The sequence below is a fragment of the Streptomyces sp. NPDC059679 genome (assembly GCF_042734105.1).
In the GTDB taxonomy this organism is placed as follows: Bacteria; Actinomycetota; Actinomycetes; order Streptomycetales; family Streptomycetaceae; genus Streptomyces.
This window is the reverse complement of record NZ_JBHWES010000082.1, coordinates 1-49,719: the sequence shown is the minus strand read 5'-3', so window position 1 is coordinate 49,719 and position 49,719 is coordinate 1. Positions and strand designations below refer to the sequence as shown.

Below are 49,719 nucleotides of genomic sequence, written 5' to 3'. Positions count from 1 at the left end.
GTTCACCAAGTACGGCCTGGCCGTCACCGCGGTGACGGTCACCATCGCCGCCGGATACCTGTGGCTGCGGTACTTCGCCCTGACCTGACAGCGAATCCACCGAATGCACGACGGGGGCTTTGACACGCCATGCCTTCGCCACCGCAGTCCCCACCCACCGATCCCGCCGCTCCACACATGATCGTCTGTGGTGACGACGCACTGGCCCACCGTTTGGCGGCCGAACTACAGGAGGTCTACCGCGCGCGGGTGACGGTCCTCGTTCCGGTCACGGCCCCGGCGTGGGAACCGGCCCGGACGCAGGCCGCGGGACCAAGGCGTGCGTCGGCGCTCCTCGGCCGGGTGACCGCGGCGATCGGGCGGGCGCCCGTACCCCGGCAGGGGGAAGCGGGCGGTCCTGCAGAGGCGGGTGTCCGGGTCATGGAGGTGCCTGGACTGACCGATGACGTGCTGACCGGGGCCGGGGTGGCGCGGGCCGCGGCACTCGCTCTGGTCCATGACGACGACGAGACCAACATCCATGCCGCCCTGCGCGCCCGCCGGCTCAACCCCCGACTGCGGCTGGTGATCCGGCTCTACAACCGCAAACTGGGCCAGCATCTGGAGGAACTCCTCGATCAGGCCGCGGCGGTCGCCGGCCTCGACATGGATCCGGCGGAGCTGGACGCCGCCACGACCGTGCTGTCGGACGCCGACACAGTGGCCCCCGCGCTGGCGGCCACCGCCGTCGCCGGCACGCGGAAGGTGGTGCAGGCCGACGGGCTGCTGCTGCGCGCGGCCGAGCGCACACCGCCCGGCCACGACCAGGTCGCCCACCCCGGAATCTGCACCCTCGCGCTGCTCTCGTCGACCACCAGCGACCCCGGCGGCAGCGAGGGCTCGGACAGCAACGGGGACGAGGGGCCACACCTGCTGCCCGACGACGCGGACGTGGCCGCCGCCACCGGGCGCGGCACGGTGGTGCTGGAAGCCGTCTCCTACACCGGCACACCCCTGCCACCGCGAAGGTTCGGCCGTCGCACCGTGCCCCTCGCCTCGCTGTTCTCCCGCCGCCTGCGCTGGGCCGCCGCCTCAGTCATGGCCGCGGTACTCGCTCTGGCGATCGCCTCCTGGCAGATCACCGGCGCACACCCACTCCACGCGGCCTATCTCTCACTGCTGGATCTGCTGGCCATCGGCGACCCCGCGATCGGCGAGCCGACCGCACGGCAGGTACTGCAACTTCTCTCCGGCCTCACCGGATTACTCCTGCTGCCCGTCCTGGTGGCCGCCGCACTCGAGGCCCTGGGCACCTTCCGCACCGCGACCACGCTGCGCCGGCCTCCGCGCGGACTCTCCGGTCATATCGTCCTGCTCGGCCTCGGCAAGGTCGGCACCCGCGTGCTCGCCAGACTCCGTGAACTGGACATCCCCGTGGTGTGCGTGGAGGAGAACCCCGAAGCCCGCGGCATCCCGCTCGCCCGCCGACTCGGAGTGCCCACCGTCATCGGCGACGTCACCGAGGAAGGGGTCCTGGAAGCCGCCAAGATCGAACAAGCCCACGCCCTGCTCGCCCTGACGAGCTCCGACACCACCAACCTCGAGGCAACGCTCAACGCCCGCTCGGCCAGGGCCGACCTGCGAGTGGCGCTGCGCCTGTACGACGACCGGTTGGCCACCGCCGTCTACCGCACCCTGCGCGCGGCTCATCCGCACGCCCTGACCCGCAGCCGCAGCGTCTCCACCCTGGCGGCACCAGCGTTCGCCGGGGCCATGATGGGACGCCAGATCCTCGGTGCCATACCGGTGGAACGCACCGTGCTGCTCTTCGCCGCCCTCCGGGTCGCCGGCCATCCGCAACTGGAGGACCGCACGGTCGCCGAGGCGTTCAGACCGGGGGCCTGGCGCGTGATCGCCCTGGACGCGGCAGACCCCGCGGACCGGCTGCGCGACCTCGCGGCCACCCTCCCGTACGACGGCACCGACCGGGAGCCCGGTCTGGTCTGGAACCTTCACCCCGGCTACGTCCTGCACCCACACGACCGCGTGGTGCTGGCCGCCACCCGCCAAGGCCTGGGCGAACTCCTCGGCGGAAACCCCCAGCCGCGAGGAACCGCGGAAACCGGGTGACCGGCCAAGCCATCTGAAAGAGCGTTTTGTAGAAGGCGCCGCGAGTCGGCGCCATGAGGGCCGAGGACGAGACGGGCCTACTAGCCGAGGGGCGAGGCGAACAGCCTGTTCAACTACTGGCTTCTGGTCCGGGCCGGTTGGTGCCGTGGCGTGCGTGCCGGCGACGGCGCAGCCAGTCACCGGCTTCCCCCATGGCGACCAGGAGTGCGGCGGAGGCAGCCGACCGGGCAACGCCCGCAGGCTGGTTCAAGGCATGGCCCAGCAGCCACAGCGCGAGAGTGACCGCGGCCCACCAAAGGATGATCGACCTGGCGGCCTTCAGGCTGCCACCTGGACAAAGTGCTGCTTGAGGCGGGCGGCGGTGACCGTGGCGTGCGGCTGCCCGTCGTGGTCGACGACCAGCAGGGCCGACGGCGACTGCTCGGCCAGCGCCCGGACGGCGTTGGCCGCGTCGTCGTCGTCCGAGGTCACGAAGAGGTAGGGCTCGGCGAGATCTCGTGCGTGCATGAACGTCCTTCTCAGCCTTCGCTCGCGGCGCCGCGGCGCCCGGGGGCCGTCTGCTGGTAAATGTCGGGGACGCCGTCGGCGTCCTCATCGCGCCTCTCCGCCTCCCACAGACGGCGGTAGACCTCGTTGCGGCGCTTGATCAGCAGCGCGGCCACGATGGCGGCGACCAGCGAGCCGAGCAGGACGGCGGCCTTGATGTGCTCGGCCGCAGTCGGGTCGGGGAAGGCGAGCTCGCCGATCAGCAGGGCGACGGTGAAGCCGATCCCGGCCAGCACCGCCAGGGCGAGCACATCCGCCCAGGCCAGATCCGGGTTGAGCCGGGCCCGGGTGAACCGGGCCGCCAGATAGGTGCCCGCGAAGATCCCCACCGTCTTGCCGACCACCAGACCGAGCACCACCCCCAGCGGCTCCGGGCGGGTGAACACCTCGCCCAGCGCCGCGCCCGAAACGCTGACCCCGGCGGCGAACAGGGCGAAAAGCGGCACCGCCACACTGGCCGAAACCGGCCGCAGCAGATGCTCGGCCCGCTCCCCTGGTGACGCCTGCTCACCCGAATCGCGGGTGGTGCGCAGGATCAGGCCCATCGCCACGCCGGCCACCGTGGCGTGCACGCCGCCGTTGTACATCAGCGCCCAGATCACCACCCCGAGCGGCACATACCACCACCAGCCGCGCACCCGGCGCCGCTGGAGCAGGGAGAAGACGACGAGACCGGCCAGTGCCCCGGCGAGCGCGGCCGGGTTCAGGTCGGCGGTGAAGAAGATGGCGATGACCAGCATCGCGCCCAGGTCGTCGACCACGGCCAGGGTGAGCAGGAAGGCCCTCAGGGCGGCGGGCAGATGGGTGGAAAGCACCGCGAGGACGGCGAGCGCGAAGGCGATGTCGGTGGCCATCGGTACCGCCCAGCCCTGCTGGCTGCCTCCGCCGAGCGAGGTGGTGGCCAGGTACAGGGCGGCAGGGACGGCCATGCCGCACACGGCGGCGACCACGGGCAGGGCCGCGGTGGCCGGGGTCCGCAGCTCACCTACCACCAGCTCGCGTTTGAGCTCGATCCCGGCGACCAGGAAGAAGACGGTCAGCAGCCCGTCAGCGGTCCAGTGCTCGACCGACAGGTCCAGGCCGAGCGCGGGGATCCCGAAGTGGACGTCGCGTATGTGCTCGTACGATCCGCTGAACGGAGTGTTCGCCCACACCAGCGCCACAACGGCTGCCGCCAGCAGCACCAGCCCGCCGACCGTCTCCGTGCGCAGGGCCCGAGCCACCTGCACACGCTCCGGCCAGGGCAGCAGGCCGAGGAAGACAGAACGCTCACGCGCGGCAGCACGCATCCGGGAACCTCCGGGGCATCGAGTCACGGGCTCACGGCCCCTTCGACGCCGACCAGACTTCCCGGCACACCCCGCGCTTCTTGACGCGTTCTTTGCATTCTATCTGCCGCAGCCTTGAGTGGCCCAGGGGGCACAGCACCACAACCCTTTGCCACCGCCGCCACACTCAGCGTTCGCGTTGCGGAGAGACGGCCGGATGACGAGCCACGCCCACGGGTGCCGGGTTGCCTCAGCTCAGCTCGGCGAATGCCTCCACAGCGGCGGTCTTTCCGGTGACGATGATGACGTCGCCCTTCTCGACCACAGTCTCGGCCGTCGCGTAGGTGAAGTCCTCGCCCATGGGCTTGATGCCCACGACCGTGACGCCGTATCTGCTGCGCAGCCTGCTCTCACCGAGCGGAATGCCCCGTACGACACCTGGCGCGAGGGTCTTCACCAGGGCGTAGTCGTTGTCGAACTCGATGAAGGTTCCCGCTCGGTGTGCCGGGAAGCCTGGTCGGCGAACAAGGGACAAATCTCTCTCCCGATCGGAGGCGCACGCCATGGCGCTCGTGGTGGTGCTCGGTGGCGCACATCACGCCGGACAGCGGGATCGCGTCAGCGACGGCCGACCTGGCGTTCTTCGCCAGTCTCTTCATCACGATCGGCGGCCTAATCGAGACCGGCGCAATCGGGGAGTACTCCCAGCCCCTTGCCGACGTGATCGACGAGAACGAACTCGGCGGCTCCACGATCCTTCTGGGCGCCTCCGTCGTCCTGTCCGGCGTCGTCGACGACACCCCGTACGCCGCCACCACGGCCCCCATCACCACCAGTTCACCAAGTACGGCCTCGTCGTCACCGCCGTCGCCACCAGCCTGCTCGACGGCGGGGCGGGTCGTGGCCCGAGAGTGTCGCTCCGGCTCTGGAACGATGTCGATTCTGAGAGGCGATCGAGCTGTGCCGGAACGAGTGGGAACGGACTCTTCGGACGCGCAGACCACCACCGAGATAGTGCTGCTCGATCGCCGAAACACCGTCATCGGACGGCTGCGTTTCCGCGTCTGCCGTGAATGCCGCACAGGACGGATCCTGGAGATCTGGGTCCTCGATACCTGGCAGCGCCAGGGCCTCGGGCGTGACCTCGTCCATTCCCTCCTTGTGCGCGACGTCGGTTCCCTTTCCTCGCCTTGGTCCGTTATGCACCCATCTGGCGAGAGGGTTTACGCGCGTCTGGCGGGACGTCATCAACCGGTGGCGGCCCGCTTCCGCTGACAGCGAGACCCGCTTGCCGTGATCCGGCGGACGGGCGTGGTCCGAGCCTGCTGAGGTCCGGCATCCCGAAGCCGAGGGTCAGTGTGGGGCAATACCCGCGGTATGTGAGAGGTGCGTGTGGTGAAGCAAGCGCCTCTACTGGGTCGGCGCGAAACCATGCTGGTCCTGGTGGGGTGTTGGGGGATCTGTGGTCTGGAGTCTGACTTCACCCTCCTGCTGGGCCTGCCGACACTTCCGCTCGGGTTTCCCGTCGTGTGTCTTCTCACCCAGTGGTTCTGGAACCGACGCGGCCGCCTGGGCACGGGCGCCGTCGCCACGATCATGGACTCCGCGACCGCGTTCGCCGTGGTTGATCAGCTCCGGCCGTGCCTGGACTCACTCAATGCCAACACCCCTGGCCTTGGGTGTGGGGCTGCTGGCGGCGATGACCTTATTCGCCGGTGCCTGCCGTCTGCGGGGTCGCTGACATGCGCCACAGTGGCTTCTCGTTCGGGATCGCCCCGCGCCGCGGGCCCCTGCCCGGCGAGGTCGTCGGGCGAGGACTGTCTGCGTACGACGGCGGCGACGGTACGGGACACCGTGATCCGGGATGAGGGCAAGACATCGGAGTACACGCTCAAACTGACCGGTCCGCGGCCGGTGCCCGCCGAAGTGGACATGGGCGCCGCGGACCCGTTGCTCAGGCGGCTCCGCGCCGGAGACCGGGTGACGGTGACGATGTGGCGCGACTACGCCATCGCGTTCAGCAAGGACGGCGTGCGCCAGGAGACGGATGACACCCCGGCGGGCGAGCCGGTCTTCGTCACGGCCCTCGCGCTGGCGTTTCTGAGCGTCGGTCTGTTCGTCGCCCACACGGGCGGCGTCGAGGTACTGGGCGCGCCGCGCCATGCCGTACACGGGCTGCCCGGCTCCCTGGTCACGCGCGGCAAGCTTGCCGTCGGAGCCGCGCTGTGCGCGATCCTCGCAGGCGTTGGCGGCGAGTTCACCAACCCGATCGGGGTCGTGGTGGCATGGACGGTACTGGCGGGCCTGCTCTGGCCGCTCATACGGCGGCTCGACGGGCGGCGCGCGGGACGACACGCGCGCATAGGTTGCTTCCGGTCGTCCGTCGGTCACAGATCGGTTTCCGGCCAGCCGAGGAGTCGGGCGCCGATCACCGCGGTCTGCAGGGTGTAACGGTGGACAGGGTCCGCCGGGTCTGCGCCGGTGAGCTTGTGGATGCGCTCCAGGCGGTAGGTGAAGGCGCGCACGCTCAGGTTCAGGCGGCGGGCCGCCTCGGCCGCGACACACCCCGAGTCGAAGTACGCGGTCAGCGTGTCGACGAGCGGTTGAGCGCCACCGCGCGCGGTCCGGAGCGGACCGAGTGTGTTGTGGACGAGATCGGCCATCGCCTGCCGGTCACGGGTCAGCACCGGGTAGACGAGGAGGTCGGCCGCGCGCAGCACCGGATCGTCAATGTCCAGCCGGTCGGCCAGGTCCAGGGCATTGAGGGCCTCTTCGTAGGAGTGCACGACGCCCCCGGCGCCCGGATGCGGGCGGCCGATGGCGACCTGGCCGCCGTCGGTGGCCGCATACGCCTGCTTGGCGAAGAACGCCAGCACATCGTCCTGGTCACCGGGCGCGATGCAGATCAGCCGCCCGTCCTTCGTAGTGAGCAGGATGCGCCGCTGGCCGAACCGGCCGACCAAGGCGCTCTCCACCTGCCGGGTGGCCGGATGGGTGTCCTCGACCGCTTTGCCGCCTTGGGCTACAGCGACCGCGTGGGCGCGGGAGAGGAGCAGCCCGAAACGTTCGGCACGTTCGGCCAAGCGGCCCAGGTCGCTGCGGCCGTACAGCAGGTCGTCAATGAACTCCCGGCGCGCGGCTTCCTCCTTCCGTACGGCGAGCCTCTGCGCCCACTCGTGCCCTTCGGCGAAGGCGTCGATCGCCTGCTCGACGGCGGCGAGCACGCGGTCGCCTTCCGTGGCCGACAGGGTGGGCCAGCTCTCACGGGTCATGGAAAGATGCCGGCGGACAAGACTCCGCAAACCAAGGCCGGCCTCGGCGGCACGCTCCCCTCGCGCCCGCAGGGACTCCAGTTCGTCCCGCGTGAGACGACGGCCCGTCGCGCATACCTCGGCCAGTATCTGGGGGTACCCCTCCAGATACTCGTCGGGGATCTCCCGCCCTGTCACCTGTCCTCCTGTTGACACCCTGCCGGCGTGTTCCTGACGCACGCCGGACAAGACTCGCAGATCCAGAGCCGATGAGAGAGCCTGGCATCAGCAGCGCACCAAGGCTGCCCGGGTATGACAATGCCCCGGACATTACTGTCACGCCGCTCCTGGCAGGAACTGGGGTAGCGATCGGTGTCGTAGATGCCGAATCCTTGCGTGTGCCCACGGCCTGCCTGGATGGTCCAGCGCACTCGGCGCGACACGGACCCAGGGCGTACATTCGGCACCTGGTAGACGCGGGTTGTGCACTCCGCCTTCTACTGTTGTCACAGGTTGTGAACAGGGGGGACATTGAGCATTCAAGACCCGGGCGGCTCCAGAGCCCCGGGAGATCGAGACGGCATACCGGCCATCCCGGACGAGGTGTGGCAGAAGCTCCTCGAGGACAGTGAGCGCGCCATCCGGGACTTCGCGCCCAGAGAACCGTCCGCACGGGAACGGGCAGCCCTGGCGGGCCCTCATCGACTGGATACGGGCGTTGCGGGCGAGCAAGCAGAGCCGGGACAGCACCGGCGAGACGAGGACCGGCAGGAGGAGATCGAGGCCGTCGGCGAGCTCTGGCAGCCGGACGACGCCCGGACCGGCCCGGCGTGGCGTGACATGGACAGCCGGGCCAGACGCCGGCGCGTCGGTCGCGTGCTCGGAACGGTTGCCGCGATCGTCGTGATCCTGGGGCCGGCTTCCCGCCTACCCACTGGCTCGGGCAACGGGTATGGCAGGCAGGGGGACGCCACCCTGCAGCAGTCAGAGGACGCTCCCGACGACCTGCCCACAGCGCCCGCTCACCCGTCCGCCCCGGCTTCGAAGGCCCCTTCCTCGCCGGCCGTTCCTCCCGGTTGAGACGGCTCGAACCCGGCGCCCCGACGCCGCATGCTGCCCGGTTCCGCGGTGTGTGGCCAACTCCGCGCGAGCAGTGGTCCGGCACGGCGGGCCCACCCACTCACGGTGTGAGCGTTACCTGCTTCCCCGCTTCGGCCCGCTCCCCTCTTCCTCGCGTTTCCCATGAGGCTCGAACAGCGACCCGACGAGCTCCAGACGCAGTTGCTCCATGTCCTTGTCCACCAGTCCCGCTACTTGTGCGTTCCAGTGCTCCGCGGCGTCGTCCAACACATCACAGAAGGCCTTGCGCGCCCGCGATCCGGCGAAGGCCATGGCGACCGGGAGCAGCACGCGGGCGAAAGAACGCCCTCGGACACGGGCCTTGACCGTGACGCGCCAGCGTCCATCCCCAGCCGGACGCGGTACGACCGTTACCGTGGTGCGGCTGAGTATGTGGTGGAGAGTGCCGGTCAGGGGCGTGGCCGTGGAGCGGCCGAGGCCTGCCGTCGACGGCCACCACCTGTCGAGGTCGAGCTGCAGGCCCCCGCTGCCACTGGTGTACTTCCCCCATCTTCCTCCGCCTGCCCGAAACGTCACCGAGAGCCTTACCTGTCGCGGTCGCTCGGCGCTGGTGAGCCTGAGGGTGCAGGCCATCTGGACAGGATGGTCGGGATCGTCAACGAGTGAGACGACTTCCAGGGCGGTCTCCCGCCGCCGGTCCCAGGCCAGGACCGTGAGCGTGTGGTCGAGGTCCGGCTCGCCGGTCTTCTCGCTCTCCGGGTGGTAACGAGCACCTCGCCGCAGGTGACGCCCTGCGATCAGGAACAGTTCCGGTACCGGACGTCCGTCGGGCAGCCGCAGCCGCGTCCCATCGACTTCGATGCTTTCCGTGAGGTCATGGAGCATGACGACGCACGACTCGAACCATTGGCGCGGCACAGGGGCGAGTGTCACTGTGTGCTGAAAGCGGGCCATACACCAAGGGTGAGCGTCCGACGGGCGCTCGGTCAGTGGGATTGTCGGGCAGTTATAACGCGGTTTGGTTGCCGGTTCCCGGGCCTTTCGCACGCGAGCCGCCACAGCCTGCCTCCGTGGCTGTCCGGCATCAAGGAGTCGTCAAGATTGCCGGAACACGGCAATGCGATACGGAGCATGGCCAGTTCAAGATGGTGTCGGCAGAAACAGGGGAGCTGTCCCGACGCCGTGTTCTGACAACAGTCACGGGCACCGGGGCCGCGGTGGCAAGGCTCGGGGGTGAGGACATGGGGCAGGTCGTGGAGGCTGTCACACACTTCCCCACCGTCACCCTCACTTCCGCCCTGGTGGTCGCTCTTGGCTTCTGGCTGCTGGTCCTGCTGGGCCGAGCCGACGTGCGCGGGTTTGACGCCGACGCGCCATCGTTGGCCAAGGCGCTCCACGGGCTGCCCGTCGCTGTCACCGTCTCCATCGTGATCGTGAGCGCTTGGCTCGTCACCTTCACCGGGATGGTCCTGATGGAGCCGACGGGCCTGACGGGGCTCGGCGACGCCTGGGCACGCGTCGCGCTGCTCGCGCTTTCCGCCTGCGTCGCCGGGGCCGTGGCACATGCCCTTGCGGCTCCTCTTGCCAGGATCTTCGCCCACGAGCCCGGCCCGCCCCGACGGGATGCGGCTGATGGTACGCCGTTCGATCCCGGCAGTCGCCGCGCCCGAGGCTGACCAGCCGCCCGCCCGCGGTCGAACCGGGCAGGGCGCCCACGTCTGACACACCCGTCCACGGCCGGGCCGAGCGGCCCTCCCGCCCTCGCCGCTTGGGCGTCAACCCTTCGCAGACTTCAAGGATTTCGTATGAATGCCATGACCGTGGGCATCGGAGTGCTCGTCGCCGCCCTCCTGCTCATCGCCGCCGTCGCGCTGTTGGCCGTCTCCCGGCTGTTCCGCAAGGTCGAGCAAGGCAAAGCTCTGATCGTCTCCAAGTTGCGCAAGGTCGACGTGACCTTCACCGGGCAGGTCGTACTGCCCGTGCTGCACAAGGCCGAGGTGATGGACATCTCGGTGAAGACGATCGAGATCACACGCTCCGGCCGGGACGGGCTCATCTGCCAGGACAACATCCGCGCGGACATCCGGATCTCGTTCTTCGTGAAGGTCAACAAGACCGCGGAGGACGTCATCAAGGTCGCCCAGTCCGTCGGCACCGCACGGGCGAGCGACCAGAAGACGCTGCAGGAGCTGTTCCACGCGAAGTTCTCCGAGGCGCTGAAGACTGTCGGCAAGCAGCTCGACTTCACCGAGCTGTACACCAAGCGCGACGAACTGCGGTACCGGATCATCGAGGTCATCGGCATCGACCTCAACGGATACCACCTGGAGGACGCGGCGATCGACTACCTGGAGCAGACACCGCTGACTCAGCTCGACCCGGCCAACGTGCTGGACGCCCAGGGCATCCGCAAGATCACCGAACTGACGGCGCTGGAGCACGTGCGCACCAACGAGGCCCAGCGCACGGAAGAGAAGGAGATCACCCGGCAGAACGTCGACGCCCGGGAGGCCATCCTGGAGCTGGAGCGGCGCCAGGCCGACGCGGAGATCAAGCAGAAGCGGGAAATCGAGACCGTACGGGCCCGTGAGGAAGCCGAGACGGCGCGGGTGATGGAGGAGGAGCGGCTGCGGGCGCAGGGCGCGTTCCTCAAGACGGAGGAACAACTCGGTGTGCAGCGCGAGAACCAGGCCCGCGAGGTCGCCGTGGCCGCGAAGAACCGCGAGCGGGTCATCTCCATCGAGAACGAGCGCATCGAGAAGGACCGGCTGCTCGAAGTCATCGCTCGGGACCGGGAGACGCAGCTGACGCGGATCGCCGCCGAGAAGGAGGTCGAGGCGGAGAAGCGGGAGATCGCCGAGGTCATCCGCGAGCGGGTCGCCGTGGACCGCACGGTCGCCGAGCAGGAGGAGTCCATCAAGAAGCTGCGCGCCGTCGAGGAGGCGGAGCGGCAGCGCCAGGCCGTGATCATCGCCGCCGAGGCCGAGGCGCAGGAGAACCTGGTCAAGGGCATCAAGGCCGCCGAGGCCGCCGAGCAGGCCGCCGTCCACCGTGCCGCCGAGGAACTCACCCTGGCCGAGGCGCGGTTGAAGAGCGCCGACCTCGACGCACAGGCGAAGCTTCGTCTGGCCGAGGCCATCCAGGCCGAATGCGCGGCCGAGGGGCTCGCAGCCGTCCAGGTCCGCGACAAGGAGGCCGAGGTCATCGAGAAGGCCGGGCGGGCCGACGCCGGGGCCACCGAGGCGCGGATGCGCGCCGAGGCGGAGGGCACCGCGGCCCGGCTCCGCGCCGAAGCCGAGGGCGCGCGGGCCAAGGCGCTGGCCGAGGCGGAGGGCATCAGCGGAAAGCTGAAGGCCGAGGCGGCCGGCCTCACGGAGAAGGCAGCTGCGATGGCTGCCCTGGACGACGCCTCTCGCGGCCACGAGGAGTACCGGCTGCGGCTGGAGGCCGAGAAGGACGTGCGGCTGGCCGGCCTCGACGTGCAGCGGCAGGTTGCCGAGGCGCAGGCCACGGTGCTCGCCACCGGGCTGGAGAACGCCGATATCAGCATCGTCGGCGGCGAATCGGTCTTCCTCGACCGGCTGGTGTCCTCGATCGCGTTCGGCAAGGGCGTCGACGGCTTCGTCCAGCACTCGGAGACGGCACAGGCGCTGGCGAAGCCCTGGCTGGAGGGTACGTCGAGCTTCACGGACGACCTCAGCCGTGTGCTCGGATCGGTCTCGACGGCCGACGTGCAGAACCTGACCGTGTCCGCGATGTTGATGAAGCTGATGAAGGCTAGCGGCGCCGACTCCGGTGCGCTGCGGCAGCTGCTCAACAGGGCAGGCGAACTGGGCCTTGCCGACGCCTCGCTGGCCGCCCTGAACGGCGGGGCCAAGGTCTGACCGGCCGACGGTCCAAAGCTGCCGCACAGGGGACGGCAGCTTGGGACAGAAGGCTCGGTCCGCCCTCAGCTACCGCTGGCCGGGAAACCTCCCAGCGGTAGCTGAGGGGTCCTCCTCCGGGGCGCCCCAGTCCCCTGTCAACGGTCGACCGCGCGCTCCCTCTCGGGCAGCGGCGCGCCTCTTCGGCCCTCTCCGACTTCCTGAAAGGGATCCCATGACCACCGGCCTGGACACGGGCGCGTATGAGGTGCTGCGCGGCCGGCTCACCGCGCAGGCCGCCGAGCTCGCCCGTCGCGCCGAGGCGCTCAACGCACGCAGGGCCGCGGAGTTCGGCTCCACGCGGCTGGAGCTCGTCGGCACCGAGCGGCTGCGTACCGAGCACACCTGCGTACCCCGCGACACCGTCTCCGTCGGCGCCGCGCTGCTCTTCGGCTACAGCGTCGTCACCGGCACGACCTCGCAGACATCCGTGGGCGACGTCCTGGCGCTGTACGACCGCGACCTGAACCGGCTGCCCGACGACGCCGTGCCGGGCTTGCTCGACGACCCCGCGTTCATCCGGGAGTTCGCCGCTCTCCACCGCTACTACCGCCAGGCCCGGCTCCTCCAACTCCGCCGCCTCGAAAACAAGCTGCTGGCCGTCTTCCGGACCGGGGAGAAGGCCGAGGACATCCGCGTGCTGCGCTGGGCGCTGACCGACGCCGGGCAGGCGACCTTCCTCGACGCCCGCGGCGACCGTGACCACGTCTTCCCGCCCTCCCACGACTTCGCGTGGACGGATACGACGCGCGAGAACCACGTCCTCGGCCGTCACCCGCACGTCTCCGTCGACGGCGAGATCTTCGTCACGACGGTCGGCGGCGCTCTCACCCTCAAGGCCGAGGACGACGCCGAGACGGCCGAGGGCATCTACGCCGAGCCGGTCGACGAGCCGCTGCAGTCGCTCGCCGACGCGCACATCGCGTACGCGCGCGTGGGCGCCCTGATCCTGCTGCGGATCCGCCCCTACAAGGAGGACTCCCACCGCTACCTGGTCTTCAACACCCTCACCAGGGCCGTGCTCCGCCTCGACGGCATCGGTCAGGCCTGCCGTCGCCTGCCCGAGGACCAAGGCGTCGTCTTCCCCGGCGGCTACTGCCTGGCCGCGGGCGCGCACAGAACCTTCGACAACATCGCCCCCTCTTGGGACACGACAGCCCTGGAATTCGAGTGCGCGGTGCGCTCGCCCAACGGCGAGGACGTGCTGTTCGCCTTCCACGCCCACGGGGCAGGCCACAGCCTTCTGCTGCCGTACAACGTGATCTGCAAGGAGGTCGCCACCCCGCTGACGTGCCACGGCTGGGCCCTCTTCGACGACGGCACCCTCATGGTGCTGCGCGCCGACACCGCCGAGCCACAGCGCGTCCACTCGCTCCAGCTGTGGAACTCCCCGTACGTCTCCGACACACACGCCGCCGCCCAGCCGGTCGGCACCGGCCCGCTCGCCCGCGTCGGCAACGCCGACCTCGTCCGCGGCATTTCCGACTGCCTGTCCATCGCCCGCGCCGTCGCCGAGACCACCCCCACGGGCGAGATGTACGAGGCGCTGGCCGCCGCCTGCGTCCGGGCGGCGGACTCCCACCACTGGCTCGGCCAGCCGGAACTGGGGGAGCTGCACGCCCCGTTGGTGCAGGTACGGGCCACCGCCGAGCAGGTACTGATCGAATTCGAGAGCGTCCAGGCGCTGAGCCGTCAGGCCGCCGACGCGCTCGGCGAGGCCGCCGTGCGGATCGCCGGGGTCGTGCGCAGACTGCGGGGGGAGGCGCCCCGCGAGGCTTCGGCGTGGGTCGACGGGCTGGCCGAACTGCGCCACGTCCAAGGACATGTGATCACGCTCAAGGACATGCGCTACGCGGACACCGCCCGCATCGACGAGCTCGCCGAGTCGCTCGAGGCCGATCTGGTCTCGTTCGGGCAGCGGGCAGTCGCGCACCTGGCCCGCGAGGACGCCTTCGCCGACTACCACACGGAGGTCGAGCGGCTCGTCGCGGACGCGGAGGCGATCGCCACCGTCGCCGAGTCCGCCCCGGTCGCGGCACGGCTCGACGAACTCACCGGCCGGCTGCGCACGGTGACCGAGGTCGTCGACGGACTCGACATCGCCGATGCCACCGTCCGCACCTCCGTCCTGGAGCGGATCGCCGAAGTACTCGGCGGCGTCAACCGCGCGCGCCACCCTCGAGGGACGTCGCCGTGGACTCCTCGACCGCGAGGGGCGTGCCGGGTTCGCCGCCGGGTTCGCACTGCTCGGCCAGGCTGTCGCCGGCGCGCTTGCCGCAGCCGACAGCCCCGAGGCGTGCGACGAACAACTCGCCCGTATGCTCGCGCAGGTGGAGAACCTGGAGTCCCGGTTCTCCGAGTTCGACGACTTCCTCGGCGAGCTCGCGGACAAGCGCGACGAGATCCACGAGGCATTCTCCGCCCGCAAGCAGACCCTCGCCGACGCCCGCGCCCGCCGCGCCGAACGCCTGGCCGAGTCGGCCGCTCGCATCCTGCGCACCGTCACCCGCCGCGCCGCCACCCTCGCCGACGCGGACGCCGTCGCCACGTACTTCGCCTCCGACCCGATGCCCGCCAAGATCCGGCGCATCGCCGACGAGCTGCGCGAACTCGGCGACCAGGTGAGGGCAGAGGAACTCGACGGCCGCCTCAAGGCCGCCCGCCAGGAGGCCACCCGCGCCCTGCGCGACCGTACCGACCTCTACGCCGACGGCGGCCGCACCCTACGCCTCGGCGCCCACCGATTCGCTGTCAACACCCAACCCCTCGACCTCACCCTGGTTCCGCACGGCGACGGCGTCGCCTTCGCCCTGACCGGCACCGACTACCGCCGCCCGGTCACCGACCCGGACTTCGCCGCCACCCGCCCTTACTGGGACCGGCCGCTCCCCTCCGAGTCGCCTGAGGTCTACCGTGCCGAACACCTCGCCGCCCGCCTGCTGGAGGAACGCGGCCCGGCGGCCCTCGTGGGGGCCGACCTCGCCACGCTCGTACGGCGCGCGGCGGAGGCCGCCTACGACGAGGGCTACGAGCGCGGCGTCCACGACCACGACGCCACCAAGATCCTCGCGGCGCTGCTGCGCCTGCACGAGGGAGCGGGACTGCTGCGTCACGAACCCGGGGCCCGCGCCGCCGCCCAGCTGTTCTGGGCGCACGAAACGACGCCCGGGGCCCGGCAGGACTGGCAGCGGCGAGCGGTGTCCCTCGCCCGCGCCCGGGACACCTTCGGGCCCACCCCCGCGATCGCCGACTTGCGGCAGGAGCTGGCGGAAGCGATCACCGGAGAGACCGCTGGAGCCGCCGCCCGGTACCTCTTCGAGGAGCTGACCACCGGCCCCGACGGATTCATCATCAGCGCGGGTGCCCGGACGCTGCTCGACAAGTTCCGCCGGGCCACGGGCACGTCGGCGTACGACGAGGACCTCGCCGCCCTCGGCGACCTGGCCGCCCGCAGACAGCTGGTCGAGGCATGGCTCTCCTCGTACACCGCGTCCACCGGCACCGACATTCCCCCCGGTGACCTGGCCGAGGCGACGGCAGCCGAGCTCTGCCCGGATCTCCCCCGCTACGAGTCCGACGCACCCCTGACCGAGACCGCCGAAGGTCTGCTCGGCGCGCACCCCCGGATCACCGGCCGTACGCTCACGCTCCGCATCGACGAATTCCTCGCCCGCACCCGTGCGTTCCACGCCCACGGCGTACCGGGGTACCGCGCCTACCAGCGCCGCCGCACCGCCTTGGTGGCCGCCGAGCGCACCCGACTCCGCTTGGACGGATACCGGCCGCAGGTCATGTCCGCGTTCGTACGCAGCCGGCTCATCGACGAGGTGTACCTCCCGCTCATCGGCGACAACCTCGCCAAACAGCTCGGCAGCATCGGTGAGTCGAAACGCACCGACACCGGCGGCCTGCTCCTGCTCATCTCCCCGCCCGGCTACGGCAAGACGACCCTCATGGAATACGTCGCCGACCGCCTGGGCCTGATGCTGGTCAAGGTCAGCGGGCCCGCTCTCGGCCACGCGGTGACCTCCCTCGACCCGGCCGAAGCCCCGAACGCCACGGCCCGCCAGGAGGTCGAGAAGATCAACTTTGCGCTGGAGGCGGGCAACAACACCCTCCTCCACCTCGACGACATCCAGCACACCTCGCCCGAGCTCCTGCAGAAGTTCATCCCGCTGTGCGACGCGACCCGCCGCATCGACGGCGTTCGGGACGGCGAACCGCACGTCTACGACCTGCGTGGCAAACGCTTCGCCGTCTGCATGGCCGGCAATCCCTACACCGAGTCCGGCAGTCGCTTCCGCGTCCCCGACATGCTCGCCAACCGCGCCGACGTGTGGAACCTGGGCGATGTCCTCACCGGCAAGCGGGACGCCTTCGCGCTCAGCTTCATCGAGAATGCCCTCACCGCGAACCCGGCCCTCGCCCCGCTCGCCGGCCGCGACCGCGCCGACCTCGGCCTCCTGGTCCGCCTCGCCGAGGGCGACTCCACAGCCCGCGCCGACCGACTCACCCACCCCTACTCCACCGCCGAGTTGGAGCGGATTCTCGCCGTTCTCCGCCACCTGCTCACCGCCCGCGCCACGGTACTCGCCGTGAACGCCGCGTACATCGCCTCCGCCACACAAAGCGACGCCACCCGCGCGGAGCCGCCCTTCCAGCTCCAGGGCTCGTACCGCGACATGAACAAAATCGCCCAGCGCATCCAGCCCGTCATGAACAACGCCGAACTGGCGGCACTGATCGAGGACCACTACACCGCCGAGGCCCAGACCCTGACGAGCGGAGCCGAAGCCAACCTGCTGAAACTGGCCGAACTGCGCACCATGCTGACCACCGAACGGGCCGCACGCTGGGCCGAGGTGAAGTCCGCCTACGTCCGCCGACAGTCCCTGGGCGGCCCCGAAGACGACCAACTCACCCGGGCTGTGGCCGCCCTCGGCCTCCTCGCCGACCGCATCGCCGCCGTCGAGTCCGCGATCAACCGCGCCGCCGACCCATGCAACCTGCTCGCCAACCCGCACGCCCGGCAGTGACCGGGCGACAGGAGGAGTGAACCCCCATGGGGAACAGTGCGGCGTCTTTCCACGCGAGCCGCCGACTCGAACCAAGTGCCACATCAGGCAGCATTTGGTCTGACGCTGGGCCCAGTTGACGTTGTGGAGCACGCCGCGGACCCCGGGTCCGGGCTGGTGAACGTCACCGATGCGGTCTTGCCGACAGGCATGCCCTCCGCGGACAGCAGCACGGTCTGGGCGGGCAGTGGCACGCCAGTCGTTCAGCCGCCACTGCGCGGTGGACGATGCGGAAGGTGTCGCTGCCGTCGTCGGCCGAGGCGGAATCCCGGTTGGGGCTACCGGAGGGTGCACGGTGAACTTCTCGTCCTGGGCGTGAAGGTCGCCGCGTCCACCGTCTGGCAGATCTTGAAGGAAGCTGGGATCGACCCGGCCCCGAGCGGGTCTGCAGTACCTGGGCCGACTTCTTGCATTCCCAGGCCGATGCCCTGCTGGCCTGCGACTTCCTGGAAACAGTCACCCTCTCCGGGGCCCGACTGCACGCGTTGGCGGTGATCGAGCACGCCAGCCGACGCATCCGGATCCTGGGGGCGACCGCGCACCCGGCCGCCTCATGGGCGACGCAGGCCGCCAAGAACCTGGTCATGGACCTTGAGGACGCGGGCTGCCGGGTGCGGTTTCTGATCCGGGACCGGGACGGGAAGTTCCCCGCCCTGTTTGATGCCGTCCTTACAGATGCGGGGATCGAGGTCGTCCTCAGCGGTGTCAGGATGCCGAGAATGAACTCGGTCATGGAGCGGTGGGTGCAGACCTGCCGGTGCGAACTACTGGACCGAACCTTGATCTGGAACCACCGGCACCTGCTTCATGCACTGCGGGAGTTCGAGCAGTTCTACAACGCTCATCGGCCACATCAGGGCATCGCCAACGCCCGGCCGCTGCACCCGTTACCCGCGCCGATCACCGATCCAGACCAGATCGCCAGCCTCAACATACGAAGACGCGAGCGCCTCGGCGGCATCCTCCACGAATACCGACATGCCGCATGACCTGGGCGGATGAGGTTCTCGGCAAGCGCAGGGTTCGTATGTCGTCCTGGCCGGGGTAGTTGATGCCGTCCGCGAACCACAGCTCCAGGTCCTGCGAACCAGTGGCGTCCATGATGTCGACGCACTCCAGCAGATGATCGACAGCCTTGCGGCGAGCCGCCGCGTCCGGGTGGCAGACACTGCCGAGCTTGTAGTCGTCGTCCTGGAAGGTGTTGGAGTTGATCGCGCCGAGCTTCACCCTGTGGGGCTCGGTTATTCATCGCTGCTGGTCAAACGCCCTGCCCCGGCATACAGAAGCTGCAACCATGTGTGGATGATCGTGTCGCTTCTGTACCAGGTGACTCGGCGTCTTCTCTCCGTCCCGGCAGTGCTTGTACGGCGGGACACCTCGAAGGAGGCTGAGCTTCTCGTCCTGCGTCACGAAAACGCCGTGCTACGACGCCAAGTACACGGTCGAGTACGGTACGAACCCGCGGACCGCCTGTGGTTCGCGTCCCTGTCCTCCCTGATCCCTCGCCGCCACTGGGACAAGGTCTTCCCCATCACCCCCAGCACGCTGCTGGCCTGGCACCGCAAACTCGTCGCCCGCCGATGGGACTACTCCCGACGACGCCGCGGTCCCGGACGGCCGCCCACACAGACCGCCGTCAAGAAACTCGTGCTGCGCCCGGCTCGCGAGAACAGCCGATGGGGCCACCGCCGGATCCAGGGCGAACTGGCCCGGCTCGGACACCCGATCGCCGCCTCGACCGTCTGGCAGATCCTCCACACTGCGGGGATCGATCCCGCACCGCGCCGCAGTGGCCCAACCTGGCGCGAGTTCCTCTCAGCACAGGCTACCGGCGTGATCGCCTGTGATTTCCTCCATATCGACACCATCGGCCTGCAACGTCTGTTCGCCCTGGTCTTCCTCGAACACCACACCCGGCGCCTGCACATCGCCGGTATCACCGCACACCCGACCGCAGCCTGGGCGACCCAACGACCCCGCAACCTCGCCATCAACCTGGGCACGCGCACGGACTCACTACGCTTCCTCATCCGAGACCGCGACAGCAAGTACACCGACGCCTTCGACGCCGTATTCCAGGCCGAGGACATCGAAATCATCAAGTCACCAGTCCGCGCGCCCAAAGCCAACGCCCACTGCGAACGAGTGATCGGCACCGTCCGCCGAGAAGTCCTCGACCACATACTCATACTCGGCGAAGCTCACGCCCGCCAGGTCCTGGCCGAATACCAGAGGCACTACAACACGCACCGCCCTCACCGGGCCCGACGCCAACTACCTCCCCAAGCCCACGAACAGCCACCCCCAGCCCTTGGGCCGACCAGCCGCCAAGCCCTGCGCACCCGCATCCTCGGCGGCCTGATCAACGAGTACAGGTATGCCGCTTGACCAGGAGCAACGATTATTCGGGCCCCACAGGATCGGCGGAGTGCCGGGCCCACCCCGACAGCCCCGCCCACATCCCGTCAAAGATTTTGACAGCTACACCGGTTCTCTCTTCCGTCCCTACTGGGCACCGGATCTCGCGGCAGCGCACGGCGCGTGCAGGGAGCCCGACTGTGGTCAGTCACCGGATTTTTGCGTCACCGCGGGTGTCACTCCGCGTCGCGGCGGGCCTGGCCGCGGCGGCGGAGCATCAGGAGGCCGCCGGCGACCGCGGTGACGCCGGTCGCGGCCGTCCACAGAGCGAGGTCCGAGGCACCGGTGGCGGCCAGGTCCTTGTCGCTCTTTCCGCCCTGGGCGCCGACGTCCCCGGAGGACTGCCCGGCCGAGGACTTGGATGAACCGGATGTTCCGGAGGTACCGGACTTGGCGGCCGCCGACTTCGACGGGGACGGTGAGGCCGCCGCCTCGGCCGCGGTGGCCTTGTCCCGGGTGTACGCCAGTGTGCCGAAGCCGAGTTCGTCGAATCCGCCGCTGTTCGGGCCGTAGTCGCCGCCGCCTCCCTCGGGCCCGCTGCGGGCCACCATCTCGCGGGTGTTCGGCATGGCCATGCCGCGCCTGTTGGCGTAGTGGTTGTAGACCCGCGCCCAGACCGGGCGCCTACCGCCACGGCCGCCTTCGGAGATGACGGTCTCCTCCGTGTTCAAGCAGTGCACGCCGTTTGTCCAGGTGTAAGTGGTGTAGGGCACCTCGTAGCCGAGGTTGTACCGGGCGACGTACTCGCACGCCTTGCGGAACTTGGAGTCCTCCGCGCCGTAGAGGTCGACGCCCTGGTTCCAGGCCATCTCGCAGATGGTGCCCATCAGGCCGATGCCCAACAGGCTGTGGCCCTGGTCGCGCCCGCTCTCCTGCCACTGGGCCAGGTCGTTGTCGTAGACGTAGGGGATCGCCTTGTCCAGCGCACCGTTGCCTGCGCCGTGGTAGAAGTAGTCGACCGTCTCGTTGAACTTGGCCCGGTCGTCGCAGAGGATCCCGATGGCCATGATCGAGGCCATCGAGCACAGGTCCCAGTTCGCCCAGTAGTGGCCGATGCAATTGGTCTTGCGGTGCATGAAGGAACGGTTCATCGGATAGAAGTGGTTGACCAGCATGTCCTGGAAACGGGCCAGGTCGAAGCCTGGGTAGCCGCGCATGAGCTCGCCGACGTTGGCGAACTGGTACCCCTGGATGCCCGCCATGAGCACGACTTCGGAGCCTCCGGCGATGCCCTTCAGCTTCCCCGACCAGGCGTTGCAGATGTCCCGTGCGGTGTCGGCGTGTGCGGTGTCGCCGGTGATCTTCCAGCACAGCGCGTTCTGGTAGGCGGCGTGGACGTCGTGGTAGAGAGCCCCGTAGTTCTGGACGCCGCTCCCTCCCCGGGCCGGGGTCGCCAGCGGGTTGGGCCGCCATGTGCTCTGCGAGTGACGGTTGGCGGTGAGCCTGGCGAAACCCGCCGTGTAGGGGGCGGCGCCCGCCTTCACCTTGGCGGCCATGCGCTCGAGATCGGCCCGAGTGTGGAGCATCCCTGGGTGCGCGAAGGATGTGCGCGCCGCCGTCGCGGGGGAAGCGGCCACGCCCGTGCCGATACCGACCGCGCCGGTCGCCGCTCCCGCGGCCTTGAGCATGGTGCGTCGGCTGATCTGAAGTGTCACTGCGTCGTTCCTCGGGTTCTTGTGGGGACAGTGCCTATGTAGGGGAGACGTGATACGGAGCGGGCGATAACACAAAAGTGGGCACCACCGATGAAAGGCAGGTGGTCTTGACGGTCCTCCGTCATGGGACTTAGCGTCACCCGGACGCATCTGGACAGGCAGGTCGACGATGGCGGACGCTCCCAGGAACACCCCCGTGGGCCGGCAACTCCAGGTGGAGACACACGGCCTCGATGTCATCCGCGACGCGGAACGCAGGGGCACTCCCCCATCACCGGGGCAAACGGCACGAACTCCGGTCTCAACCCACAGGGCAATCTGCCAGGGCGGTCCACATTCCGGGCACTTCGCGGGCAGTGCTGGCATCGTATGGCTATGGCAGCGATAGGAGACACGTCCGAGCCTGATAGCCCTGTACTCGGATCACGTTGGTCGGAGGTTGCGGATCCAGATCACGGCACCGCGTAGCTGGAGTCCGGCGAGGTAGCTGGTGGCGGTCTTGTCGTAGCGGGTGGCCAGGCCCCGCCACTCCTTGATCTTGTTGGTTGGGTAAGCCGCGCGACGAGGTGCCTGCCATGTGAAGGCCCTTTTCCGCACGGCCCCCCTCCGAGTGAAGTAGGCCGCCGACGAGGTGCCCGTGGCTCGGGTCCTTTCCGACGGCCTCTTCCCGAACCGGGCAGGCGAGATTTCCCCGCACCCGGCTCTCCGGTAGTCAATTCCGGGCAAGTGCTGTACTCCGTCCCGCGTGGATGTTCTGGTGGCAGCGTTCGCAGACCACGAGGGTCTTGCGTTTCCGCATGGCCATCAGCCGCACCCACGACGGCCGTTCCGGCCATCCTGGCTTGTTGAGATCGGCGAGTTTGCGGACGTGGTGGACTTGGAGTCCGGTGCGCTCTTCGCTTATCTCGCACTTCCCGGCGAGGACCCGATGAATCAGCTCATTGCGCCGTGCAGTGGCCATGACCGGCTGCCGGTCGGTAAGGACGGCGGTGCGCTTGCGTTTGAGAGGGATCCCTGTGCGACTCTGTCGCCCGATTCGTGGTGAGGTCCGATTCGATCAGCGCCACCTCCGCTTTCTCCGCCAGCGGTCCACCGGTCTCGCCAGGTCGGCTGAATCGGGCGACAGAGTCCTGTGCCGCTCGAAAAGTCATCGCCGCAGGTGAGCTGGATGCGGTCAGTCCGTTGGGATCATGTCCTCCGTGATCGTGTCCTTGTTGTACAAGGTGACCCGGAAGCTGCTCACTGTTCCATCGGTGCTCCGTAAGTTGTTGGGTGGCCCGGGAGGGGCGGATGTGGCTGATCAGTGCTTGCCAGTTGTGGCTCCGCAGGAGTGGCCGTCCGGTTCTCCGGGGTGCCCTGGCTGCTGATTGAGATGTGCGCGCTGTGTGCGGTCGCTGATTACGGAGCGGACAGCGGGGTGTTCCTCGCTCCGTACGGCACGCCGTACGGAGCGAGGAGGGGCGAGTGAGTAAGCGCCAAGCCCAGGTCTGGGCTGGGACCGACGCAGGCAAGGGGCATCACTGGGCTGCGGTGGTCGACGAGGTCGGCGCAACACTGTGGTCGAAGAAGATCTACAACGACGAGACGGCGATCCTGACCGCCCTCGGCGAGATCCTGGATCTGGCAGACGAGGTCCACTGGGCGGTGGACATCTCCGGGACGTCTTCGGCACTGCTGCCGGCCCTTCTCGCGGCCCATGGCCAGCAGGCCGTCTACGTCCCCGGCCGGACCGTCAACCGCATGTCCAGCGCCTACCGGGGCGAGGCGAAGACCGACGCCCGCGACGCCTACGTCATCGCGGAGACCGCGCGTCACCGCCGGGACTTCGCCACCATCGACGTGCCCGCCCAGTTGGCTGCGGACCTTTCCCTGCTGACCGCCCACCGGTCCGACCTGGTCGCCGACCGGGTGCGGATGATCAACCGGCTCCGCGACGTACTGACCGGCGTCTTCCCCGCGCTGGAGAGGGCCTTCGACTACTCGGCCCGCAAGGGTGCGCTGGTGCTGCTGACCGGCTGCCGGACCCCGGCCGCGATACGCCGCCGCGGCCGGGCCCGGCTGACGGCCTGGCTGGCAGGCCGTGGCGTGCGCAATACCGACGTGGTCGCGGCCACGGCACTGGAAGCCGCCCAAGCCCAGCAGACCGCGCTGCCGGGCGAGGATGTCGCCGCCCAGATCGTGGCTGACCTGGCGACGCAACTCCTGGCCCTGGACGACCGTTTGAAGCGGATCGACAAGCAGCTCGGCGAGGCATTCCGCAGCCATCCGCAGGCAGAGATCATCGAGTCCCTGCCCGGCATGGGGCCAATACTCGGGGCCGAGTTCATCGTTGCCGCGGGTGACCTCGCGGCCTACGCAGACGCTGGCCACCTTGCCTCGGCAGCCGGGCTGGTGCCCGTGCCCCGTGACTCCGGGCGCCGGACCGGCAACCTGCACCGTCCCAAGCGCTACAGCCGCCGCCTCCGCAGGGTCTTCTACTTGTCGGCGCAAACCAGCATGATGCGCGAGGGGCCGAACCGGGACTTCTACCTCAAGAAGCGCGGCGAAGGACTCAAGCACGTCCAGGCCGTCATTGCCCTGGCCTGCCGCCGGGCCGGCGTCCTGCGGGCTCTCCTGCGCGACAATCGGCTCTTCACCCCCGCCCCGCCGGTCGCGCCAACGGCTTGACTTCATCATTGAGCCTCCTGCGACGCGGGACAGCGAAGGAGGCGGAACTGCTGGTGCAGCGGCATCTTCTCCCAGGCTTCCCCCAAACGATCTCCAGGAACCGCTCAGGGGCCTGATCCACTCACTGGATCAGGCCCCCGACCTGGTCCTTTACTGTCCAGGCGGCGGGATTTGAACCCACGACCTCTTCGTCCCGAATGGGGATCGGTCAGGACTGTCGACTGCGGATCTCTTGGTGCTGTCCCTCGTCAGCTCCAGGGAGATGCGGTGACCCAACTGGTGTCCTGGGCCCACGACCTCGTGGAGTCCCAGGTGTTGGAGCCCCCGTTGCTGGCGATGTAGGCCGTGTAATTGTAGTGGCGGATGTATTTGGTCGGGAAGTTGAGGGACTGGAAGGAGATGCCGCTCCCGCTGTTGCCCGCGGTGGGGCAAAAGGTGGCGTCCTTCGCGAACGAGCTGCCGCCGGTGTCGGTGTTCAGGTAGAGCTGGTAGTTGGAGTGGCGCAGGAACTGGCCGGGGTTGTTGGCGGATTCGAAGGTCAGGCAGGAGGTGTTGGCCAGGCCGGCGCGGACGATCCAGGTGGCGTCGGCCTTGTCGGTGGCCGCGTTGGAGGAGTTGATGGGGGAAAGGACGACCTTGTTGTCGGCGTTGTTGTGGCGGAGGTAGTGGGATGTGCAGCAGGGCGAGGTGGTGGCCTTCAGGGAGATCCGGGAGCCGGGGGTCAGTGAGCCGGTGCTGGTCGAGCCGCTGTTGTAGCCGGCGGCGGTGATGTTGGCCTGTACGGCGTTCTCGGTGGCGTCCGAGGGGTAGCCCGAGGTCATGACGCCTTCGTAGAAGGTGCCGGCGCCGGTGTTGCTGTTGTCGCCGCCGATGCCGAGGATGATCGCGCCTTGCTTCTTCATCGGGTTGTAGCCGGGGGCGTTGGGGCGTACGCCGTTGTAGTAGGTGGACAGGCTGCCCGACTGGGCGTTGCCGCCGCGGATGGCCCACTGGTTGTGGCTGCCTTTGAGTGTGGCGGTCAGGAACCGGTGGCTGACGGAGGGGATGTCGTTGAAGCGGGTGTTGACCCCGGAGAACAGGCCGTTCTCCATGTCGGCCATGACCCAGGGTCCGGGGCCGCTGCCGTAGCCCCAGCCCTTGCTGTTGCCGAAGTAGAGGGCCTCCATGGTGCCGTTGCCGTCGTCGTTGCCGGTCGTCTCGGCGTTGCCGTAGTCGAAGCAGCAGCCGCCGTTGTAGTGGGTGCCGTCGAAGATCGCGTACATGCCCTCGGGCTGGTCGCCGGTGGCGATGCCGTTGGTGTTGTTGTTGCGGTAGCCGGTGCCGGGGGCGACGTAGACGCCGTACGCCTTGTGGCCGCCAACGGTGACCGGTGCTTCGAAGGCGTTGGCCAGGTTGTCGTTTCCGTCCTCGGCCGGTCCGGGCCAGTGGCCCCTGAGCGCCTGGGTGAGCTTGTTGCCCTTGCCGGACTGGTCGTAGATGACGGTGATGACGCAGCTGGTGTTCGCGCAGAAGGAGTCCTGCGCGGCGGCGTCGGCGACACCTCCGGCGTTCAGCGGGAGGATGTCCTTGGTCGTGTTGTCGGAGACGCGCTTGACCTGGTACAGCGGACCGTTGTACGCCCCGTACAGGGCGCGGGTGGTGCTGTGCGCAGCGACGCAGGGGGTGCCGCCCGCGGCGTAGATGTCGCATGGCCCCTGGGTGGCGGCCTGCGAGGTGGTGGCCGTGGCGGTGAGCAGGCCGGCGGCGAGCGCGGCGGTGGCACCGGCCGCGAGGAGCGCGCGTCTGACGCTGCGTATCCACGGTGGCTTGATCATGAAGGACTCCTTCACCAGGTGGGTTGTGAGGGGTGAGCGTCGACGAACCCCTGGTGTCCGGCGGTGCGGACGCCGAGGGTTGCCTCAACGCTTCCGGGCCGGGTGCCGGATTCGGCTCTCTTCGGCACCGGCCCCGGGGCTGGTTGCTCGTCAGCTCCAGGGGAGGCGGCGAGCCAGTTGGTGTCATGGCCCACGACGTCGGGTTGTCGCAGGCGCATGTCCGGCAGCGGATCGGCCCCGTGCACGGACATCAGCGGGGCTCCGTCGCCCCGGCCGCCGCGGGCGTACTCCAGGAAGCGCTGCCGCTCGTCCGCTGAGCGGACCAAGGGGGCGGCAGTTGCATCCCCGTGTCCGTCAGCGCGTCCCACGAACGAGTGGACGATCTCCGAAATGACCGGCTGCGCGAACTGTCTCCAGTCCGGTTCCGTCAGGATGAGGGCCATGGCATCGGCCCGCGGCCCGCCAGTGGCCGGGCTGCAGGGTTGGGCACGTATCCCAGCTCCTCGATGGCTCGCCGCACGGCCCGCCTTGTCGACTCCTTGACACCGGCTGCGTCATTGATGACTCGGGAGACCGTGTTCTTCGCCACCCATCCTCCGCGGCCAGCGGCGCAATCCGTCAGCGCCGAATGTGAGACATGCCCGCATTCCTGATGGCCCGGTCGGAGTCAACCGACGCTTCCTGCTCGGTGCGGGCCCTCGTGGCGTGTTGCGTCAGTACCAGAGGGAGAACGTGGCGTCGGCTTTGCCGACGGCGGTGGTGATGGGGTCGATGCGCAGTACGTAGTCGTAGTGCCGGATGTAGCGGTCCGGGTAGTTGTGAGAGCGGAACGACGACCAGGACGGGTCGGCGAGCCCGGCGGTCTTGTGGAAGGTGGCGTCATTGGCGAACTTCGTGGTGCCGTCGTTGACGTCCAGTCTCAGCTGGTAGTAGGAGTGCCGCAGATAGCGGGTGGGTTGGTTGACGGACTGGAAGGAGACGCCGGAGGAGTCGGCCAGCCCCGGCACCAACTTCCATTGCGAGTCGGTGTACGGGTCGAAGGGGTACGGGTCGATGCGTCCGATGGAGTCGGCTTGCCGCCAGTATCTGTCCGGGAAGTTATAGGACTTCAGCCGGTTCCAGGCGGGCTTGCCCCACTTGGCGACCATGTTGTCGTACACCGTCTGGGGGATCGGCTGGATGGTGGCGTGTTTGGAGTTCAGCGGCTGGGTGTAGACGCGCCGGTCGGTGGCGGTCCAGGTGCCGGTGGAGAGGTCGCTGGTCTGCCAGGTGAAGAACAGCGCGTTGGCGTCGCCCCACAGGTACCAGGTGCCGGAAGCCTGGGCGAGGATCGGGCCCTCGATGCCTCCTTGCGGCGCCAGGCCCGAGGTGAAGACGGTGAAGCTGCCCGGGTCGAGGGAGGTGGACCTCGCCCCCACGAGGCTGTTGCGGGCCTTGAAGTACAGGTAGTTGACGCCGTTCACGCCCTTGGCCAGGGAGCCGTCGATGACGTCGTAGCCCGGGTCGAAGAAGACCTGCGGCGACGTCACCGTCTGGAAGTCCGTGGTGTAGTTGACCATGATCACGTTGTGTCCGCTGCTGTTGACGGACGAGTAGATGATGGCGTATTGGCCGCGGGAGGCGTCCCAGAAGGCTTCGGGCGCCCAGCTGTGGGTGGCCATCGAGTGCAGTTTCAGCAGGCGGTAGTTGTCGAAGGAGCGCAGGTCGGCGGAGTCCCAGACGTGGATGTACTGGCTCTGCTTGGTCCAGTCGGTACCCTTCAGGTCGGTCGCCATGACGACGAAGGTGCCGTCCCGCTTGGGCAGGATGAAGGGGTCGCGCAGACCACCGTCGCCCCCGGTCGGGGTCACGACGGGGTTGTTCTGATTCAGCGGCATCCACTGCAGCCCGTCGGTGCTGACCGCGAGGTGCAGGCCGTAGTCCGTGCCAAGGCCTCTGCGGGATTCGGTGAAGTAGCCCATGGCAAACGGGGAGCCCGTCGCGGCGCTCACGGACTGGCTACCGATGGTCAGCGCGCCGGTCACGGACAGCGGCACGGCCGCGGCCATGCCGAGGAACAGCCGGCGCGAGGGGAGGGGGGTTGCGTTCATCTGGTGCCTCCGAGGCGTATGGAAAGCCGGGGACACGGCTTCGGCTCCTTCGACGGTGCCGGTAGCGATGGACCGGCCGGCTTGGGGTGTGGGGCCGTCGTGCGGCTGGTCGAGGTGGCCGGTGAGTAGCGGTGGCAAGCGACGACGGCGTCGTGGCTAGGACGGAGCAGGGGTTCGTGTGCGGGGCGCCCGAGCATGTCGTGAGCGGCTCGGCCGGCCGGGCCTGCGAGGAGCGTGGTCAGGTGGGTCGCGGCCCGGTCCCGGGTTCGTGCCTGCCAGGTGTGTGGAAAACGTGGGCGGCGGTCGGGGTGCATTCGGCGACGCGGACGAAGCCGAGCAGGAGGGCGTTCGGTGGCCGATGCCAGGAGATGCCGGCGTTCTCCCTGGAGGCGCCGGCATCCCTGTCGGCGTCGGGTCAGCTGGTCACGCGGAAGGTGGCGTCGCTGCGTCCTGTCGCGGTGGTGATCGGGTCGAGGCGGAGTTGGTAGGCGTAGTGACGGATGTAGCGGTCCGGGTGGTTGTAGGACTGGAACGACGACCAGGTGGAGTCGGCGAGGCCGGTGACCTTGCGGAAGGTGGCGTCCGCGGCGAACTGGCTGCTGCCGTCGTTGTAGGCGAGCTGGAAGTCGTAGTTGGCGTGCCGAAGGAAGTAGCCGGGGTAGTTGACCGACTCGAAGGAGACCGTGTCAGTGCCTGTCAGGCCGGGCCGCAGCCGGAACTGGGCGTCGTCGGCGGGGCTGACGTCTGGGTCGACGCGCACGTCGAAGTTGGTGTGGCGCACGTACCGGTCCTGAAAGTTGTACGCCTGGAGTCGCTGGGCAGGGGTGTTGGGCCAGCGGGCGAGCACGCGGCTCTCCTCGGCGGCCGTGAGGGTCATGATCGCGCCGTGGCGCTTCGGGGTGCCGCCCATTTCGTAGCTTGCCGCATCCTGAAGCCGGTAGGAGCTGACGCTGAACGGGTTGGTCGTCAGGATGGGCCTGTATTCGCGTACGCCTTGCGGGTTGTTGTAGTCGATGTAGAGGGCCCACTCGTCGCGGTCTCGGAACTTCACCCAGACCGGGCCTTCGACCACGTTGCCGGTGAGGCCGATGCTGGAGAGGTTGCCGAGGTTGGTCCACGTCCCCAGGATCGAGTTGCTGCCCTCGACCGTGTTCTGGCCGTCGCCGGAGACCCGCACGTAGCGGAAGTTGCCGACACCGGCGGGCACCTCGGTCATCTGGGTGTCGACGACCGGCGTGCTGCCGGGAGGGTCGATCCAGATCTGGGGGGTGGTGATGGTGCGGAAGTCCTTGGTGCGGGCGTAGTAGATGCGGTACTTGAACACGCCGTTCACCGTGGCGTTCGTCGCCCAGTACAGGACGTAGTCGTTGGTCTCGGGGTTCCAGATCGCCTCCGGCGCCCACGCGTTGCGCCCGCCGACAATCAGTCCGGCGGTGCTGAGCAGCCACGGCTTCGACCAGGTCACCAGATCGGTCGACTCCCACACCACGAAGTTGGGGCTGCCGTTTTCGTACGTCGAGCCGCAGCGGACACACAGGTCGGTCGCGATGATCCAGTACTTGCTCCCGTCGGGAGAGCGCACCAGTGCGGGGTCGCGCACCCCCTTCGTGCCGATCTTGGAGTTCAGGACCGGCGCTCCGCCGTTGAGGTCGTTCCAGTGCAGGCCGTCCGTGCTATGTGCGAGGTACAACATCTGACCGGTCGCGGAATCGCCGGTGAAGTGCACCATCAGGTAGCCGGGGTCGGCGGCGGCCGCCCGCTGGGGTGTGGCCAGGGCCTGGCCTGTGAAGAGGAGGCAGACGGCGAGCGCTATCACCGTCAGCCGGGCACGAAGCGCGGACATGTGGATCTCCTGTCGGTGTGCAGGCGCCACCGTCGGGCGAAGGGGGGAGAGAGCGGTGCGGCGCGGGAGGCTCGGTCTCGGTGTGGGCGGGACTTCTCTGGTCCAGGCTCGGCGGGCATGGCTTTCGAAGTGCGGCGATGTCAATGGTGGGTCACCGGCTCTCCGCCTCTTGGTGCCGACCGCTGTTGCTCCCGGCGGCGTTCCGTCCCATTGCTCGGCAGGGGGAAGACTTAGTAGCCAACGCCCTGTCAGACCAGATAATTTGTACGGGATATCGAACACTGTTCGTAAGCTCGGGCAGACAATAAGTCCGCGAAACGGAGTGCGTCAATACATCCGACATGCGTATCCCCTTGAACGGCCTGTCCAGCCAACCTGTAGCTCGGTGGCGCGAGTTGGCGCGGACGGCTCTTCGTCTCGGGCGTCAGTCGACTCGATGGATATGTCTATACAGAAGCATTGACTCCGGCAGGTACAGAACCTATGTTCTGGCCGAAACCGCGAACAGTGTTCGATATACCGGCAAGATGTGAACGGGCGGTATCGCCGCACACCAGCACCAGAGGGAGTACTCCGTGAGACCTGCACTCACCCGTCGAACGGTCCTCGGCATGATCGCCGGCTCGGCCGCCGCCACCGTCACCGGTGTCTCGGCCGGTACCGCCCACGCCTCCGTGCCCGCCTCCCCTGGTGTGACGTACACGAACACCATCGCCGAGCAGCGGGCCGACCCGCACATCTTCAAGCACACGGACGGCTTCTACTACTTCACCGCCACGGTTCCGGCGTACGACCGGATCGTGCTGCGCAGGGCCACCACGATCCAGGGGCTCACGTCGGCCGCCGAGACGACCATCTGGACGAAGCACGCCACCGGTACGATGGGCGGCTACATCTGGGCCCCGGAGATCCACTTCATCGACGGCAAGTGGTACATCTACTTCGCCGCCGGTGACGCCAACAACGTCTGGCACATCCGGCCCTACGTACTGGAGTGCACGGCAGCGAACCCGATCACGGGGAGCTGGACGGAGAAGGGCCGTATCGCCCTGCCGCTGGACACCTTCTCCCTGGACGCGACGACCTTCGCCGTCAACGGCACCCGCTACCTCGCCTGGGCGCAGAACGACCCGGCCGTCGGCGTCGGCACCAACCTCTACATCGCGCAGATGTCCAGCCCGTGGACCATCACCGGCACACCGGTCATGATCAGCCGGCCGACCGCCGCGTGGGAGACCGGTGGAGGCGCGACGGTCAACGAGGGCCCGGCTGTGATCCAGCGGGGCGGCAAGGTCTTCATGACCTTCTCGGCCAGCGCCACCAATGCCAACTACTGCATGGGCATGCTGACCGCCTCGGCGTCGGCCGACCTGCTCAGCGCCTCGTCATGGAGCAAGAACGCGAACCCGGTCTTTGCGAGCAACGCCGCCACCAGCCAGTACGGTCCCGGGCACAACCAGTTCACGGTCTCCGAGGACGGCAAGTCGGACATCCTCGTCTACCACGACCGCAGCTACAAGGACATCAGTGGCGACCCCCTCAAGGACCCCAACCGCCGCACCCGCGTCCAGAAGATCTACTGGAAGGCCGACGGCACACCCGACTTCGGCATCCCGGTCGCCGACGGCCTCACCCCGATCCGGCTCTCCTCGTACAACTTCCCCGACCGGTTCATCCGGCACTGGGAGTACCGCGCCAAGATCGAGGCGAACGTCTCGCCACTGGCCGACTCCCAGTTCCGGGTCGTCACCGGCCTCGTCGGCACCGGCACCGTCTCCCTGGAGTCGGCGAACTTCCCCGGCTACTTCCTGCGCCACAAGAACAACGAGGTCTGGGTGGAGAAGAACGACGGGACGTCGCTGTTCGCCGGCGACGCCTCCTTCACCGCCCGGGCCGGCCTCGCGGACTCCGCCGGAGTCTCGTACGAGTCGTTCAACCTCCCGGGCCGCTACGTCCGCCACTACAACTACCTGCTGTACGTCCAGGTTCTCAGTACGACGACCGACCGGGCCGACGCCACCTTCTACACCCAGTGAGCCACTACGGCCCGTTACTCCTCGGGCAGCTCCGACCTCACGAGCCGGAGCTGCGCGCACACACCGGCCCATCTGCCACACCGCTCGCGTGGCCATGGCCACTTGCCGCGTCCATCGGGCGACGGCATGACCGTGGCCGACACAATCCACTCAGTCCGCCGAGCCCCGGCCCCGTCGACGTGTCTCCCGGGAACCGGCCTCGAAGGCAGCGTGGCAAGGGCGGTGCTGGCCCGCCTTTCGCGACTTGAGAATGCCGGCTACCTGCGCTTGAAGGCGTTCGCACCGCTGGCGGCCCACAACCTGACCAAGGTGGGGAGCATCCGCCCTCAACGGGTGCTGCGCACGGCGGGCGGCGCGACGGTGACGTCCGCCTCGAACTGGCCGGCCTCGCCGACGGCCGGCCAGCACGCCGGGCTGTGCCACTACGCGCCCACCTACCCCGCACCGGGCCACGCAGTCCGAGGCGGACGTCCTGCACACTGGTCCCCGACAACGGGAGCGCTCAATCGGCGAAGCCGTGGGGCTCGGCCGTACCCGGCAAGCGCGTGAGCACTACCAGTACCGGACCGTCACCCACGAAGAGATCGACCGAGCCCTCTTCGAGGGCCAGACGTTCAGGCCCACCGGGTCGTCGCGGGGCGCGCATCGCGCGGGTCTCCGTGGAGACGGCCTCGCCGACCCACCGTACGAGATCGGTGTTCCAGGTCGCACCGAGGCCGACCGCCGGGGCTCGCGAATTTGGCCAGCCGCAGCACCAACGCCTTCACCACACGCGCGGTCGGCGGTCTCCCGGGCCCGGCCCGGCGCTTGCTGTAGTCCCATTTCCGAGCGATCAGCCTGCGGTGCCGTGCGAGCAGCGTCGTGGGCATCACCAGGAACGCGTTCGCTCACCGGCGCCGGGGGATCAGCGACGACAGTGCCGCGAACCACAGCCGATCCGCCGGCTCGTACCGCACAGGCTTCGTGAGCTGCCTGCGCAGCACCGCGTTCTCGTGTCGCACCACAAGCAGTTCCGCGTCCTTGGCGGCATCCCGACGCAACAAGCAACGCCGGGAACGCGAGCAGCTTCCGAGCCACCTGGTACACCAGAGAGACGAACACCCGGACGGGGTTCCAGCAGACCGTGGTGGAACGCCAGAACCGCTCCGAGCAGCAGCGATGAGTTTCCGAACGGCACAGAAACGCGTTGATCACGTCCGGAAAGACAACAGCTTCTAAGAGGTCGTTTTCACACTCGCCGAACATCGGCGTAGCGACTTACCAGCCACAACCCGGTGCCGGAGTCGTAGTGCACAGGAGCCTCGGCCTGCAGCCGACCCAGCCAGGGGTACGGGTCACGGACGAAACCGTCGCCGAACAGATCGAGAAGGTCGAGCGGAGCACGGGTGCCGAGTGCCGCCGGGCAGCCTCCTGGACCGGTTCCGGCGGTTGCGCTGTGGGACGGGAAGGTGTGCGGGACCGGGGAAGCCACGGCCGGAAGCTAACACGCCAGGACGCACCCCTGTCTCCGCTGTGCGCGGCATCACTCGATCAAGGTGCGCCGGGCCTCAGGGACCGACACCGTCCTCCACGAGACGCCGCAACGAGGGAAGCAGGCTGTCGATGTCCTGCCCGGTTCTGAACGCGACAACCGTGGTGCCACCGCCGGTCTCCGGTGAGGAGCCGGGTGCCGGAAAGAGAGCGAGCACCTCGCGCATCGCCTCGTCCACCTCCGCGACCGGGTCGGACGACTCGCCCCGAAGCCAGCGACGCAGCACGTGGTTGTGAGCGGCGACCACCGCGGCGGCCATGAGTTCGGCCCTCAGCGACGCCGATTCCGTCGGACCCCCCATCCAGTCCGCGATGAACTCCCGGAACAGTCGCTGATAGCGGCCCACACTGGCGATCTCCCGGTCACGCAGGGCAGCCACCTTGCTCGTGAGGGCATATCGCCGCCTGGCCAGGTCGCCCTCCTCCACGTAGTGCAGCAGTACGAGTCGAACCGCGTCCGACACGGCGACCAGGGCGGTGCTGTGGCTCGAGGTCGCCAGCCGATCTCTGATCAACGCCAGGACCCGGTCGTGGTCCGGAAAGATGACGTCTTCCTTGGAACGGTAGTTCCGGAAGAACGTCGTGCGCCCGAGCCCCGCTCGCTCAGCGATCTCATCGACGGTCGTCTGCTCGTATCCGCGCTCGTCGAAGAGCGCGAATGCGGCATCTGCCAGTCGGATCCGTGCAGGTAGCTTGCTCATGATCCCCCATCCTTCCCCGCCTTACCGCGCGGACGCCACTTGCCTCGTCTCGATGGGACTGAGTACCGAATTCCTCGGGCATCGGGCGCCGAGTGGCGCGGTGTGGCGTCCCCGCAAGGAGCGAGCCGAGCACTCCCCTGCACCCGACCAGGGACATCTTCGCCTGCCACCACAAGGAACCACCGCCTCGGCACACCACCACGTCCAGCACCCACACCTCATATGGAACTGAGTACTTTACTTACGGCACTCAGTGCCATAGCTTGGATATGCACGCCACCACAGCGGTGCGACGTGCCACAGCCGTGACCGGTGAGCCACCACCTCCCGTCACGGGTCGTTTCCGGCCGGGGACGGAGAGAGACACCGTGCTCCATACAGCGATCGAAACCACGGATAGCGCCCCCGTCGAACGGGAGGTCGATCCAAGCGCGAGCCCACTCCCGGAGGCGGACTGCCCCACGCAGGTGCCGCTGGGTGGAGTGGGGGGTGGAGAGCTGTACTTCCAGCGCTGCCGCTGGTGTCGGACCGCAGTCTTCCGCCGGCTGTTGTGTCCCGTCTGCGCCTCCACCGATCTCGCCTGGGAGCTCAGTTGCGGCACCGGAGTCATCCGTCATGTCCTGGCCGTGGGCCGGAGCCCCGGGAGACAGTGCGCACTCGCCACCATCAACATGAACGAGGGATTCTGGCTGTGCTCCAGGGTCATCGGCGTGCCGCCGCTCACCGTGCGGGTCGGGGCCCCGGTGTGTCTGGCAGAAGGCATCGAGTCCGGCCCTCAGGCACTCCTCTTCCGTCTCTGCGAGCCTCCACAGCCTCCGTGGCGATGAAGGCCGAGGCAGCACGCCCACTTGCTCCAGCGACGTCTGGGGTGTGTACGTCCCCCACGACACCTTCTGACCTTGCGTTCAGCCCCACAGGCCATGGCCCATCACCTCTGGAGTGCCTCACATGCCCCCTCCTGGCTGCCGCCTACCACTCCGCCCCCCAATGCCGACCGATTCGTTCCTGCCAAGAACGCTGAGACGCGATGACGTAACGGTGCCCCCAGGCGTCACAGCTGCCTCGGCAACCGGGCTCTCGCTCACCACCTTGCACGCCACCAGCGCCAACGCTCAGAAGGGAGCCAAGCAGTGAGCACCGAGCCCGCGCAGCCGGCCGACGTCGACATCCGCACCACCGCGGGGAAGCTCGCGGACCTGCAGCGCCGCATCGACGAGGCCACGCACGCGGGCTCGGCGCGCGCGGTGGAGAAGCAGCACGCCAAGGGCAAGCTGACCGCACGCGAACGCATCGACCTCCTCCTGGACGAGGGGTCCTTCACCGAGCTCGACGAGTTCGCCCGGCACCGCTCGACCAACTTCGGCATCGACCAGAACCGCCCCTACGGGGACGGGGTGGTCACCGGCTACGGCACGGTCGACGGCCGCCCGGTCGCCGTGTTCTCCCAGGACTTCACGGTCTTCGGCGGCGCGCTCGGGGAAGTGTTCGGCGAGAAGATCGTCAAGGTCATGGACTTCGCGCTGAAGACCGGCTGCCCGGTCATCGGCATCAACGACTCCGGCGGCGCCCGCATCCAGGAGGGCGTGGTCTCACTCGGCATGTACGGCGAGATCTTCCGCCGCAACACCCACGCCTCCGGCGTGATCCCACAGATCAGCCTGGTCGTGGGCCCATGCGCGGGCGGGGCGGTCTACTCCCCGGCGATCACCGACTTCACGGTGATGATCGACCAGACCTCGCACATGTTCATCACCGGCCCCGACGTGATCAAGACGGTCACCGGTGAGGACGTCGGCTTCGAGGCGCTGGGCGGCGCCCGGACCCACAACACCACCTCCGGTGTCGCGCACTACATGGCCGGGGACGAGAAGGACGGCATCGAGTACGTCAAGACCCTGCTGTCCTACCTCTCCTCCAACAACCTCTCCCAGTCCCCCGCCTTCCCCGACGAGGCCGACCTGGAGGTCTCGGACGAGGACCGGGAGATGGACACCCTCATCCCCGACTCGGCGAACCAGCCGTACGACGTGCACAAGGCCATCGAGCACGTCCTGGACGACAACGAGTTCCTGGAGACCCAGGCCCTCTTCGCCCCCAACATCATCACCGGCTTCGGCCGGGTCGAAGGCCACCCGGTGGGCATCGTGGCCAACCAGCCGATGCAGTTCGCCGGATGCCTGGACATCGACGCCTCCGAGAAGGCCGCACGCTTCGTACGCACCTGCGACGCGTTCAACGTGCCCGTCCTGACCTTCGTGGACGTGCCCGGCTTCCTGCCCGGCACCGACCAGGAGTACAACGGCATCATCCGGCGCGGCGCCAAGCTGATCTACGCCTACGCCGAGGCCACCGTCCCGCTGATCACGGTCATCACCCGCAAGGCGTTCGGCGGCGCGTACGACGTCATGGGCTCCAAACACCTGGGCGCCGACCTCAACCTGGCCTGGCCGACCGCGCAGATCGCGGTCATGGGCGCCCAGGGCGCGGTCAACATCCTCCACCGGCGCACCATCGCCTCCTCCGACGACCCGGAGACCACCCGCACCGAACTGATCGCGGACTACGAGGACACCCTCCTCAATCCGTATATCGCGGCCGAGCGAGGCTACGTCGACGCGGTGATCATGCCCTCCGAGACCCGCCGCCACATCGTCCGCGGACTGCGGACCCTGCGGAACAAGCGCGAAGCACTGCCCCCGAAGAAGCACGGCAACATCCCCCTCTGACCCCACTGACCTCACGGACTTCAGAAAGGGCGGCCAATAGTGTTCACGGTCGTACGGGGCAATCCCACTCCCGAAGAGCTGGCCGCCGCGCTCGTGGTGGTCCCAGCCCGCGCCGCAGCGGCCTCAGCTGTCCCTGCGACGCCGCGGCACCTGGACAAGTGGACGGTCAAAACCCGCAACATCTCGTGCAGCCCCCCGCTCCAGCCGGGCCCGGCAGCGTGGCGCAGCTCCTACTGGCCACGCTGAGGAACCCACGGTGCCCGCATCCGCGACGTCGTCGCACAAGCACGGCGAACTCCCTGGCCCTGGCGGCCGGTGGGGTCCTCCCGCCTCGCTGACCATTCGAACGGAGAGACCGTGGAGACGCCGCAACAGCGGACAGCTCGTGCCGGTGCCGCGCCGGCGCCGGGCACCCGTACCGTCAAGCCCTGGCTTGACGGCCGCGACCGCGGCGCCAACGTCATCGCTCTGTTCCCGCGCGACACCGGCTACGAGGTCATCGGCACCGACCCGAACCGGGCCCCGGAACAGATCGTCGCCATCGTCGTCGCCGAGGATGCCCCAGTCCTGGGTCTCTCCGTCCTTTCAGTGACGATCGCGCAGAAGGTGATCAACCTTTCCGTGCCGGAGGACGCGGTCGATGTCCGTGTCCTTGTCGGCGACATCATCCCCGACGTCGACATTCCCTCCCTGGAGGCCATGGGCATCCGCGCGGTCTCCACCCTCGGCGCGGACATGGGCCAGATCCTCGGAAACACCGACCGGCTCTACGCCGCCCCGAACCAGACCCTGGAGCCGACATGCTGATGAAGGTGCTTATAGCCAATCGTGGCGAGATCGCTGTCCGTGTTGCCCGTGCCTGCCGGGATGCCGGTATCGCGAGCGTAGCCGTCTACGCCGATCCGGACCGGGACGCATGTCATGTGCGCGCGGCCGATGAAGCCTATGCGCTGGGCGGTGACACCCCGGCGGCCAGCTATCTCGACCAGGCCAAGGTCCTGGCCGCGGCCGTCGAGTCCGGCGCCGACGCCGTCCACCCCGGGTACGGATTCCTCTCCGAGAACGCCGAGTTCGCCCAGGCCGTCCTGGACGCGGGCCTGACCTGGATCGGCCCCCCGCCGCAGGCCATCCGCGACCTGGGTGACAAGGTCGCCGCCCGCCACATCGCCCAGCGCGCCGGAGCCCCCCTCGTCGCCGGCACCCCTGACCCCGTCTCCGGGGCGGAGGAGGTCGTGGCCTTCGCCGAGCAGCACGGCCTGCCCATCGCCATCAAGGCCGCCTTCGGCGGCGGCGGCCGCGGCCTGAAGGTCGCCCGCACCCTCGAAGAAGTCCCCGAACTCTACGACTCCGCCGTCCGCGAAGCCGTGGCCGCCTTCGGCCGCGGCGAATGCTTCGTCGAGCGCTACCTCGACAAGCCCCGCCACGTCGAGACCCAGTGCCTGGCCGACACCCACGGCAACGTCATCGTCGTCTCCACCCGCGACTGCTCCCTCCAGCGCCGCCACCAAAAACTCGTCGAAGAAGCCCCCGCACCCTTCCTGACCGAAGAGCAGAACGCCCAGCTCTACGCCGCCTCCAAGGCCATCCTCAAGGAGGCGGGCTATGTCGGGGCGGGGACGGTGGAGTTCCTCGTCGGGATGGACAGCACGATCTCGTTCCTGGAGGTCAACACCCGTCTCCAGGTGGAGCACCCGGTCACCGAGGAGGTCACCGGCATCGACCTGGTGCGGGAGATGTTCCGTATCGCGGACGGCGAGGCCATCGGCTACGACGATCCGCCGATGCGGGGGCACTCGTTCGAGTTCCGCATCAACGGTGAGGACCCGGGCCGCAACTTCCTGCCCGCTCCGGGCACGGTGACCTCCTTCGTGCCGCCCGCCGGGCCGGGTGTGCGGCTGGACGCGGGCGTGGAGTCCGGCAGCGTCATCGGCCCGGCGTGGGACTCGCTGCTGGCCAAGCTGATCGTCACCGGCGCCACGCGGAAGCAGGCCCTGGAGCGCGCGGCCCGCGCCCTGGCCGAGTTCCAGGTCGAGGGCATGGCCACCGCGATCCCGTTCCACCAGGCGGTGGTGAAGGACCCGGCGTTCACCAGCGAGCCCTTCACCATTCACACCCGCTGGATCGAGACCGAGTTCAACAACACCATCGCCCCGTTCACCCCGACCGGCGCGGACGAGGCCGAGGAGCCCACCGCCCGCGAGACCGTCGTCGTCGAGGTCGGCGGCAAACGCCTGGAGGTCTCGCTGCCCGCCTCCCTGGGAGTGGCCACCGCCCCCGCGGGCGGCTCGAAGAAGCCGAAGCGCAAGGCGGTCAAGAAGTCCGGCTCCGCCGCCTCCGGCGACGCCCTGGCCTCCCCGATGCAGGGCACCATCGTCAAGGTCGCCGTGGCCGAGGGCGACACCGTGGCCGAGGGCGACCTCGTCGTGGTCCTGGAGGCCATGAAGATGGAGCAGCCCATCAACGCCCACCGCGCGGGCACCGTCAAGGGCCTGGCCGCCGAGGTCGGCGCGTCCCTCACCTCGGGCGCGGTCATCTGCGAAATCAAGGACTGACAGGAATGATCGCTGTGGCTCCACTCGGAGGTAAGCCCCAGGATTGACTGGCGCTTCCGCTGCCCTCGGCAGGATCAGCCGACCGCCCGGCGGGGACGACGACGCGTCGCCGGTCAGGCATCTGCGACTTCCGAGTACGTGCCGTCAGAGCTCGCGAAGCTCGCCCTTGACCGCCTCCACCAGCCGCAGGTGACACGTCTGCCGCGCGACCGCACGCTGCCGCGCGGGGTGGACGCCGGGGCCTGGTCAGGGCGTGGGCTATTGGATTTCCGCCCATCGAGTGGTCCCGCTTTGGTAGGTCGTGGTTCCGGAGCGGGCGGACAGTGCGGCGACGATGGCGCTCCCGCGGCCGCTCTCCTCGGGCTGCCGAGGACTGCCGCCGTGGTGGCGCAGCAGCGCCGGGCCCGCGTCAGTGACCTCGATGCGGACAGCACACGCAGCCCGGCCACCCTGCCGGGACAAGCACAGCGACGCGGGGGGAAGCGCGTGAACGACCGCATTGGTGATCAGTTCGGAGATGACCAGGAGCGCATCGTCCGCAAGGTCCGAGGGGATGCGCCACTGTTGCATGGCGCGGGCGGCGCGTCGGCGGACGGCGGCAAGACCTTCTGGGATGTGAGGCAGAGGGAAGACCACATCTGTCCGAGCGGATGAGACTGTCTCAAGGCTGTTGCTGAGCTTCACGGGCAGGTCGTGATTCATGGCGCTGTCCTGGGGGTGTTCCCGGTGGGGCGGGGGACGGCGAGGCCGGAGAGGAACGTCTCGGGCGCGGTGTGGCGGCGCCAGGCCACCGGGGATCCGGCGGGGGTAGCCCCTCAGTCATGACGATGACGTCCGTACCGACTCTTCCGTCGTTATCGACGACTAACGTTATGGGTGATTCACATTCAACGTATGCCCTGGTATCAGCGGAGTCAAGGCACGGATAAAAAGGAAAAAAGTTACCGGCTGCTCACCTAGGCCGAGTCGTCAAGACGCCCATCCGCGCCACCGCGATCAACGCATTCGCCGCGTCGAAACCCATGCACGCCAGGCGGACCAAGGCGGGTGGCGACCTACATCACGTACAGATGTCAGACATTCGGTGTTAGTGTCGCCTTATGAAAGATCTTCGTGCGCCGCGCCGTGTCGCGAGCCTGTCGGCGCAACTGGTGGACACCCTTCGTGAGCAGATCACATCCGGCGCATGGCCTGTGGGGACGCGGATTCCGCCCGAACATGACCTGGTCGAGCAACTCGGAGTCGGGCGTACGACGGTGCGCGAGGCGCTCGGCGCGCTGGTGCATCTGGGCCTGCTGGAGGCTCGGAAGGGTGACGGGACATACGTCCGGACATCGAGCGAAATGCACTCGGTACTGGTGAGACGCGCCAACAGCTCAAGGCGGAGCGACGTGCTGGAACTGCGCGCAGTGCTGGAGGAGTACGCCTCGGGCTTGGCCGCGTTGCGGCGTACCGAAGACGACCTGCATCGCCTGCGGCACCTCCTCGACGAGGCCGAGGCGGCAGCGGATTCACCGGAGATGGCCGCCATCGCGGAGGTCGATACCCGCTTCCACCAGGCTGTGGTGAGTGCCAGCGGGAACGCCCTGCTCACCGAGGTGTACGAGGTCCTCAGCATCGCGGTCACCGAACAGATCGGCGGCATGGTCTGGCCCAGCGCGACGGCCGCGGAGCACAGCCTTCTGCACAGGCGTCTCGTTGAGGCGATCGCCGCCCAGGACGAGGTCGGTGCACGCTACTGCGCCACCGAGATCGTGAAGCTCACCGAGACCGGAACGGAACGACAGCAGTGACCACTTCGAGGAACTCCCGCGCCGGCCTCACCACGGCTACGAAGGCCGACCGGATCGCAACCCCGAAGACACCGGTTACTACACCCGCCCTTTCCGTCGGCCTCTTGATCGCGATCCTTTTGGTGGCGGCCAACCTACGCGCGACCTTGACGGGTGTGGGCACACTGCTGCCGGCCATCGAGCACGACACCGGGTTGACCGCGTCGGAGGGTGGCGTACTGAGCACCCTGCCGCTGTTTGTGTTTGCCGTGACTTCGCCCTTTGTCGGGCGCACCTCGCACCGGGTCGGCACCACCCGCCTCCTCGTGGCCGCCCTCGCAGTGCTGGCAGCGGGCACCGTGATCCGGTCCCTGCCTTCGCTTGCCTGTCTGTTCGTCGGAACCGTGATCCTCTCGGTGGCGATCGCAGTTGGCAACGTCCTGCTGCCTACGGTGATTCGCACCCACGTGCCCGGCCCGCGGGTTCATACCGTCAGCGCTCTCTACGTCACCGCGATGGGAGTGGTCGCCGCTCTGTCGTCCGGCATCTCTGTCCCGCTTGCCGGGATCCTACCCGGAACCTGGCATTCCGCCCTGGCCTGGGGAGTAGTCGTCACCGTCGCCGCTCTCGCCGTGTGGCTGCCTCGGCTACGCGGGTCCCGGCCGGACGGCGACGTGCGGTCTCGTGGGACGCACGCCCGAACCCCATGGCGATCCTGGCTGGCGTGGCAGGTGTCCTTCTTCATGGGCCTGCAATCCCTTGCCTTTTACACCGCCGTCGCCTGGCTGCCCAGCATCCTCAGTCAGCAGGGCATGAGCACCACGGCTGCCGGCTGGACGCTGTTCTACTACCAGCTCGTCGCACTGGTCACGGGCATGTTGCTGCCTTTGATCACTCGAGGCCGCCACGACCAGCGCTTCGCCGCTGCCGCGGGCTCAGCGATCGTCGCCGCGGGCTTCGCGCTTCTGCTCCTCTTTCCGGCGCTCGCACTCGCGGCGTGCACTCTTCTCGGGTTGGGCGCCGGGGTCTGTCTCGTGCTCGCCCTGAGCTTCCAGAGCCAGCGTGCCACTGGTCCCAGCGAGACCACAGCCCTGGCCGGGATGGCTCAGTCCATCGGCTATCTCGTCGCCGCGGCCGGACCCCTTCTTCTGGGCGTCCTCCACGACACCACCGGCAGCTGGACTGGTGCACTCCTGCTCCTCACCGCATTGAGCCTGGTCATGGCCGCTGCCGGTTATGGCGCTGGACGCGACCGCCACGTTCGCACCCGGCCTGACCGCGAGACAGACTAACGCCGTCCAGAACGCATCGGACCGGATGCAGAGAACGCGGAGTCAACCTCCCTGAGCCGCTGCGGGAAAACGGCAGCTCAGCAGGCACCCTCCTCCCCCGTCAGCCACCGAAGCGACTAACGAGCCATCATCGCCCCTGCGGACAGTCCATGATGGCAAGGCACTCGAGGGAAGCACGTCCTGGGAGGGTACTGATTATCAGATACCAGGGAACTCAGTTCCCTCTTGGAGACCATCGGTAGGTGCTTCCACCCAGGCATCTTCGAGGCGTTGGACGGTCTGCCACATCGGCGTGCTGCTTCTGGCGACCAGGATGAGCGATTCCCCCGTATCACCCCAAGCGCGGTGGACGAGTCTCAGAGCCTGATCCACCCCGATGGCCACGTCGCCCCCGGGCGCCGGAGCGCAGCCAGGCGCGAAGACCGCATCGCTCGGCATACATGCGCATGACCAGCCGGGCCGCTCCGCAGGCACGGCCCACGGGATCGGGGTCCTGGGCGCCCTGCTCCAAGTAGTCGACCATCTACGCCAGAGCCCGTTCGTGGTCTTGCCGAACTTCGACCTGTACCGCCCGTCCGAGGAGCACGACATGCTCCGTGACGCCATCCGCTCGCTCGCCGAGGCGAAGATCGCGCCCCACGCCGCCGCGGTGGACGAGGAGGCCCGCTTCCCGCAGGAGGCCCTCGATGCCCTCGTCGCGAATGACCTGCACGCGGTGCACGTGCCCGAGGAGTACGGCGGGGCGGGCGCGGACGCCCTCGCCACCGTGATCGTGATCGAGAAGGCGGCGCGGTCTGTGTCTCCGCGCTCCTGATCCCGACCGTGAACAAGCTGGGCTCTCTGCCCGTCATCCTCTCCGGCCCCGACGCGGCCGGCATGAAGACCAAGGCGGTCCGCGACGGCGACCACTGGGTGCTCAACGGCGTCAAGCGCTGGATCGCCAACGCGGGCGTCTCCGGTGCGCGCGGTAGGCGTCGTAGGCTGTGGACTCCCGGCCAAGTGGTGGGCCTGCACTTTTTCCATCTCGTGCCGGTCCGCAATCTGGGTGAACCGGTCCCATCCCTGGTGAGACTTGCCGGAAGGCCCAGATGCCGTTGCCGGAGCCTGGTACGCCCAGCCATCCCTCGATGGATGCTTTGCGACGTTCTTGCCGGTCAGGTCTCCCCAGAAGCCAAAGGGCACTCCGCTCTGGGCATACGCCCGCCGCCGCCTTTGTGGTGGTGAAAGACGTGCTGGCGGCTACTTGCCGTCGTCCTCGCGCTCGAGGGCTTCCAGCGCCCGCCGCGTGACCTCGTCCACCGGGCCCAGGGAGGGGATCGTGACCGCCAGGCCCTGCGTCTTGTAGTACTCGATGATCGGCTCGGTCTGCGTGTGGTAGACCTCGAGCCGCTTGCGGACGGTCTCCTCGGAGTCGTCGTCGCGCTGGTAGAGCTCACCGCCGCAGACGTCGCACACGCCCTGCTTCTTCGGCGGGCTGTACGACACGTGGAACACGTGTGCCGACCGGCTGCGGCAGATGCGCCGGCCGGCGATGCGCTTGATGACCTCTCCCCCGGGGACTTCGAGGTCAAGAACCGCGTCCAGCTTGATGGCCTCGGCTTTCAGCAGCTCGTCGAGGGCCTCGGCCTGCGAGACATTGCGCGGGAAACCGTCGAGCAGGAAGCCGTCCTCGGCATCCGGCTGTCGCATGCGGTCCTTCGCCATCGCGATGGTGAGCTCGTCGGGGACGAGGTTGCCGGCGTCCATGGAGGCCTTCGCGAGTTTCCCCAGCTCGGTCTGCCGACTGATGTTGGCCCGGAACAGATCGCCCGTAGAGATGTGCGGGATCGACAGCTTCCCGGCCAGGCGTGTGGCCTGAGTGCCCTTACCAGCACCCGGCGGCCCGACGAGGACGATGCGCATCAGCGGAGGAACCCTTCGTCATCGCACTGCTGGAGCTCATCGGCGACGGAGGCGCTTGCCGACGGCTTCGAGACGACCTCGCCGATCCTGCCACCCACGGCCAGATACCGACGACTGGCTGACCGTGCGGCCGGTCGGGGAACGGCCCGAGCCCCGGACCACTTTCGTTCGATTCCGCTCAGAGCCTTCATCACATGTCCAATCGTCCGGGTGGTGCGTCTGCTCGGCTCGCCGTGGGAAGGGCGGACAGGTTGGTTGCGGCCCGGCGGCACGGCGCGGCTCGTCAGGGCGGGTGCCGCACCGTGCCGCCGGACGGAGAGGGCGGGGAGCTGTTGCCCCATGGGGTGGTGGTCCGGGTCGGCTGCGCCGGAACCGTCCGGCGGCACGTCTTTTCGGCAAGACAGGGGCGTGCCGCCGGACGGGGTGTGAGAGGCGAATCCCCTGCACGCAGAGGCTGCCGGGTTCTCGCTCAATCGATGAGGTCGAGGGCGGTGGTGACGATGCTGTCTGTGTCGATGCGGTGATAGCGGTAGACGTCCTCGATCGCCCCGGACTGGCCGAACCGGGTCACGCCGAGGGTGCTGACGGGAACGTTCTGGACCGCGCTCAGGAAAGCCAAGGTGTGGGGATGCCCGTCCAGGACGGTGACCAGCGGGGTGGCCCGGCCTGGGGGGAAGACCTGGTCGAGGATCCACGCCGGGTCGTCCGACAGGCCGCGACGGGCCTGGAGCGCGCGGAAGAGTAGGTCCGGGCTGGTCACGCATACCACGTCGGCGCCGTGGCCGATGGCGGCGAGCCGGTCGGCGGCGGCCAGGGCCTCCGGGACCAAAGCGCCCATCGCGGCGAGTGTCACCACGGGCTTCTCGTGCTGCCGCAGCCGGTAGGCCCCGGCGGTCACCTGCCGGCGACGGCGTTCGCGAGCGGCCGGGTCGCTGGGCACCGCGGCTGTCGACTGGTCGATGGGGCGGGTCGACAGCCGCAGATACGCCGACCTGCCCCCTGGACTGGCCAAGTTGCCGAGTGCGGCGAGCAGGCACCATTCGGTGTCGATGGCGAACGCCGGCTCATAGGTGACGCAGCCGGGCTGTTCAATGCCCAGCGAGGGGGTGGTGATCGACTGATGCGCACCGCCCTCCGGGGCGAGGGTGACCCCGGAAGGGGTGCCGACCAGGATCGACTGGCCACCGGCGTAGATGCCGAACGACCAAGGCTCCAGTGCCCGGTTGACGAAGGGGTCGTAGACGACGCCGATCGGCAGCAACGGCTGGCCCCACCGGCTCCAGGTGGCGCCCAGCTCGCCGAGGAGACCGACCAGGTTGGTCTCCGCGATGCCCAGCTCCATGTGCTGACCGGCGGGCTGCTCGCGCCAGTGCAGGATGGTCTCGGCGTCATCGGCGAACCAGTCGGTGCGCTCGGTGGGCGACCACACGCCCACCTTGTTGAGCCAGCCGCCCAGGTTGGTGGAGGAGCTGACGTCCGGACTGACGGTGACGATCCGGGCGGCCGCCTCCGGCGCCCGCCGGGTGAGATCCAGCAGGACGCGGCCAAGCGCCTGCTGAGTGTTCCCGATGCCGGTAGGGGCCGGGCGCGCCAGGTCGGCGGGGACCGCAGGGGGCTCTTGGGGCGCCTGTTCGGGGCGGCGCAGCCGCTGGGCGGCCGCCGCGCACAGGGCCGCTTCCGCCGAACCCTCACCGAAACGCGTCCACGGGTCGTCGAGATCGGTTCCCAGGCGGTCGGCCAGCGCACTCATCTGGTCGGCCGTCAGGAGCGAGGAGTGGTTCTGCGGGTGGCCCTCGGTGGGGAGCCCGTAGCCCTTGACCGTGTAGGCGAAGATCACGGTCGGGCGGGTGTCGTCGACACCGGCGAACGCATCCGACAGCGCGCCGATGTCGTGGCCGCCCAGGTTGCGCAGCGCCGCCAGGAGCGAGGCGTCGTCCAGGGGGGCGATGAGGTCGGCGATCGGCCCGGCGGTCGAGCCGGTGCCGGGCAAGCGCTCGCGCAGCTCGTCGGCGGAGCAGCGCAGCAGGCGCTGGTATTCGGGGTTGCCCATGGCATCGATACGAGCGCGCAGGGCCTCGCCGCCGGGCCGGGTGAACAACTCCTGAAGGAGATGCCCGTACTTGAGGGAGATCACCTGCCAGCCTGCCGCGGCGAACATGCCGTGCAGCTTGTCCGCGGCGATGCCGGGGATGACTCGGTCCAGGGACTGCCGGTTGAGGTCGACGACCCACACCACCTCGCCCAGGCCCGGCACCATCGGATCCTGGATAGCCTCCCAGATCGCGCCTTCGTCCAGCTCGGCATCGCCGAGCAGGGAGTACTGGCGCCCCCTCCCGGCACCGCCGAAGCGCCCCTCCACGTAGCGCCGGGCGAGAGCGCCCCACAGGGGAGCGGTGGCGCCGATGCCGACCGAACCGGTGGAGTAGTCGACCGGGTCAGGATCCTTGGAACGACTGGGGTAGCTCTGCAGACCGCCGAAGGCACGCAGCGTGGTCAGGTAGGACTCGTCCAGCTCGCCCAGCAAGTAGTTGATCGCATGCAACACCGGTGAGGCATGCGGCTTGACCGACACCCGGTCATCCGCGGTCAGCGCATGAAACCACAGCGCCGTCATGATCGAGGTCATCGAGGCACTGGACGCCTGGTGACCGCCCACCTTCAGCCCCGAAGGGTTCGGCCGCACCCGGTTGGCGTGATCGATGATCGCTGTGGACAGCCACAGCACCCGCTGTTCGACCGACTCCAGCGCAACAAGCTCCGCCTCCTGGGCAGGACCGCCGTTGCCGCCGGCCGACTTCAGTTCCGTCACCATCACAGACCACCTCCGTATTCGGCACCACGCCTTAGGGATTTCGCGTTATGCTCCGTCAGGAGACGGATAACTCCGCGACTGCACAGGATGTGCCTTTGAGATCGAGCTTTCTGCTTGAATTCGGGCCACCTGATCGGCTGACCCAGGGCGCTGGACCGGTTCGCACCGGCCTTAGGACGCGACCCCATCACGCGCCGTGGCTGACGGCAGAAAGTCGACTGCTCGCAGGACGTCTGTCAGCCATGCGACCTGCCCATCGAACTGCGACAGCTTCCAAGGCCATACCCACCGGTATGTCTTGTGCTCCCAGTTGAGAGTGAGCCGACGTTGACTGATGCGGGCCAAAAAGATGTGCACGGTCCAGTCCGGCCCGCCACGTGGGTCGGCGAGACGCAGCGTGGGGCCCGCGGTCAGCTGCTCCAGAGCGCGGGCGGGGAGCAGAGTCTCCTCCCAGATCTCCTGGATGGCTTGCCGTACCGGGTCGCTGCCAGCGTCCAGTATCCGGTGATGCAGTGCCACAAGCCTGCGTCATGCTGGACAGATCCACTGCGCTTGAACAACCCGACGCGCCCTCGCCACATGAGGACGACGGCGACCACCTACCGCAGGCCCTGGCGTTTCTGATCGCCCACCGGACGCTCTGCCGTGTGGAAGCACGCGGTTTGACACTCCCCGACGACGACCTCGCGTGCCACCGGTCCGCTCCCGTCGTTCACCGGATGCGGCTCTCGCTCCTGGCCCATGCCTTGTCCCGCAACACGAACTTCTGAATCTTCCCGGTGGAGGTCTTCGGCAACTCGGTGAACGTGACCGACTTCGGCGCTTTGAACCGGGCCAGCCTGCCCCGCACATGCTCGATGATCTCCGCCTCGGTAGCCGTAGCGCCTTCCCGCAGGCTCACATAGGCGGCAGGGACCTCACCCCAGCGCTCGTCCGGCACCGCGATCACCGCCGCCTCCAGCACCGCCGGATGATCCATGATCGCCTGCTCCACCTCGACCGACGCGATGTTCTCCCCACCCGAGATGATCACGTCCTTCGAGCGGTCACGCAGCTCCACGTACCCGTCGGGGTGCAGGATGCCGATGTCCCCGGTCCGGAACCATCCGTCCGGCACCGCCGCCAGGGTGGCCTCCGGGTCGTCGAGGTAGCCGAGCATGAGGTTGTTGCCGCGCAACGCGATCTGCCCCATGGTGACACCGTCCGCGGGGACGTCCGTACCGTCGTCCGCGATCACCCGCGGCACGCACGAGATCATGTTCCCGACGCCCTGGCGCGCCTTGAGCCGCGCTTGTGCCGCAGCGTCGCGGTCGTTCCACTCCGGGCGCCAGTCGCACAGCATCGCCGGGCCGTAGGTCTCGGTCAGCCCGTACAGGTGCGTGACCTCGAACCCCAGCTCCGCCGTCCGCCGCAGGATCGCCGGCGACGGCGGCGCCCCACCGGTGGCGATCCGCACCGTACGGTCCAGTGGTGCGGCCTCCTGGGCGTAGGCGATCATCGACAGCACCGTCGGCGCCCCGTTGAGGTGGGTGACGCCCTCCTCCCGGAGCAGCCGCCATATCTCCTCCGGATCCACCTTCGGCAGGCAGACGTGCGTCCCGGCCGCCGCGGTCACCGCCCACGGGAACGTCCATCCGTTGCAGTGGAACATCGGCAGCGTCCACAGATGAACGCTCGACGGCGTCAGTCCGGTGTGCCCCACCATCGCCACGGCCTGGAGGAACGCGCCCCGGTGGTGGTACATCACACCCTTCGGGCGGCCCGTGGTCCCCGAGGTGTAGTTGATCGACAGCAGCGCCCGTTCGTCGGCCGGGGTCAGGTGCAGCGGCTCCGCCGCGGCCAGCAGATCCTCGTACTCCTGCCCCGCCCTGATCCGGTACGGTGGGGCGTCCAGCCGGGCGAGGGCCTCGTCCACCAACACGTCGAACGACGGGTCGTGGATCAGCACGGAAGCCTTGGAGTGCTCCAGGATGTAGGCGACCTCGCCCACCGAGAGCCGGGTGTTCACCGCGACCAGCGGCACCCCCGCCCACGGCACCCCGTAGTGCGCCTCCAGCGACACATGCGTGTTCGGTGCCAGCACCGCCACCGGACGCCCCCCGGCCAACGGTGCCAGCCCGCCCGCCAACCGCTGGCACCGATCACGCAGCTCCGCATAGGTCCACCGGGACCGCCCATCGACCACCGCGACCCGATCCCCGTGCGCCGCCGCGGCACGATCCAGATACGACGTCGGGGTCAACGGCTCGAAGGACAAGGAGCCCGGGTCGCGGGTCATCGCACCACTCCGTGCGCCGGGACGCCGGTTGTGATCTGGAGGACGCCGTTGTCGTGGCGTTCGGTGAGGACGTTGCCGGTGCCGTGGTGGTAGAGGTCGGTCATCGGCTGGTCTCCTTGTGGTGGCTGGGGTTGTGCGTGTCGTTGAACTGGCGGAGTGCTTCTTCGTGGGCGGGGCGGGCGGCTCGGATCTCGGCGAGGATGTCGTCGGCCGAGCGCACGACGTTGCGGGGGTGCTTGAAGCGGGGGATGACGTACTTGCCGAAGAGTTCGATCGAGCGCATCAGCTGGTCGTGGGGCAGGCTGTCGACACGCAGGACGAGTGCTTCGACGCCCATGTCCGCGTATCGCTGTACGTGTTCGATGCAGTGCTCGGGGTC

The 49,719-nt window shown here is 68.6% G+C and carries 33 protein-coding genes and 6 pseudogenes; 18 read left to right on the top strand and 21 right to left on the bottom strand.

The annotated features are described in order from the left end of the window. Positions 1–177 precede the first annotated feature (177 nt). Positions 178–2,109: a potassium channel family protein gene (locus ACFV2X_RS48325; protein WP_385628978.1), complete on the top strand. Its 1,932-nt coding sequence runs from the start codon at positions 178–180 to the stop codon at positions 2,107–2,109. A 318-nt stretch (positions 2,110–2,427) separates the two neighbouring features. On the opposite strand, the gene ACFV2X_RS48320 is transcribed toward ACFV2X_RS48325, so the two are convergent. From ACFV2X_RS48320 to ACFV2X_RS48310, 3 genes are all read right to left on the bottom strand, one after another. Beyond that, on the bottom strand, positions 2,428–2,616 hold the full coding sequence (locus ACFV2X_RS48320) for a hypothetical protein (protein ID WP_385628975.1): 189 nt from the start codon (positions 2,614–2,616) through the stop codon (positions 2,428–2,430). A gap of 11 nt (positions 2,617–2,627) precedes the next feature. Beyond that, on the bottom strand, positions 2,628–3,944 hold the full coding sequence (nhaA, locus tag ACFV2X_RS48315) for a Na+/H+ antiporter NhaA (protein ID WP_385628972.1): 1,317 nt from the start codon (positions 3,942–3,944) through the stop codon (positions 2,628–2,630). A gap of 229 nt (positions 3,945–4,173) precedes the next feature. Next, on the bottom strand, positions 4,174–4,458 hold the full coding sequence (locus ACFV2X_RS48310) for a TrkA C-terminal domain-containing protein (protein WP_385628969.1): 285 nt from the start codon (positions 4,456–4,458) through the stop codon (positions 4,174–4,176). 50 nt (positions 4,459–4,508) lie between these two features. Between ACFV2X_RS48310 and ACFV2X_RS48305 the strand changes: the two genes are divergently transcribed. Beyond that, positions 4,509–5,198: an SLC13 family permease gene (locus ACFV2X_RS48305; protein ID WP_385628966.1), complete on the top strand. Its 690-nt coding sequence runs from the start codon at positions 4,509–4,511 to the stop codon at positions 5,196–5,198. A 477-nt stretch (positions 5,199–5,675) separates the two neighbouring features. After that, positions 5,676–6,374, top strand: coding sequence for a hypothetical protein (locus ACFV2X_RS48300; protein WP_385628963.1), 699 nt, complete (start codon positions 5,676–5,678; stop codon positions 6,372–6,374). On the opposite strand, the gene ACFV2X_RS48295 is transcribed toward ACFV2X_RS48300, so the two are convergent. Then, positions 6,311–7,372, bottom strand: coding sequence for a PucR family transcriptional regulator (locus ACFV2X_RS48295; RefSeq protein ID WP_385628960.1), 1,062 nt, complete (start codon positions 7,370–7,372; stop codon positions 6,311–6,313). The genes ACFV2X_RS48300 and ACFV2X_RS48295 overlap by 64 nt on opposite strands. A 996-nt stretch (positions 7,373–8,368) precedes the next feature. Then, positions 8,369–9,313 carry a hypothetical protein gene (locus ACFV2X_RS48290; RefSeq protein ID WP_385628957.1) on the bottom strand — a complete coding sequence of 315 codons (945 nt, stop codon included), beginning with the start codon at positions 9,311–9,313 and terminating at the stop codon, positions 8,369–8,371. 11 nt (positions 9,314–9,324) lie between these two features. On the opposite strand from ACFV2X_RS48290, the gene ACFV2X_RS48285 reads away from it, so the two are divergent. The 4 genes and pseudogenes from ACFV2X_RS48285 to ACFV2X_RS48270 form a co-directional block, all read left to right on the top strand. Then, on the top strand, positions 9,325–9,930 hold the full coding sequence (locus ACFV2X_RS48285; protein WP_385628955.1) for a hypothetical protein: 606 nt from the start codon (positions 9,325–9,327) through the stop codon (positions 9,928–9,930). Positions 9,931–10,059: 129 nt separating this feature from the next. Next, on the top strand, positions 10,060–12,138 hold the full coding sequence (locus tag ACFV2X_RS48280) for a flotillin family protein (protein ID WP_385628953.1): 2,079 nt from the start codon (positions 10,060–10,062) through the stop codon (positions 12,136–12,138). Between the two features lie 214 nt (positions 12,139–12,352). Beyond that, positions 12,353–17,213 (top strand): annotated as a pseudogene (locus tag ACFV2X_RS48275) (DNA repair ATPase). A 294-nt stretch (positions 17,214–17,507) separates the two neighbouring features. Then, a pseudogene (locus ACFV2X_RS48270) lies at positions 17,508–18,241 on the top strand (integrase core domain-containing protein); the annotation flags it as partial. 31 nt (positions 18,242–18,272) lie between these two features. Here ACFV2X_RS48270 and ACFV2X_RS48265 read toward each other — a convergent pair. Next, positions 18,273–18,479, bottom strand: a pseudogene (locus ACFV2X_RS48265) (rhamnose isomerase); the annotation flags it as partial. Positions 18,480–18,554: 75 nt separating this feature from the next. Here ACFV2X_RS48265 and ACFV2X_RS48260 point away from each other — a divergent pair. Then, complete coding sequence (locus ACFV2X_RS48260) at positions 18,555–19,640, top strand: integrase core domain-containing protein (protein ID WP_385628951.1); 1,086 nt, start codon at positions 18,555–18,557, stop codon at positions 19,638–19,640. A gap of 206 nt (positions 19,641–19,846) precedes the next feature. Here the strand turns inward: ACFV2X_RS48260 and ACFV2X_RS48255 are convergent, their stop codons facing one another. The 3 genes from ACFV2X_RS48255 to ACFV2X_RS48245 all read right to left on the bottom strand — a co-directional run bounded on the left by ACFV2X_RS48255 (position 19,847) and on the right by ACFV2X_RS48245 (position 22,286). Beyond that, on the bottom strand, positions 19,847–21,325 hold the full coding sequence (locus tag ACFV2X_RS48255) for an alginate lyase family protein (RefSeq protein ID WP_385628948.1): 1,479 nt from the start codon (positions 21,323–21,325) through the stop codon (positions 19,847–19,849). Between the two features lie 423 nt (positions 21,326–21,748). Beyond that, positions 21,749–21,922, bottom strand: coding sequence for a hypothetical protein (locus ACFV2X_RS48250; RefSeq protein ID WP_385628945.1), 174 nt, complete (start codon positions 21,920–21,922; stop codon positions 21,749–21,751). 115 nt (positions 21,923–22,037) lie between these two features. Further along, complete coding sequence (locus ACFV2X_RS48245) at positions 22,038–22,286, bottom strand: hypothetical protein (RefSeq protein ID WP_385628942.1); 249 nt, start codon at positions 22,284–22,286, stop codon at positions 22,038–22,040. A 503-nt stretch (positions 22,287–22,789) separates the two neighbouring features. Between ACFV2X_RS48245 and ACFV2X_RS48240 the strand changes: the two genes are divergently transcribed. Beyond that, positions 22,790–23,992, top strand: a complete 1,203-nt coding sequence (locus ACFV2X_RS48240) for an IS110 family transposase (RefSeq protein ID WP_385628939.1) — start codon at positions 22,790–22,792, stop codon at positions 23,990–23,992. Positions 23,993–24,240: 248 nt separating this feature from the next. On the opposite strand, the gene ACFV2X_RS48235 is transcribed toward ACFV2X_RS48240, so the two are convergent. From ACFV2X_RS48235 to ACFV2X_RS48220, 4 genes and pseudogenes are all read right to left on the bottom strand, one after another. Then, a complete protein-coding gene (locus ACFV2X_RS48235) occupies positions 24,241–25,806 on the bottom strand; it encodes an alpha-L-arabinofuranosidase B (RefSeq protein WP_385628936.1) in 1,566 nt (521 codons plus the stop codon). 215 nt (positions 25,807–26,021) lie between these two features. Continuing rightward, a pseudogene (locus tag ACFV2X_RS48230) lies at positions 26,022–26,395 on the bottom strand (LacI family DNA-binding transcriptional regulator); the annotation flags it as partial. 124 nt (positions 26,396–26,519) lie between these two features. Beyond that, a complete protein-coding gene (locus tag ACFV2X_RS48225; RefSeq protein ID WP_385628934.1) occupies positions 26,520–27,896 on the bottom strand; it encodes a glycoside hydrolase family 43 protein in 1,377 nt (458 codons plus the stop codon). Positions 27,897–28,311: 415 nt separating this feature from the next. After that, positions 28,312–29,739, bottom strand: a complete 1,428-nt coding sequence (locus ACFV2X_RS48220; RefSeq protein ID WP_385628932.1) for a glycoside hydrolase family 43 protein — start codon at positions 29,737–29,739, stop codon at positions 28,312–28,314. A gap of 611 nt (positions 29,740–30,350) precedes the next feature. On the opposite strand from ACFV2X_RS48220, the gene ACFV2X_RS48215 reads away from it, so the two are divergent. After that, positions 30,351–31,775: a family 43 glycosylhydrolase gene (locus ACFV2X_RS48215; protein WP_385628984.1), complete on the top strand. Its 1,425-nt coding sequence runs from the start codon at positions 30,351–30,353 to the stop codon at positions 31,773–31,775. A gap of 1,228 nt (positions 31,776–33,003) precedes the next feature. Here the strand turns inward: ACFV2X_RS48215 and ACFV2X_RS48210 are convergent. Both ACFV2X_RS48210 and ACFV2X_RS48205 read right to left on the bottom strand, forming a co-directional pair. Beyond that, positions 33,004–33,246, bottom strand: a complete 243-nt coding sequence (locus tag ACFV2X_RS48210; protein WP_385628930.1) for a hypothetical protein — start codon at positions 33,244–33,246, stop codon at positions 33,004–33,006. Between the two features lie 76 nt (positions 33,247–33,322). Continuing rightward, positions 33,323–34,006: a TetR/AcrR family transcriptional regulator gene (locus ACFV2X_RS48205; protein WP_385628927.1), complete on the bottom strand. Its 684-nt coding sequence runs from the start codon at positions 34,004–34,006 to the stop codon at positions 33,323–33,325. Positions 34,007–34,275: 269 nt separating this feature from the next. Here ACFV2X_RS48205 and ACFV2X_RS48200 point away from each other — a divergent pair, with 269 nt between their 5' ends. The 5 genes from ACFV2X_RS48200 to ACFV2X_RS48180 all read left to right on the top strand — a co-directional run bounded on the left by ACFV2X_RS48200 (position 34,276) and on the right by ACFV2X_RS48180 (position 39,284). After that, positions 34,276–34,833, top strand: a complete 558-nt coding sequence (locus ACFV2X_RS48200) for a Zn-ribbon domain-containing OB-fold protein (protein WP_385628924.1) — start codon at positions 34,276–34,278, stop codon at positions 34,831–34,833. A gap of 303 nt (positions 34,834–35,136) precedes the next feature. Further along, entirely contained in the window at positions 35,137–36,732 is a 1,596-nt protein-coding gene (locus tag ACFV2X_RS48195; RefSeq protein WP_385628922.1) for an acyl-CoA carboxylase subunit beta, read from the top strand. 39 nt (positions 36,733–36,771) lie between these two features. Next, positions 36,772–36,978 (top strand): acyl-CoA carboxylase epsilon subunit, encoded by a 207-nt coding sequence (locus ACFV2X_RS48190; RefSeq protein ID WP_385628920.1) that lies wholly within the window; start codon positions 36,772–36,774, stop codon positions 36,976–36,978. A 111-nt stretch (positions 36,979–37,089) separates the two neighbouring features. After that, positions 37,090–37,539, top strand: a complete 450-nt coding sequence (locus ACFV2X_RS48185) for a cobalamin B12-binding domain-containing protein (protein WP_385628917.1) — start codon at positions 37,090–37,092, stop codon at positions 37,537–37,539. Further along, entirely contained in the window at positions 37,536–39,284 is a 1,749-nt protein-coding gene (locus ACFV2X_RS48180) for an acetyl/propionyl/methylcrotonyl-CoA carboxylase subunit alpha (protein ID WP_385628981.1), read from the top strand. The genes ACFV2X_RS48185 and ACFV2X_RS48180 overlap by 4 nt, the downstream gene beginning before the upstream one ends. Before the next feature lie 258 nt (positions 39,285–39,542). Here the strand turns inward: ACFV2X_RS48180 and ACFV2X_RS48175 are convergent, their stop codons facing one another. Continuing rightward, positions 39,543–39,986, bottom strand: coding sequence for an ATP-binding protein (locus ACFV2X_RS48175; protein WP_138911841.1), 444 nt, complete (start codon positions 39,984–39,986; stop codon positions 39,543–39,545). Between the two features lie 398 nt (positions 39,987–40,384). On the opposite strand from ACFV2X_RS48175, the gene ACFV2X_RS48170 reads away from it, so the two are divergent. The 3 genes and pseudogenes from ACFV2X_RS48170 to ACFV2X_RS48160 form a co-directional block, all read left to right on the top strand. Then, the gene (locus ACFV2X_RS48170) at positions 40,385–41,077 is read left to right on the top strand and encodes a FadR/GntR family transcriptional regulator (RefSeq protein ID WP_385628913.1); all 693 of its coding nucleotides are present in this window, start codon (positions 40,385–40,387) and stop codon (positions 41,075–41,077) included. Between the two features lie 104 nt (positions 41,078–41,181). Continuing rightward, entirely contained in the window at positions 41,182–42,348 is a 1,167-nt protein-coding gene (locus ACFV2X_RS48165) for an MFS transporter (RefSeq protein ID WP_385628910.1), read from the top strand. 589 nt (positions 42,349–42,937) lie between these two features. Beyond that, a pseudogene (locus tag ACFV2X_RS48160) lies at positions 42,938–43,305 on the top strand (acyl-CoA dehydrogenase family protein); the annotation flags it as partial. A gap of 282 nt (positions 43,306–43,587) precedes the next feature. Here the strand turns inward: ACFV2X_RS48160 and ACFV2X_RS48155 are convergent. The 5 genes and pseudogenes from ACFV2X_RS48155 to ACFV2X_RS48135 form a co-directional block, all read right to left on the bottom strand. Then, on the bottom strand, positions 43,588–44,250 hold the full coding sequence (locus ACFV2X_RS48155) for an adenylate kinase (RefSeq protein ID WP_385628908.1): 663 nt from the start codon (positions 44,248–44,250) through the stop codon (positions 43,588–43,590). A 469-nt stretch (positions 44,251–44,719) separates the two neighbouring features. Further along, a complete protein-coding gene (locus tag ACFV2X_RS48150) occupies positions 44,720–47,062 on the bottom strand; it encodes a pyruvate dehydrogenase (protein WP_385628905.1) in 2,343 nt (780 codons plus the stop codon). A gap of 171 nt (positions 47,063–47,233) precedes the next feature. Beyond that, a complete protein-coding gene (locus ACFV2X_RS48145) occupies positions 47,234–47,581 on the bottom strand; it encodes a hypothetical protein (RefSeq protein ID WP_385628902.1) in 348 nt (115 codons plus the stop codon). Positions 47,582–47,774: 193 nt separating this feature from the next. Next, entirely contained in the window at positions 47,775–49,340 is a 1,566-nt protein-coding gene (locus ACFV2X_RS48140) for an acyl--CoA ligase family protein (RefSeq protein WP_385628900.1), read from the bottom strand. 100 nt (positions 49,341–49,440) lie between these two features. Next, positions 49,441–49,719, bottom strand: a pseudogene (locus ACFV2X_RS48135) (hypothetical protein); the annotation flags it as partial.

Excerpts from the sequence above, each read along its gene's own strand:
- ACFV2X_RS48155 (WP_385628908.1), bottom strand. The coding sequence starts at position 44,250 with ATGCGCATCGTCCTCGTCGGGCCGCCGGGTGCTGGTAAGGGCACTCAG.
- ACFV2X_RS48175 (WP_138911841.1), bottom strand. The coding sequence starts at position 39,986 with ATGAATCACGACCTGCCCGTGAAGCTCAGCAACAGCCTTGAGACAGTC.
- ACFV2X_RS48140 (WP_385628900.1), bottom strand. The coding sequence starts at position 49,340 with ATGACCCGCGACCCGGGCTCCTTGTCCTTCGAGCCGTTGACCCCGACG.
- ACFV2X_RS48200 (WP_385628924.1), top strand. The coding sequence starts at position 34,276 with ATGCACGCCACCACAGCGGTGCGACGTGCCACAGCCGTGACCGGTGAG.
- ACFV2X_RS48245 (WP_385628942.1), bottom strand. The coding sequence starts at position 22,286 with ATGGCCACTGCACGGCGCAATGAGCTGATTCATCGGGTCCTCGCCGGG.
- ACFV2X_RS48235 (WP_385628936.1), bottom strand. The coding sequence starts at position 25,806 with ATGATCAAGCCACCGTGGATACGCAGCGTCAGACGCGCGCTCCTCGCG.
- ACFV2X_RS48225 (WP_385628934.1), bottom strand. The coding sequence starts at position 27,896 with ATGAACGCAACCCCCCTCCCCTCGCGCCGGCTGTTCCTCGGCATGGCC.
- ACFV2X_RS48215 (WP_385628984.1), top strand. The coding sequence starts at position 30,351 with ATGATCGCCGGCTCGGCCGCCGCCACCGTCACCGGTGTCTCGGCCGGT.
- ACFV2X_RS48205 (WP_385628927.1), bottom strand. The coding sequence starts at position 34,006 with ATGAGCAAGCTACCTGCACGGATCCGACTGGCAGATGCCGCATTCGCG.
- ACFV2X_RS48220 (WP_385628932.1), bottom strand. The coding sequence starts at position 29,739 with ATGTCCGCGCTTCGTGCCCGGCTGACGGTGATAGCGCTCGCCGTCTGC.
- ACFV2X_RS48260 (WP_385628951.1), top strand. The coding sequence starts at position 18,555 with ATGATCGTGTCGCTTCTGTACCAGGTGACTCGGCGTCTTCTCTCCGTC.
- nhaA (WP_385628972.1), bottom strand. The coding sequence starts at position 3,944 with ATGCGTGCTGCCGCGCGTGAGCGTTCTGTCTTCCTCGGCCTGCTGCCC.
- ACFV2X_RS48320 (WP_385628975.1), bottom strand. The coding sequence starts at position 2,616 with ATGCACGCACGAGATCTCGCCGAGCCCTACCTCTTCGTGACCTCGGAC.
- ACFV2X_RS48170 (WP_385628913.1), top strand. The coding sequence starts at position 40,385 with ATGAAAGATCTTCGTGCGCCGCGCCGTGTCGCGAGCCTGTCGGCGCAA.
- ACFV2X_RS48325 (WP_385628978.1), top strand. The coding sequence starts at position 178 with ATGATCGTCTGTGGTGACGACGCACTGGCCCACCGTTTGGCGGCCGAA.
- ACFV2X_RS48150 (WP_385628905.1), bottom strand. The coding sequence starts at position 47,062 with ATGGTGACGGAACTGAAGTCGGCCGGCGGCAACGGCGGTCCTGCCCAG.
- ACFV2X_RS48280 (WP_385628953.1), top strand. The coding sequence starts at position 10,060 with ATGAATGCCATGACCGTGGGCATCGGAGTGCTCGTCGCCGCCCTCCTG.